This is a genomic window from Amycolatopsis sp. NPDC043885 (assembly GCF_056435685.1).
Genome location: NZ_JBWKEA010000013.1, coordinates 1 through 57,671, shown reverse-complemented (window position 1 = coordinate 57,671; position 57,671 = coordinate 1). Strand labels below are relative to the sequence as shown.

39 protein-coding genes and 1 pseudogene are annotated in these 57,671 nt (G+C 68.5%); 20 read left to right on the top strand and 20 right to left on the bottom strand.

Annotated features, from left to right (window positions below):
- Positions 1-9: 9 nt before the first annotated feature.
- A pseudogene (locus tag AC069I_RS30265) lies at positions 10-629 on the top strand (transposase); the annotation flags it as partial.
- A 1,213-nt stretch (positions 630-1,842) separates the two neighbouring features.
- Here the strand turns inward: AC069I_RS30265 and AC069I_RS30260 are convergent.
- Together AC069I_RS30260 and AC069I_RS30255 are read right to left on the bottom strand one after the other, a co-directional pair.
- Positions 1,843-3,300, bottom strand: coding sequence for a trypsin-like serine protease (locus AC069I_RS30260; protein ID WP_478266960.1), 1,458 nt, complete (start codon positions 3,298-3,300; stop codon positions 1,843-1,845).
- Between the two features lie 32 nt (positions 3,301-3,332).
- Positions 3,333-4,853 carry a S8 family serine peptidase gene (locus AC069I_RS30255; protein WP_478228099.1) on the bottom strand — a complete coding sequence of 507 codons (1,521 nt, stop codon included), beginning with the start codon at positions 4,851-4,853 and terminating at the stop codon, positions 3,333-3,335.
- A gap of 269 nt (positions 4,854-5,122) precedes the next feature.
- Here AC069I_RS30255 and AC069I_RS30250 point away from each other — a divergent pair, with 269 nt between their 5' ends.
- Positions 5,123-7,909: an ATP-binding protein gene (locus tag AC069I_RS30250; RefSeq protein ID WP_478266959.1), complete on the top strand. Its 2,787-nt coding sequence runs from the start codon at positions 5,123-5,125 to the stop codon at positions 7,907-7,909.
- 293 nt (positions 7,910-8,202) lie between these two features.
- Here the strand turns inward: AC069I_RS30250 and AC069I_RS30245 are convergent, their stop codons facing one another.
- Positions 8,203-8,547, bottom strand: a complete 345-nt coding sequence (locus tag AC069I_RS30245; protein ID WP_478266958.1) for a hypothetical protein — start codon at positions 8,545-8,547, stop codon at positions 8,203-8,205.
- Between AC069I_RS30245 and AC069I_RS30240 the strand changes: the two genes are divergently transcribed.
- On the top strand, positions 8,527-8,979 hold the full coding sequence (locus tag AC069I_RS30240) for an IS5 family transposase (RefSeq protein WP_478266957.1): 453 nt from the start codon (positions 8,527-8,529) through the stop codon (positions 8,977-8,979). The two genes, AC069I_RS30245 and AC069I_RS30240, sit on opposite strands and share 21 nt — an antisense overlap.
- A gap of 474 nt (positions 8,980-9,453) precedes the next feature.
- On the opposite strand, the gene AC069I_RS30235 is transcribed toward AC069I_RS30240, so the two are convergent.
- From AC069I_RS30235 to AC069I_RS30220, 4 genes are all read right to left on the bottom strand, one after another.
- Positions 9,454-10,305 (bottom strand): polymorphic toxin-type HINT domain-containing protein, encoded by an 852-nt coding sequence (locus AC069I_RS30235; RefSeq protein ID WP_478266956.1) that lies wholly within the window; start codon positions 10,303-10,305, stop codon positions 9,454-9,456.
- Positions 10,306-10,394: 89 nt separating this feature from the next.
- Positions 10,395-11,141, bottom strand: a complete 747-nt coding sequence (locus tag AC069I_RS30230; protein ID WP_478266955.1) for a barstar family protein — start codon at positions 11,139-11,141, stop codon at positions 10,395-10,397.
- Positions 11,142-11,235: 94 nt separating this feature from the next.
- Positions 11,236-17,958, bottom strand: a complete 6,723-nt coding sequence (locus tag AC069I_RS30225; protein WP_478266954.1) for a polymorphic toxin-type HINT domain-containing protein — start codon at positions 17,956-17,958, stop codon at positions 11,236-11,238.
- An 88-nt stretch (positions 17,959-18,046) separates the two neighbouring features.
- The gene (locus AC069I_RS30220; RefSeq protein WP_478266953.1) at positions 18,047-21,385 is read right to left on the bottom strand and encodes a LamG-like jellyroll fold domain-containing protein; all 3,339 of its coding nucleotides are present in this window, start codon (positions 21,383-21,385) and stop codon (positions 18,047-18,049) included.
- A 372-nt stretch (positions 21,386-21,757) separates the two neighbouring features.
- Here AC069I_RS30220 and AC069I_RS30215 point away from each other — a divergent pair, with 372 nt between their 5' ends.
- Positions 21,758-22,237, top strand: a complete 480-nt coding sequence (locus AC069I_RS30215) for a hypothetical protein (protein ID WP_478266952.1) — start codon at positions 21,758-21,760, stop codon at positions 22,235-22,237.
- Positions 22,238-22,585: 348 nt separating this feature from the next.
- On the opposite strand, the gene AC069I_RS30210 is transcribed toward AC069I_RS30215, so the two are convergent.
- On the bottom strand, positions 22,586-22,963 hold the full coding sequence (locus tag AC069I_RS30210) for a tyrosine-type recombinase/integrase (RefSeq protein WP_478267032.1): 378 nt from the start codon (positions 22,961-22,963) through the stop codon (positions 22,586-22,588).
- Between AC069I_RS30210 and AC069I_RS30205 the strand changes: the two genes are divergently transcribed.
- On the top strand, positions 22,850-24,172 hold the full coding sequence (locus AC069I_RS30205) for a recombinase family protein (protein ID WP_478266951.1): 1,323 nt from the start codon (positions 22,850-22,852) through the stop codon (positions 24,170-24,172). The two genes, AC069I_RS30210 and AC069I_RS30205, sit on opposite strands and share 114 nt — an antisense overlap.
- Positions 24,173-24,319: 147 nt before the next feature.
- On the opposite strand, the gene AC069I_RS30200 is transcribed toward AC069I_RS30205, so the two are convergent.
- The 6 genes from AC069I_RS30200 to AC069I_RS30175 form a co-directional block, all read right to left on the bottom strand.
- A complete protein-coding gene (locus tag AC069I_RS30200; protein ID WP_478266950.1) occupies positions 24,320-24,706 on the bottom strand; it encodes a hypothetical protein in 387 nt (128 codons plus the stop codon).
- A gap of 174 nt (positions 24,707-24,880) precedes the next feature.
- Entirely contained in the window at positions 24,881-25,600 is a 720-nt protein-coding gene (locus AC069I_RS30195) for a TIGR03943 family putative permease subunit (RefSeq protein ID WP_478266949.1), read from the bottom strand.
- Positions 25,597-26,148 carry a copper resistance CopC family protein gene (locus AC069I_RS30190; protein ID WP_478229928.1) on the bottom strand — a complete coding sequence of 184 codons (552 nt, stop codon included), beginning with the start codon at positions 26,146-26,148 and terminating at the stop codon, positions 25,597-25,599. Before AC069I_RS30190 ends, AC069I_RS30195 begins: the two co-directional genes overlap by 4 nt.
- Positions 26,145-26,897, bottom strand: a complete 753-nt coding sequence (locus AC069I_RS30185) for a YcnI family copper-binding membrane protein (protein WP_478266948.1) — start codon at positions 26,895-26,897, stop codon at positions 26,145-26,147. Before AC069I_RS30185 ends, AC069I_RS30190 begins: the two co-directional genes overlap by 4 nt.
- A 5-nt stretch (positions 26,898-26,902) precedes the next feature.
- Positions 26,903-27,493: a hypothetical protein gene (locus AC069I_RS30180; RefSeq protein WP_478266947.1), complete on the bottom strand. Its 591-nt coding sequence runs from the start codon at positions 27,491-27,493 to the stop codon at positions 26,903-26,905.
- 63 nt (positions 27,494-27,556) lie between these two features.
- Positions 27,557-28,171 (bottom strand): TetR/AcrR family transcriptional regulator, encoded by a 615-nt coding sequence (locus AC069I_RS30175; RefSeq protein WP_478266946.1) that lies wholly within the window; start codon positions 28,169-28,171, stop codon positions 27,557-27,559.
- 93 nt (positions 28,172-28,264) lie between these two features.
- Between AC069I_RS30175 and AC069I_RS30170 the strand changes: the two genes are divergently transcribed.
- The 3 genes from AC069I_RS30170 (at position 28,265) to AC069I_RS30160 (ending at position 30,454) form a co-directional block, all read left to right on the top strand.
- Complete coding sequence (locus AC069I_RS30170) at positions 28,265-28,903, top strand: class I SAM-dependent methyltransferase (RefSeq protein ID WP_478266945.1); 639 nt, start codon at positions 28,265-28,267, stop codon at positions 28,901-28,903.
- Positions 28,904-28,962: 59 nt separating this feature from the next.
- Entirely contained in the window at positions 28,963-29,520 is a 558-nt protein-coding gene (locus AC069I_RS30165; RefSeq protein WP_478266944.1) for a hypothetical protein, read from the top strand.
- 109 nt (positions 29,521-29,629) lie between these two features.
- Positions 29,630-30,454, top strand: a complete 825-nt coding sequence (locus AC069I_RS30160; protein ID WP_478229931.1) for a class I SAM-dependent methyltransferase — start codon at positions 29,630-29,632, stop codon at positions 30,452-30,454.
- Between the two features lie 19 nt (positions 30,455-30,473).
- Here AC069I_RS30160 and AC069I_RS30155 read toward each other — a convergent pair whose 3' ends face one another.
- From AC069I_RS30155 to AC069I_RS30145, 3 genes are all read right to left on the bottom strand, one after another.
- Positions 30,474-30,890 carry a Fur family transcriptional regulator gene (locus AC069I_RS30155; RefSeq protein ID WP_478236015.1) on the bottom strand — a complete coding sequence of 139 codons (417 nt, stop codon included), beginning with the start codon at positions 30,888-30,890 and terminating at the stop codon, positions 30,474-30,476.
- A 64-nt stretch (positions 30,891-30,954) separates the two neighbouring features.
- The gene (locus AC069I_RS30150; protein ID WP_478266943.1) at positions 30,955-31,683 is read right to left on the bottom strand and encodes a class I SAM-dependent methyltransferase; all 729 of its coding nucleotides are present in this window, start codon (positions 31,681-31,683) and stop codon (positions 30,955-30,957) included.
- A complete protein-coding gene (locus AC069I_RS30145) occupies positions 31,680-32,432 on the bottom strand; it encodes a thioesterase II family protein (protein WP_478266942.1) in 753 nt (250 codons plus the stop codon). The genes AC069I_RS30150 and AC069I_RS30145 overlap by 4 nt, the downstream gene beginning before the upstream one ends.
- 147 nt (positions 32,433-32,579) lie before the next feature.
- Here AC069I_RS30145 and AC069I_RS30140 point away from each other — a divergent pair, with 147 nt between their 5' ends.
- Genes AC069I_RS30140 through AC069I_RS30100 form a run of 9 tightly spaced genes read left to right on the top strand, consistent with a single transcriptional unit; the run spans position 32,580 to position 51,780 of the window.
- The gene (locus AC069I_RS30140) at positions 32,580-36,383 is read left to right on the top strand and encodes a non-ribosomal peptide synthetase (protein ID WP_478266941.1); all 3,804 of its coding nucleotides are present in this window, start codon (positions 32,580-32,582) and stop codon (positions 36,381-36,383) included.
- Positions 36,380-42,721, top strand: coding sequence for an SDR family NAD(P)-dependent oxidoreductase (locus AC069I_RS30135; protein ID WP_478266940.1), 6,342 nt, complete (start codon positions 36,380-36,382; stop codon positions 42,719-42,721). The genes AC069I_RS30140 and AC069I_RS30135 overlap by 4 nt, the downstream gene beginning before the upstream one ends.
- Positions 42,718-44,220, top strand: coding sequence for an ABC transporter substrate-binding protein (locus AC069I_RS30130; protein WP_478266939.1), 1,503 nt, complete (start codon positions 42,718-42,720; stop codon positions 44,218-44,220). The genes AC069I_RS30135 and AC069I_RS30130 overlap by 4 nt, the downstream gene beginning before the upstream one ends.
- Positions 44,217-45,176, top strand: a complete 960-nt coding sequence (locus AC069I_RS30125) for an ABC transporter permease (RefSeq protein ID WP_478266938.1) — start codon at positions 44,217-44,219, stop codon at positions 45,174-45,176. The genes AC069I_RS30130 and AC069I_RS30125 overlap by 4 nt, the downstream gene beginning before the upstream one ends.
- A complete protein-coding gene (locus tag AC069I_RS30120) occupies positions 45,173-45,949 on the top strand; it encodes an ABC transporter permease subunit (protein WP_478266937.1) in 777 nt (258 codons plus the stop codon). The genes AC069I_RS30125 and AC069I_RS30120 overlap by 4 nt, the downstream gene beginning before the upstream one ends.
- On the top strand, positions 45,946-47,343 hold the full coding sequence (locus tag AC069I_RS30115) for an ABC transporter ATP-binding protein (protein WP_478266936.1): 1,398 nt from the start codon (positions 45,946-45,948) through the stop codon (positions 47,341-47,343). The genes AC069I_RS30120 and AC069I_RS30115 overlap by 4 nt, the downstream gene beginning before the upstream one ends.
- Positions 47,328-48,695 carry a class I SAM-dependent methyltransferase gene (locus AC069I_RS30110; protein ID WP_478266935.1) on the top strand — a complete coding sequence of 456 codons (1,368 nt, stop codon included), beginning with the start codon at positions 47,328-47,330 and terminating at the stop codon, positions 48,693-48,695. Before AC069I_RS30115 ends, AC069I_RS30110 begins: the two co-directional genes overlap by 16 nt.
- Positions 48,692-49,816 carry a class I SAM-dependent methyltransferase gene (locus tag AC069I_RS30105; protein ID WP_478266934.1) on the top strand — a complete coding sequence of 375 codons (1,125 nt, stop codon included), beginning with the start codon at positions 48,692-48,694 and terminating at the stop codon, positions 49,814-49,816. Before AC069I_RS30110 ends, AC069I_RS30105 begins: the two co-directional genes overlap by 4 nt.
- On the top strand, positions 49,813-51,780 hold the full coding sequence (locus AC069I_RS30100) for a condensation domain-containing protein (RefSeq protein WP_478266933.1): 1,968 nt from the start codon (positions 49,813-49,815) through the stop codon (positions 51,778-51,780). The genes AC069I_RS30105 and AC069I_RS30100 overlap by 4 nt, the downstream gene beginning before the upstream one ends.
- Positions 51,781-51,788: 8 nt before the next feature.
- On the opposite strand, the gene AC069I_RS30095 is transcribed toward AC069I_RS30100, so the two are convergent.
- Complete coding sequence (locus AC069I_RS30095; protein WP_478266932.1) at positions 51,789-52,718, bottom strand: NAD(P)/FAD-dependent oxidoreductase; 930 nt, start codon at positions 52,716-52,718, stop codon at positions 51,789-51,791.
- 92 nt (positions 52,719-52,810) lie between these two features.
- On the opposite strand from AC069I_RS30095, the gene AC069I_RS30090 reads away from it, so the two are divergent.
- On the top strand, positions 52,811-53,893 hold the full coding sequence (locus AC069I_RS30090; protein WP_478266931.1) for a saccharopine dehydrogenase NADP-binding domain-containing protein: 1,083 nt from the start codon (positions 52,811-52,813) through the stop codon (positions 53,891-53,893).
- A gap of 3 nt (positions 53,894-53,896) precedes the next feature.
- Here the strand turns inward: AC069I_RS30090 and AC069I_RS30085 are convergent, their stop codons facing one another.
- Complete coding sequence (locus tag AC069I_RS30085; protein ID WP_478229945.1) at positions 53,897-54,964, bottom strand: hemolysin family protein; 1,068 nt, start codon at positions 54,962-54,964, stop codon at positions 53,897-53,899.
- Positions 54,961-56,274, bottom strand: a complete 1,314-nt coding sequence (locus AC069I_RS30080; RefSeq protein ID WP_478266930.1) for a hemolysin family protein — start codon at positions 56,272-56,274, stop codon at positions 54,961-54,963. Before AC069I_RS30080 ends, AC069I_RS30085 begins: the two co-directional genes overlap by 4 nt.
- A 163-nt stretch (positions 56,275-56,437) precedes the next feature.
- Here AC069I_RS30080 and AC069I_RS30075 point away from each other — a divergent pair, with 163 nt between their 5' ends.
- Positions 56,438-56,836, top strand: a complete 399-nt coding sequence (locus tag AC069I_RS30075) for a MerR family transcriptional regulator (RefSeq protein WP_478266929.1) — start codon at positions 56,438-56,440, stop codon at positions 56,834-56,836.
- A gap of 90 nt (positions 56,837-56,926) precedes the next feature.
- The gene (locus AC069I_RS30070) at positions 56,927-57,490 is read left to right on the top strand and encodes a VanZ family protein (protein WP_478266928.1); all 564 of its coding nucleotides are present in this window, start codon (positions 56,927-56,929) and stop codon (positions 57,488-57,490) included.
- Positions 57,491-57,671 lie beyond the last annotated feature (181 nt).

Sequence of the window (57,671 nt, the reverse complement as noted above, 5' to 3'; positions counted from 1 at the left end):
AGCCAGAGAGTGTTGCTCTTGCTCTACCCGCACGGCTTGTCCTCGGAGGACTTCGTGCCCGCTGAGGCAGTTCCTTGGCTCGACGAAAGGTCTGTCGGGACCGGTGGTCACGAAGCTGACCGAGCAGTGGATGTCCGAGCAGCGCGCGTTCTGCGAGCGCAACCTGTCCACTGTGGACTTCGTGTATCTGTGGGCGGACGGGATCCACGTCAACATCCGCCTGGAGGAACAGAAGCTGTGCCCGCTGGTGATGATCGGGATGCACACTGACGGCCGCAAGGAACCCGGAACGCTCGGGTTCTGGAGCACGCTGCGTGAGGTTTCCCCCGAGACGTGGGAACAGCGGTGCTGGTTCCACAAGATCGCCAACGTCCTCACGGCATTGCCCAAGTCCGCGCGTCCCGGGGTGAAGAAGGTCCTCGCCGAGATCTTGGAACGCCGAAGACCGCCGCCTCGCCCTCGATGCGGTGAAGGCGTTCGACGCCGCCTACGGCGCCAAGTTCCCCAAGGCCGTCGCCAAGATCACCGATGACGTTGAGGAGCTACTGGCGTTCTATGGCTACCCTGCCGAGCACTGGATCCAACTGCGCATCACGAACCCGATCGAGTCGACCTTTGCCACCGTGCGGCACCCGCGCAAGCGGGGTTGGTCCCGCGTAGGCGAACTTCACCAGCAGAGGTGCCGGTCGTCACTGCGCGAGCGGGGTTGGTCCCTGCGTGGACTGGACGACGGGCGGGTTCTGCGCGTCGTCCCCGCGCGAGCGGGGTTGGTCCCCGCGTCGTCGCGTTCCGGGAACCGGCGCCTTCGTCGTCCCCGCGCGAGCGGGGTTGGTCCCGAGGTGATGTCGAGCGCCAGCTCCTCCACGCCCGACCCGTCCGGCAGTACCCGGCCGACGCGACTTTGTCGAGGCTGCTCCCGCCCAACCCAGCGACCCCTGGGTCAGGCTGCCTCCAGCTTCACCCCGCCGCTACGACGACGGAGCGATGGACGGTCTTCCACCTCCATCCGCAACAACAGCGCCTCGTGGCGCACCCGAACCCGAACAGGAACGTCAGCCCGACCACGATCCCCACCATCGTGCTCACCGCCGACACAACCGGATCGCGCCGCTCCCCACCGTCATCGTCCACACCACCCGACAACGCAGCCCTTCAAGACGGCTGGACCAGTCGGCAGGGTCCGGTATCCGCGAGCCCGAGACGAGCCCGAGAGGCCCGAAACAGTCCGACTCCAGGCGACACACCCCGACACAGCGGATGCCTCGCGACCAGACGAAAAGGTCTTGTTCGACATCACTCGACACCATCCGACACGCCCAGGTGCCGACCCTTAACCAGCGGGTTCGGGGTTCGAGTCCCTGATGTCGCACAGTAAGAAACCAAAGCCCACCTCCAGGATTTCTCCGCAAAGAGGATCTTGCCGGTGGGCTTTGATCTTGGGCGGGTCCGGATGAGGCCGTACCTGCCACCCCTTTCATTTCTCGGCCTTCTTGCCTAGGCTGCTGCCTCATTTCCCTAGCGCTATGAGCCAAGCAGGGCACACACCCGCGGCCAGCGACAGCCTGGCCTTCCTCGATCGCGGCCAGTGCGTCCCCGCACCGGCCCAAATCACCGAAATCGGCTAAGAGATTACTTATCGAGCTGACGACGGCCGTCCCTCGAATGCCGATGGCCTACCCGGATGCCGGTCAAACCGGTCGGGCCAGGTATGACCAGGTCCTGCTCGCGTCTGCCCGTGTCGACCGATCGGCCGTCGGCACCCTGTTCGCACCGAGGGACCGTCACTTACCGGGGCCGTGGAGCCCGTGACCGTATGGTGGTCATGGGCTCCACAGGGTCAGCTCATTGGACGGTGAGACTGTATTCGGCGGTACCGGTTTTCCCGGTGCTGTCGGTGGCGGTGATGATGATCTTGTAGGTGCCGCGCTGGAACGGGGCGGCGATGGACACGCGTGATGTACCGCCCGGGGCGACAGTGGCTGGCTGGAACATCGGGTTCAGCGTAAGGCCTGTCGCGGTGAGGGTGCTGTTGCCCGTTCCTCCGGCGACGGTGACGGTCGCATTGACGAACGAGCCGGATGTCACCGTTCCCGCACCGGGAGAGACAGTCGGCTTGGGACCTTCCGTGGTACCACCGTCACCGACGGTCAGGGTGTAGTCGGCGGACTTGGTGCCGGACGAGCCTTTCGCCGTGACGGTGATCCGGTGTGTGCCTTTTGGAGTGCTCGCCGCGGTCTCCACGGTGAGTTTGGCGACGTCGCCGGAGTTAAGGGACGCGCCGGGCTGGAACGTGGCCGTCGCGCCGGCGGGCAGGCCGGTGGCGGCCAAGTCGACCTTTTCGGGTCCCGCGTCGCCGGCCTTGGTCACGACGGAGGTCGAGATGTACTTGCCGGGCTCGGTTTTGCCCGCCGCCGGGCTGAGGGAGACGCCGAACTTCCCGTCACCGGGCTGAGTGCCGCCGATCTCGCCGCGGGCCCAGTCGCCCATCTCGTTGGTGAGCCGGGCCATGATGCTGTAGCGGTCGCATCCGCTTGAGCCCCACGAGACGACGCCGACGATCACGCCGTCCACGATGAACGGCCCGCCGCTGTCGCCGGAGCAGGTCGCGGTGCGCCCGTCGTTGTACCCGACGCACACCATGAGGTCAGGGTTCACCCGCACGTTGAACACCTGGCAGGCGTTCGCGTCGTTGACCGGCATCGTGGTCTTGTACAGCGTGCCGGATCCACCGCCGGCCGAGGTGCGTCCGTAGCCGACCGCGGTGCCCGACTTCCCCGGTGCGGTCAGCTCGGCGTCACCCGACCCGGCCACCTTGGCCCACTGGTTCTCCGGGACGGGAAGGTCGGTCTCGGTGGTGATCACCGCGACGTCGTAGCCGGTCTGCCAGGAGTTCGGGCCGGTGTAGCGGGGGTGCACTTTGTAGGAGGCGACAGGGGTGCGGAAGGTTTCGTCGCCTGGGGTGTTCAGGTCGTCGTCGCCGTAGAGGTAGCTCTTCGCACCGCCGACGTCGATCATGCAATGCGCCGCGGTGATGATCTTGCGTTTGCCGACGACGGAAGCGGTGCAGGACTGACCCTGTGGGCCGCCGCCACCCGCTCGCAGGCCCGCGATGATGTAAGGGTTCTCCCGCACGGTCGTGCGTTGCCCGTTGACCACCCGGGCTCCCATGTCCGGGGGCCGCAGCTGATCGGTGGGTATCGCGGCGGTGGCGGGGTGTTCTGCGTTCGCCGTCCCGATGGCGGGCAGAGTGATCACGGCCAGTGCCATGACGGCGGCTGTGACAAGACGTGCTGTTCTCATCGTGCTCCTTGGTTCGCAGGGGGCGTTCCGGATCAGAACGTGACCGACCAGCCGGTCAGGGTGCCGGTGTCGAAGCGGTGGATGTCGCGCACTTGAAGCTTCCAGGTGCCGTTGGCGTTCTCGCCGGAGGCGTTCACGGTGAAGGTCTGGTGCACACCGCCGGCGTCGCCGATTCCCCCCGCTCGTTTGAGGGGCCACGTGGCCCCGCTCGGTCCGATCAGGTCGATCGCCAGATCCGCCGAGTAGGTATGGTCGATGTCCGCCCGTACGGCCAGTTCCGCTGAAACGTTGCCGTCGCAACCGCTCTGGGTCACGGCGCTGCCCACGGTCGTCCCGTCGTCGGGGATGGACACATCCTCGTCATTGGACTTGACACCGCACTTGGGCGGCGTGCCGCCGCCGATGAATCCGGTGTAGAGCAACGCGTCCGGCGAGCCGGCGCCGGGATCGGTCACCAGCCCCGGTGTGGCGTTGCGGACGAGCGCGTCGCGTACTTGCTGCGGTGTCGCGCCGGGATTCGCGGCTAGGTACAGCGCCGCCGCACCCGCACCGTGTGGCGAGGCCATCGAGGTGCCGCTGCCGGTACGGAAGCCGCCGGTGTGGTCGGTGGAATAGATGTTGCCGCCCGGGGCGAACAGGTCGACGCACTTCCCGTAGTTCCCGCTACGGCCGCCGCCCTGGTTGATCCAGCCGACGGTCAACGCTTCGGGGGTACGGCCAGGGCTGGCCGTACAAGCGTCCTGGCCGTTGTTGCCCGCGGCTACCGCAACCACAAAACCCTTGTCCACTAACGCTTTCACTTGGGCGTCTCCGACGCCCACGGTGTCCATGACCAGGCTCAGGTTGACCACGGCCGGTTTGACCCCGTTGGCGGCCACCCATTCCAGTCCGCTGACGGTCGCCGAGTCCGGTCCGGAACCGCCACAGCCCAGCGAGCGAACCGCGACCACCTTGGCCTTCTTGGCAACGCCGACGGTTTTGCCCGCGATGGTGCCCGCTACGTGGGAGCCGTGCCAGAAGCAGTCGCTCGCGTCGTTGTCGTTGTCGATGAAGTCGCGGCCGTGCGCGGCCCGGCCTTCGAATTCGGTATGCCGAATACCGACGCCGGAGTCGACGACATACGCGGTGACCCCCTCGCCGGCGTTGGGGTAGACGTACTTCTTGTCCAAGACCTTCGTGCGCTGGTCGATCTGGTCCAGCCCCCACGACGGCGGGTTCGGCTGCTCTCCGGCGGCACGGGCGACGCCGTCCTGATGCACCGTCCGCACCGCCGGGTCGGCGGCCAGGCGCCGGGCCTGCCGCTCGCTCAGGTCTCGGACCGAGAACCCGTTCAGAGTCAGCGCGTAGGTGTCGACCACCGCACCGCCGTAGCGCTGGGTCAACGAGGCGGCCCCACCCTGAGCGGCCGCCTGCGCGCCGTCCCGGAGGACCACTATGTAGCGACCGGCAATGGGTTGCCGGGCTTGCACGACGTCGCTTTCGGGTGTCGCGGCCGACGCGGCGGGGCTCACCGCCACCAGTGCGGCCGCGATGCCGAACAGACCTAACGTCATCCGGGCCTTTTGCATCTCTCCTCCATTTCCCGTGTGCGCCTGGCGCACCGCTTCACCATTCGGCGCGGGCGGAGGGGAAACAATCGTGGTGAGACCCCGGAGGGGTACGGCATTACCGTGATCAGGGTTACGTGGTGGCGCCGGTCCGAAGTATCGTTGCGGCCTCCTGGAACCGGTGTGACCAGCGCGAGGTGACAATGGACGGAGAGAGGGCACGTCCGCCGAGGTTCGGCACGGGTTCTGTGTCGACGCGCGGACGATCCACGCCGATGGTCGGCCGGACCGCGGAACTGGCCGCCCTGTTGGACGTCGTCACCTGCCCGCCCGCGGTGGCGTTCCTGGAGGGCGAGGCGGGGACCGGAAAGACCGCCTTGATCGGCGCCCTCGCGACGGCGGTGCGCGGCAGGAATCTGTGGATGGCCGTCGGTACCTGTCAGCCGCTGGACGAACCCTTCCCCTATGGCCCGTTACTCGACTGTCTCGGGCGAGCTGGGGACAGGATGGGCCATCCCGATCCGGTGACCGGCGCACTTCGCGGACACCTGCCGGAACTCGCCGATCTCCTGCCTCCGGCACCGCCACCCCTGGACCTCCCGGAGGCCGAGCGCCATCGGATGTTCCGTGCGGTCTGCGCGCTGGTGCGCGCGCTCGGGCAGGCCGTGCTCGTCGTCGAAGACGTGCACTGGGCGGACGAAGACACCCGTCAGGTGCTGAGATTTCTGCTCGCCGATCCGCCGCCCGGTCTGTCCCTGGTCATGACCTATCGGCGTGAGGATCTCCCCGGTGATGCCCCGCTGGAGCCGGTCGTGCACCCGCCGTCCGAGGTCGCCACCGCGCATCTGGGACTACGCCCCTTCGAGGAGCCGGACGTACGGGCACTGACCGAAGCCGTGACGGGTGGCGTCGTTTCGGAGTCGTTCACGACCGCGGTTCTGCACGCGACCGGCGGAATTCCTTTCATGGTCGCGGAAACGGTCCGTGCGCTGCGTGACCGGCTCGTGGACACCCGGATCGAGGGGGTGGCGGCGAGTCGGGTCCTGGCCGCCGTCGATGTGCCTGTCCTGGTGACGGAGTCGGTGCTCGAACGACTGCACCGGCTGATCGAACCGGAGCGCGCGGTCGCCGAGGCGGCGGCCGTGGTGGGCGAGGCGGCACCGGCGGAGATCCTCGCCGCGGTCGCGGGGTCTACCGGAGTGCAGCCGGTGGTGAACTTGGTGCGCTCCGGTGTGCTGTCGGAAGGCCCGCCGAACCGGTACGGTCTCCGGCACGACATGGCGCGGAGGGCGGTGTACGCGGCCTTGCCGGGACCGCGGCGGCGGGAGCTGCACGGCGCCGCGGTACGCGTGCTGGCCGACGTGGCCGGGTGGCCGGTCGCGCGGCTCGCCAGGCACTGCGCCGAGGCCGGCATGCCGGAAGAGTGGTTGCGATACAGCGAAAGCGCCGCGGACGCCGCGGCCGAGGCGAAGGACATGTCCATCGCGGTGGGCGTGCTCTCCCGAGTGGTCTCCGACCGCGACGTACCCGCCGAGGACTTGAACCGGCTGGCCACGAAACTCTGTGGTTACGCGCTGGCCGGGCTGCCTGACGCTGACGTGATCATGCGCTTCGAGGCGCTGCAGTCAGACCCCAGATTGACCGCCGACGTGCGCGGCGAGGTGCGCCTGTGCTTCGGCACCCTGCTGGTGCGCGAGTCCATGCTGGACCGCGGCTGTGCCGAAATCACCCATGCGTTGGAGCTTCTCGGCGACCAGCCCGAGCGCATCGCGTCCGGTATGGCCCTGCTCTCCGTGCCATACCTTGACATCGCCACCGTAGCCGACCACCGGACCTGGCTTCTGCGGGTAGAGGACCTGCTCGACCAGTTGCCGCAGCGCCCTGCGCGCACAGCGGTCCTGGCGACGGTGCTCGGGGGGCAGCTCATCGTCGGTGACCCGGTCGTCTGGGACCGGATCACCCTGCTGCCCGCGCTCAACGACATCGACGACCCCACTGAGCTCAGGCACCTCGCCCGAGCCCACGCCAACCTGGCCGACGCGTGCTCGTGGACCGGCCGGGACCGGCAGGGACGAACGTTCCTGAACACCGGGTTGGCGATGGCCTCACGGGCGGGCGCCGATTATGTGGTGGCGACGGCCGAAGCCACCGCGGCCCGGCTGGATTGGCTCGCGGGCGAGTGGTCAGGTCTGGCTGAGCGGGTACAAGCCCTGATCAATGCCTATGCCCATCTGCCACACATCGCGAACGAACTAAACCTGGTCATCGGCTGGCTGGCCGCCGCACGCGGCGACTGGCTGACCGCCGAGCACGCATTCCACGCCGCACTGGACATTCACCCGACGGCGGTGATCCCGGTGGCGGTGGCCGCGGCGGGAGGGATGGCCGCCATGCTGCTCAGCCGGGACGACGCCGCAGCTCGCGGTCACGCGGAGCGCGGGCTTGCCCTCCTCCGCGCGAAGGGCTCCTGGGCATGGACCGCCGAGATAGTCCCCCAGGCTGTCGCGTGCTATCTCGCCGACGACGAGACCGGTGCCGCGCGGCAGCTCGTCGCGGAGGCCGAGGAGGAGCTGGTCGGAATCGACGTGCCCTCGGCGCGGATTGCGCTCACGGTGTGCCAGGCACAGGTTGCCGCCGCGGCGGGAGATCACGACGACGCGGAGCAGTACTACCGTGACGCGCAGCTGAGATACCAGGAACTCGGGCAGCGCTACCGCGCCGCTCAGTGCGCCGACCGAGCCGCTCGCAGCACCGGCGCCGATCCCGCGGTGTTCCGTGAGCTGGCCGTCACGTTCGACGCCCTGGGCGCCACCGTCGACGCTGCCCGCTGCCGTCACCACATCCGCAGCACCGGCACTGTCATACCTTCCGTCCGTGGCCGCCGCAGCTACGGCACGCAGCTGTCGCCGCGCGAACACGATGTCGCACGTCTGCTGGCGAACGGCCACACCAACCGGGAGATCGCTCAAGCCCTGTTCATCTCACGGCGCACCGTCGAGGACCACGTCGCCAACGTACTCCGCAAACTCGACGCGTCCTCCCGGCGCGATGTCCGACTCTGAACCCGCTGGGAGTCATCGTCATCATCGACGAAGTCGGCTGCATCCCGTTCGACCAGGACACAGCGAACCTGTTCTTCCAGCTCGTCCTCCCGCTCCACGGCCGACCGTCGGAGCGCGCAGACGCAGCGGCGACGTCGTTCCGCAGCCCTGCGAACCTCTACCCCGCACGCCGGGTTGCTCGTGATCAGGCAGCACCTGCAGTCCGACAGCACCATCAGAGTGCCCGGCACGAGCCGCCCCACCCGGTCGTCTTCGGCAACTCGCCCTTCCTCAGGGTGATCATGCTCGGCGATTCACAAGGATTTGCCCGGTTCGCGCAGGACGAGAACCACTCGATCAACCCAATCGCTGTCGTTGACGAACACCTCGACCCGCCGGGAAACGCCGGTCAGCCGCACGCGCAAGCATGCGGTTCCGTCAGAGTCATGCGCCTTGGCTTCCCCTGATCGCACATGCAGCACCCCTTCGAACTTCCGCACCAGCTCAGAAGCGGCGAATTCGGGAACATGGTCATGGTAAACATCCACGCGAACCGGACCGTCGACATCAGCCTGCACTGCCACATAAAGCGAATCATCATCCAAGTGAAACGTCTCGTTGGCGGCGTCCCAGGAATCATGGCCGGCCCGACTGGACACGTCCTCGAGCGTGGCGGTATCCCGGTGTCGGTGGTCATCTCCGCGGCCAACCGCAACGACCACCTGGAGTTCGAGAAGGTGGTCGATGCGGTCGCGCCGGTCACCGGACTGGCCGGACGTCCCCGGCGGCGTCGCCCGGACAAGCTGCACGCGGACAAGGGCTACGACTACGCGACCTGCCGAAAGACGCTGCGTCGGCGGGGCATCGCCGCCCGGATCGCCTGCCGGGGTATCGAGTCGGCCAAACGGCTGGGGCGCCACCGCTACGTCATCGAACGGACCCTGGAGTGGGTTTCCCGGTTCCGTCGGCTGGCACGCCGCTACGAGCGCAAGGCTGCCCACTTCCTGGGTTTCACCCAACTGGCCTGCGCGGTGATCTGCTACCGCCGAGCCGTCAAGCTGGATCTCCTGACCCACAACAACCCCAAATGAGACACGGTCTTATCTACAGTCCCATGGCGGATGTCGCCTCGCCGCCTGCGGACTGAGAGCGCCAGGTCGCAGTGTGCTCATTACACAGATGTTACAAGGAACTACTCAGAAGCACGATATCTACCAGCTCAGCCGACTCAATGTCGTCGACGTCGATCCGAACGTGACCTTCTCCCCTGAATTCCATACGAACAGTTTGATTCGGATCACTGATCACCAGAACTTTCCTGGACTCCGAGAATTTTCCGTCAAAAATTGAATTACCCAACCGGCCCTCCGGCTCACCACTCCAAATCTTGACAGTGACCAGTCCCTCGACCATGAAACGCGTCGCGAAGATGATGGAACTCCCCACGACTTGAACCGGACTCTGCTCCGGTTCCCACCCACTGTGATCAGACTCCGCTGAGACGTCCTTGAGAATCAGGCAGCCATGTTCCAGTGGCGCCATGAATGACCTGATTATTTCGCCCACTATTTCACCCACTCCTGCTTCACGGAATTTACCGCTCCACCTTGCTTGCGCGCACACTTAGCACAATAAGGAAAGGCCGTCTGAGGCGCACCAGGCGGTAGGAGTTTTGTCGGCGGCTGATGGCCCGGAATCCATGCTCCACTCTTCAGGCCAGAATTTCGCGTTCCGCAAGAATGACAACCCCACTTGTCTCCCGCCTCATTGATGAGACCCCTAACACCAGGAGCGTCGCGCGCGTGCGGCCCTACCTCTAGTAGTTCACACCTCTCCTGCGCATTATGGTTCAAAACCGCCGGACCTTCGGCATCCACATAGTACGTGTGGTCAGTGTCGATGGTGAGGTTGTGGACACGAGCTGGCGCGCCCCAGACCCGAGTGGCGGTGACCTGCACCGAGGTCCCAGAGCTGGTCTGCAGCCGCGAACCCGACACAAGCTCCTTCGCCGGTACCCATTTGCGCTGCTCGGGGAGCCAGAAGGGGTGACCATCGGTGGCTACGATCGGGGCACTACCGGCGACACTGATCTCGACCAGGCGCTTCTGGCCCTGACCGATGATCGTCGCCACGACCTTCCGGGCCGTGGTCTTACCGGTCTCCGGATCCGTCGCCTGGACCTGATCGTCGAGCTTCAGCTGTTCGATCGGACGGCGACTGCCATCAGCCATGACCACCAGCGTGCCCGTGCCGGTCGCAGCGTAACCGAACTCGTCCTTCGACGTCCCCTGCGGCCCAGTTGCTTCGCGATCGTCGGGCGTGGGGCTAACCTCAAAGGTACTGACATTGACGCTCATGGCCGCAGTGCCCTTGGTCCCCCAACAACCACGGCAACCCGCCACCAGCACATCGGCCATACTGCCAGTAGAGCGTGTCGAAGTTCCTGATCACGGTCGCCCAAGAACCAGCTTATCTTCTGGTGAATCAACACCTCTACCTGTCGACGTCAGATAACAACAGTCACCCCAAATTCGCGCATGAGTTCCACTATCGACTCCACAAACGAATTGCCTAGCATATTTCGAGAAAAGATGAAATGTTGCCAGACAACCTCCTTGATCCGCACCCTCTCACAAGCGGAAGAAATGCAGTCTGCGAGCGCGTCCAGATTCGACCCGAAATACCCCGCAGGACCGTAGATCGCCTCACCTAGCGCACAATAGAACGCCGACCTCGTAAGAATATCTAGTCCGTCCAGCCGTACTACGCCATCAAATTTACGACTTGTCCCAGATCTTCCAGAGGCAAACCAAGAGTTCTGAACGACATGCAACCAGGCACTTTGATAGCTCGCATCGCCTCGACGCCACTCACCCTTGAGCAGGGCAACATCAGAGGCCCAGCGTCGCCAAATTGCAGCAGCCTCAGGATATTCACATCGATTACCAAAGACGCTATATGCAACCTTTGCAAACTGTCCACCTGCGTCATAGCTATACGCATCACTGCGAGCTACGCGTCCGACGAAATATTCGCCAATCTTTTCCTGTCGATAGTTCATAACCTCCAGAACTGCATCATCGACTCGATGCCTGCCTGTTGCAACCTCATGGACACCGAGGAATTCGACTTCCGCCGCTTCATCATTCGGCGAACCCACGAAGAAGCCCGTCACCTCCTCAGCGGTAACCAAAATCTTTCGAGATTCTTCCTCGACTACCACGTAAAGCGGACAAATCGCCTGACCTGTCATTGCAAGTTGACCAACTTATCCCATCGATTCGATTCCCGTACAGCAATCTTTAATCCGCCTCCGCTAACTAATCGGACGTAATCGGACGATGTTACTACTTCCATCCAGAGTCTGGAAAATGGGGTGCTCCAAAGCGTTGAATCTTCTGATAGTGCGTAGACGTCCACCCCAGAGCCTTGCCACCTCCTGGCAGCTCTTTCTCCAAAATTCTGTCGGTCTCCGGCCGCCCGGGAACACGGTACTCTTTCGCCCCTGCCCACCAGGGTTGTTCCCTACCTTGATAGGTGTCGTGTGATGTCAGCCGTCCCGCTTTTACGTCGTCGTACGCCGAAGCGATCTTGTTGTTCATCCCCCGCGGCAGCGGATCTGAGAGCCGCCCATTTGGGCACTCGCTGTTGCTGTTGTGAACGAGGACCGAAGTGTCTCCGGCGAGGACATAGTACGTGTGGTCGGTGTTGATGGTGAGGTTGTGGACCCGTGCGGGCGCGTCCCAGACCCGGGTGGCGGTGACCTGCACCGAGGTGCCGGTGCTGGTCTGCAGCTGCGAACCCGACACAAGCTCCTTCGCCGGTACCCATCGGCGCTGCTCGGGGAGCCAGAAGGGGTGTTCGTCGGTGGCCACGATCGGCGCGCCACCGGCGACACTGATCTCGACCAGGCGTTTCTGGCCCTGCCCGATGATCGTCGCAACAACCTTCCGGGCCGTGGTTTTACCGGTCTCGGGATCGGTCGCCAAGACTTGATCGTCGAGTTTCAGCTGCTCGATCGGGCGACGACTGCCGTCCGCCATCACGACCAGAGTGCCCGGCACGAAGCTGTTGCACGTCGTCTTGGACAACCGCTCCTCGGCCTCTTGCACCCGCCGCAGATCAGCCTGCGCCTTGTCTCGCTTCCGGATCCACGCCAAGGTGTCCTGGAACGCGTTGACGATCTTGTCGACGATCTTCCCGCCTTTGAGGATCTTTCCCCACGGCAGCGCGGTCAGAACTTCCAGGCCGCACTGCAACAGACTGAAATCCTTGATGCAGTGGTCGACGATCCCCTTGACACCCACGATCTCCTGCAGGATGTCGCCACCCGCCTGGATCGCGATATCCATCCAGCCCCGCTTGTCCGCGGCGGCCTTCTTCGCCTCCTCGTACTCCGCCTGACTCAACCCGGCGTCTTTGACCGCTTGATCCTTCTGGCTTCCGCCGCCGCCACCGCTGTTGAGCATCATCGACCAAGGCGAGTCGATCCAGACCCGGTAGACGAAGGTCTGCACCACCCAGTAGACGAATGAGACCAGCATCAACATGGGGAAGAAAAGGCCGAGGAAGAACATCTTCCAGGCGAACCCGATATGCGCGGTCTGTTTGGCGACCTTGACGGTCTTCCAGTAGAGGCCGCTCGGGTCGGAGTTGGTCGCCGGCGCGTTGTTGGCGTAGGCATAGCCGTTCATCTGCTGCGGGTCGTCGGTGTCGAGCACCGGGTCCGGGGAGATGAACCGGCCGGTCTCGGGGTCGTACTGGCGCGCGCCGAGGTTGGTGAGCCCGGATTCGTCCTTCGCCCCGCCGACGAAGCCCTTGTCGTCCGGCCAGGTCTTCGATTCCTCACCACGCGGATTGCCGAAGGCGTCCTGCCGCCGCTGACTGACCGCGAGAGTGCTCGCATTGACGCTCATGGCCGCCGTGCCCTGGTGATCCCCGAGCAGCCACGACAACCCGCCGCCCGCACCGGAGGTCCTGACCGCGACGGCGGAGCCGCCGTGGTCGTAGTACCGGCGACCGGTCAACTCCTGAGTGACGGGCTTCAGCACCAGCTCCATCCCGTCGAGATAGAGCGTGGTGCTTCCTGGCTCGCGTTTGATCAACCGCCCGCCGTCGGCGTCGTAAAGGTAGGTCGACGTACGGCCGTCCGCCTCGGTGACCTTCTCGGTGCGGCCGAGCGGGTCCCAGTCCAGTTTCTGTGTCGACCCGGAGATGTTCCGGGTCGTCATGTTGCCGGTCGTGTCGTAGCCGAACTCGTCCTTCGACGTCCCCTGAGGGCCGGTTTGCGTCACCGATCGCAGGGTGTGGGGCTGAGTTCCGTTCTGGCCGCCGTAGGCATACGTGCGGGTGACGTCGCCATCGAGCCGGTGGTCGACGTCGGAAGTCCGGTTACCCGCCTTGTCGTAGGCATACTCGTGCCAGTACGGCGCGGCACCCCCCATGGCGGCGAGCGATGGCTGGACCGCGCAGTCCCCGCTCTTCGGAGTGAAGGCACTGGTCATGCGCTTGAGATAGTCGTAGGCGAAACACTGGGTATCGCCCACGGCCCCGGGCGGGGTGTCGGCGATCTTGGTGACGTTGCCCGAAGGGTCGTAGCCGTAGCTCCGCTTGGCGAGGTAGGTGCCGCCTTCGAGGTTGCGCTGGACGTCGACACCGGCGAGCCGCCGGGTGCCCTCCTCGTAGAACATCGAGGTGTAGACCGTCTTGGCGCCGGAGCCCATGGTGAGCCGCAGCGTCTCGCCGTACTTGGAGTAGAGGTGCTCCGGCACATAGGTGTCGATACCGAAGGTCTCGGTCGGAAGCCCCAGTTCGTTGTACCGGTGGTTGATGATCTCCGCGTCGAGTCCGCCGGCCGCGGGCTGGGTCTGAGTCGCGACCCGTCCGGTGTTCGGCTCGTAGGAAGTCCTGAAGGTATAGGTACCGGTGAGTTTTCCTTCGCCTTCCGGGATGACGACCTTGGTCATCGTCGGCCGGTTCGCCGAGTCGTACGCGCCGACCTGCTTGGTGTAGGCCTTGCCGTCGATCCACCTGGTCGACGAGTCGACGAGCCCCTTCTTCAGGCCGTCGTAGCTCCATGTCGCCGTCTTGACCTCTGCTTGGCCCGGTGCCCGTGTCTCATAGCTCGCGACCTTGCGGCCGAGCAGGTCGTACTCGGAGCGGGTCACCGCACCGCGTGAATCGGTGACGGTTTCCAGCTGGTCGAGTGCGGTGTAGGTGTAGCGGGTCGTCCCGCGGTCCGGATCGTGGTCGGCGACCCGACGGCCGAGCTGGTCATGCTCGTAGCTCCACTGAGCGCCGTCCGGGCCGGTGACCGACGTCGTCAGGCCACGAACGTCATGGACGTACTTGGTGGAGTCGTAATCGCTGGTCGCCTGCCGCCCGTGATGCTGGCGCTTTTCGACCGCGCGGCCGTGCACGTCGCGGATCACCGTCGTCGTGGTACCGCCCTCGGGCGGAATGACCGTGACTCGATCGGCTTCGTACGACGACGAGGTCTGCCACTGCTTGACACCGAGTTTGTGGTAGGCCACCTCGGTTTCGCGCTGGAGCGCGTCGAACACGGTGCGCGTCTGGTTCGGCACCGCGTTGTCGAGTACGCCGAGGAGAGCTTTCTCGGGCTCCTTCTCGTTGTAGTAGGCGCCATTGACCTTGTGCTTGAGACCGCGGGAATCGTAGAACCAGTCAGTCAGGACGCGGCCGCCGGCGACAGCCGACAACTGGGCTTGCCGCTCGCGCAGCAGTCCGTCGTAGAGCGTGTACGAGGTCGTGTACTTGCCATCCTCCCGAAGAACTCGAGTGGTGACGACGGTCGGCCCGTCGGTCCGGTATTCGTAGTCGAACTCGCTGCTCGGCGTTCGTCCGTCCACCTTGGACCGTCCCGGGGCCCAGGTCCGGACGACACGACCGAGCGGGTCGTAGTCGATGTCGGCCCGCTCACCGCTGATGCCGACGTCGGTCGTGGTGAGAGCCCACGCAGGGTCCATGGTGGTGACCGAGGTGAAGCCGAGCGGATCCTTTTTGGTCACTGTCCGGACCCCGAATTCGGGACCGGGGCTGTAGGTCGTGGTGACCTTGTGGCCCTGAGCGTTCACCACCTCGACCGGGCGGCCCAGCGCGTCGTAGGTGGTGCCCTGCGTCAGCTGCCAGCCCGTGCCGGTCCACCTTTCGGTGGCGGTCAGGTTGCCCTTTGCCGGAATCGCCTCGAACGCCTGGCCGTCATAACTCGAGCGGACGTGGGCGACGACGTCCTTGGGCGCGCCCTCTCCTGCCGCGCAGGGCAGGGCGACGGTGCGAACGGTCGAGGGCCTGGTCAGGATCCAGGCATCCTTGTTGGCGACATAGGTCGTTCGAGAGCAGGTTTCATCGCCGGTGACGCCGGTGTCTCCGGCGTCCTCGACCTGGATGACGTTCCCGTGGTCGTCGAAAGAGTTGGTCACCTTGGTGCGCCGCCACGAACCATCACCGAGCAACGTCCGCCCCCGGACGGTGGCGATGTTGGTCATGAACGCCTTGTCCTCGCCCGCGGTCGCGGTCGGGCCGCGGAGCCATGGTTCCTTGACGGATGCCGACACGATCTTGTCGCCGTCGTAGGAGAGGCTTTCCAGGCTGAACCCGGCGAGTGCTTCGGAGTCGGTTACCTTGCCTCCCTCCGAGTCGGCGACCTCGACCGTGCGCTTCTTGCCATCCGGCAGGCGATCGCCGTCCATGCCGCGCAGGAATCGCTCGGCCGTGACGGTTTGCGTCTTTCCCGGCTCCCCGGCGATGGTGCGGACTTCACCGAAGCCACGCCATTGGGACCAGGTGCGGTGCTTCATCTCGGTGAATTCGGCATCGTCGAAGTGCCAGGCGGCGCCGCCCTGGTACTGGTACTCGGTCTTCTTCAGTTCCGAGCCGCCGGTCCGGTCGTCTTCCGTCACCGCGGTGACGACGTACTTGTGGAACCAGCCGAGTACGGCTTCATAGCCGAATTCGGGGAGCCACCAGCTGGGGAAGCACCGCATGGTGTTCGTTTCCGGGTTGGCGGGCATCGCCGAACCGGTCACACATTCGCGGTCGGAGTACTTGACCTCCGTGATGCCACCGGCTTCGTTCTGGACTCGTTCGATGCGGTAACGGGTGATCGGCGGCAGCCCGTCGTTGGCTTCCACCCGGTTCGGCATCGATCGGCCGTGGAACACCATCTCCGGCAACACGGCCGTGCCTCCGGCCAGACCGGTGTGCGTGATCCCCGCCAGCCACAACGCCGGAGACAGCCCGTCACCGGTGTCGGGGAACTGGTGCCGCAACGTCCACGCGTCCACGTCACGCCACTGCGCCGGGCCAGTGACGTCGTCGCGGCGGATCTGGGTCAGCACCTTCACCAGCCGCTTACGGCTGAAGAACGCGGGCGAGGTGCGCCCGTCGCATTTCTCGCCCGGCTTGCAGATCCGGTCGAAAGGCACATCAGGCCAGGACTTCGCGGTGTCCTTGGTCAGCTGATCGGGGTTGCACGCGAACGTGCTGGTCGGCAGACACCGTTCCGCGGTGTCGAACCACACCCGCGACGGTGCCGGGGCGAACAGCGCACCCGCCCGCAGACCGTATTCGATACGGCGGACGAAACCGGCCGCGACATAGGAGGTCTGCTTGTCCGCGGACTGGTCCCGGCCGTAGAAGTTCGTTTCACGGTCGTAGTAGTAGGTGGTCGCGTTGCCGTTGGGATCGACGACGTAGTCGAGGTTCCACCGGTACGCCTGCTGGCACCAGGAGTCACCGAAGGCGGCTTTCGCGCAGGGTTCACCCGCGTTGTTGCCGAAGACCGGAACCGTGAACGCCGAGCCGGTCTCGGGTTTGCCCTCTGTCCAGCCGGGAAGCCGGTTGAGGCCGAGGAAGTACTGGGTGCCGTTGCTGCTGGTGACCTTCCAGTGTTCACCATCGTCGTCCCCGTTGGTCGCACCGGTCAATCGTTCGATCCGCGATCCGTCATCGTTCTTGGGCCGCCACGCACCGGTCTTCTCGTCCTTGACAAGCTCGGCCGACACGCCGTTGAGATGCATGATCGCGTTGTCCGTGGCCCAGCACAGGTCACCGGTCTTCCGATCCCCCTGACTGCCACCGAGATCATCAGCGCAAGCCTTGTAACGCCGCTCGATGAACCCGCCGGCGGAAAGCTCCCACCCATCACCCGGGGCGGCGGCCTGGTTGTTGGTGGCGCTCGTCCGGCCGTCGATCGTGCCCGAGGAATACCCGAGTCCGAGCTTCGGCGCGACACCCGCGGTCGGCGGCGGGACCCGGAGCGGGACAGAGTAGGTGAAGTCACCGCTGGAGCCACCGGCCGACCATTGCCCGGCAGGCGACAACCCGGTCGCCTCGAACGACCCACCGGCACCGGAGGGGGCGGCGGTCGCGGCAAGGACCATCCTCGATGCCCCGGCCTGGTCTTTCTCCTTGCTGGGCAGGGTGATCTTCCCGGTGAGGGTGCGCGCCTTGGTGTTGTTGTCCGTCTTCAACGGCTGCCCGGAACGGCATTCCGGTTTGTCCGGTGTGGTGATGGCGCATTCAGGCAAGACGGCGAGCTTGAGGCGGGAGCCGTAGTCACCGCCGAAAGCGTTGGCGAAATCGCGATAGTCGACCTGCACCGACATCGCCTTGCCCGCGGCGCCGCCGGCATCGTCCACGGCCACGACCAAACCCGTGACCCCGGCCTTCCCGGCCAGGGCCTGGTCATAGGTCTGAACCTTGACCTTCACCGGCGCGGCTGCAGCACCTCTGGCTTCGACGGCCGGCGCCTCGACGGCGACCGACACCGGCAGCGTCCCGGCGCGCTGGAAAGCGGCGGACGGTTTCGCCGACCGTGCCGTCGCTCCATTCGAGAGTTCGACATCCGCGGATGCCGCTCCGGGCCACCTCGGCTCGGCTGGTGTCTTCGCCGCCGCGTCGACCTCGTTCGCCGGTATCGGCCGGGCCGGAACCGGCTTGCCGGGCACGGACTTCTCCTGTTGCAGCGAGGGCAACTGGACGAAGCTCGGATCAGCGGCGGCCGCAGGCAGCGCCTGCGTCGTGGTGGCGACCATGACCACTGACAACACGAAGGCGATCGCGACCGCAAAACGTCCTCTGGACAAACCTGGCTCCCGGAAAGATCAGGAAAGAAGGAATGAGTTCTGGGGGTTGCCGTTATCCCTGTGCCGGGAGCTGGCTGATCTCGCGGTCGCTCAACGCGCCGGAGTACACACGCACGTCACGGACAGCGCCGCGGAACGGGTCGACGTCCCGACCGACCCACACGCCGCCGCCGATCATCAGCTCACCGGTGCCGTTCCACCCGGTCACACCACCGAGCCGGCCGGCGAACCGGCCGTTGAGGTAAATCCGGGCTTCCTTCGTCGCGAGGTCATAAACCCCGGTCAGATGCACCCACTGCTGCGCCGACACTTCGTCCTCAGCGGGAATCCACCAGCCACCCTCACGGTCGGCCCCCAGGGAGACCAGGAAGTTCCACTTCTTGATCTCCGACCGGTACTGCAACATGAACGGTGAGAACTTGGTGTCGCGCAGGCTGACCGCGGTACGTGGAGCGCCATCAGCTTCGTCCAGGCGCACCCAAGCCGACACGGTGTACGACCGGTCGGTCCGCAAGGTGGGCCTCGGCCCGGTGACCGCGCCGGACTCGGTGCCGTAGCCCCCGGTGAACCGTGCGGCCGGATAGCCGTCGGCCTCGGTCCAGCTCGCCGTCCCGCTGAACTTCGCTTCCTGGCCGCTCAACGCTTCCTTGGTGACGGCCCCGGTTCCTTCGGCCAGGGGGTAGTGCGCACGAAGGACGGCCTGGTTCGCCAGCGCGGCCGCCTCGGTAGGCACCAGAACACGTTGATAGACACGAACATCGTCCACCGACCCCGGGAAGTAATCGCCCGTCGCGCCGTTCCAGAGCGCCGCCCCGATCTGAAGATCACCGGTCGCGGCCCAGGTGCTGGTGTAGGCGATCTCCCCGCTCAGCGCACCGTTGACATAGATCCGCAGCTTGCCCGCGCCCTGGTCGTACACTCCGGTCAGGTGCGTCCACACGCCTGTCTGCACCGCTGTCGACGACAACGCGCGTGCGTGCGTCGCACCGCCACCATCCACATCGGAACTGAACATGGCCAGCGACCACTTGCCGTCCGGCGACGCCTGTAGCTGGAACGCGCTGGTTCGCTTCCCGTCTTCGGAGACCGCCGCGGGCCAGCCACCGACCTGGTCCAGCCGGACCCACGCCGACACCGAGAAACTCTTCGAGGTGTCGACCACAGGACCGGCGTGATGCAGGCGTTTGCCCGAACCGAGAACAGCGGACTTGCCGAGATAGCCATCCGCCGTGGTGTCGACGCCGCCCACGTCCGCCAGCGTCCGCCCGTTGCCGCTGGCGTCAGCGAGGTCGCCGTCCAGCTTCCAGTGTCCGTTCAGGTTTCCCGTGAGTGGGTCGCCGGCACGGACATAGACCGGGTACTTAATGATTGGCGAGAGGTTTCCCGCACGGTCGACCGACCGGGCGAACACCGTCTGCGGCCCGTCGGTTGTGGGAGTCCAGCGAAAGACTCCGGATCCACCCAGTTTGTCCGCAGTGACCGGGGTTTTCGGGTCGTCGTTCTCTTGATCGGTGACCGACCACAGGAAGCGCTGCACGTCGGCTGTGCCGTTGGCGGAGATCGTGAAGGCTCCGGTCTGGCCGATCCCACCTGCCTGGGTGCTACCGCCTCCGGGATAGTCCTCCGACGTGACCACCGGCACCCCAGGTGGGGTCTTGTCGACCGCGAACTCACAGTTCCCCACCCACACGGACGAACTGCCACCATCACTAGCGTACATCGACCAGTTGTAGACGCCCTCGTCAGTGATCTTCCCTGCTGGAACTGTCACTTCCGCGAACGAGCCGGACGGGACGTTCCCGATCGTGGTCCACCAGATCTCACTGCTGGCCCCGAGCTTTCCCTTGTGCAACGAGAAACGCGCGGTGAGCATGCCACCGTCCGGATCGGCTACCCGCCCGCGCAGTCGCGGCGTCGGCGTGAACACGAACGGCCGCGCGTCACCGGAAGCGCACGGGATCTGGCCGCCTTCCATGCCAAGTTCCCCCGGCTTGCCCGGAATCGAGTTGTAGACCACCTCGAGCACCGGATCCAACGCGAACCGGCGCCAGTCATTTTCCGCACCCTCGTTCGCCGCTTTGAGCAGGAAGACCATGTTGGTCCAGCCGCCGTTCGCGGCATCCCGCATTGTGCTGTCGATCGCGACCTCGGCAGCACCGTCAGTCGGGCAGTACCTGGCGTTGTTGGACTTGGTGATGCCGCCAAGGCTGGCGCCGAAGCTCGGCTGATTCGCCCAGGTCGTGCCCCAATCCAGGCCACTGGCCAGGCGCAGCTCCGTCGCCCCGCCATTACAGGACCACGAGTGGACCACTCGAGGACGGACCTTCGCACGATGGATCACCTTGCCACGCATCGCCGAAACGTCGAAATTGAAGTACGACCGCGAGACGTAACCGCTCTGATAGCCCGCCTTCAGGTCACCGAGATCGCCGTCAGTGCGGTTGAAGTTGTGCTCGTTCGGCCAGGCGCTCTGCACCACAGCGTGATTCTGCTTCCCACCGGCCCACCAGTACTCCGGATCGATGACGACCGGATACACCCTCGCCGGATCACTCAGAAACTCGGCATCAGGCCGGATGATCGTCGCGTCCCTCGTGACCTCGACATCCATAGTCGCCACCGCGGACTTACCCGGAACCGGACTCACGGCCGCGCTCGACCGAGCCGTGACCGCCGCTCCCCCGCCACTGGAGTCCCACATCTTCGACGCATCCCCACCGAACACCGTCCGCCCGGCGCTGTCGACCGCCTCGATCCCACCGGTGCTCGTCTTCCGCGGCGTCACCCCGCGCGCGTGATTACGGAAAGAAATCGCCTTCAACCGCGGGTTCGCCGCCGCTTCGGGCGTTTTCACCACCAACAGCTGGCTAAAGCCCTTCGCCGTCGCAGTCACGGTCAAATCGACCCCGGGCAACACCTCGGCGTACGTGGCGACAGAGCCGTTCAGCTTCGGAGCGGGCAGGGGTCCTTCCCATCCGATACCGATCTCGCTGCCGTTCTTGGCCGCGGTGGCCAGTAGCTCGCCCTCGCCGCCATCGGCGACGCGCACATCGACGACCGCCGCCTTCGGGCCGATGGTGCCGTCAGGGCGCGCGACCAGCGTAAGGTCGACCGGAACCCACGCGTCACCGCGCCGCACCCGTTGAGGATCGAAGCTCTCCCGGCGGGTCACCGTGCCATCCGGATTGGCGAAAACCTCGGCGTACTCGGTGGTTTCCTCAGGCACCACCACGGATTTGCCGGAATTCTCCGCCGCGGCCAACGCCGCGACCACCGCAGGCGCCTCACCCGACACCGCGCCGGGCTCCGCAGCCACCGACACCCCGGAAGCGCCAACGACGAACGTCAGCGCCAAAGCCACCGCACCCAAGGCACGCCGAGCAGAGCGCACGACTTCCTCCCCAAAGTCCCACACCGAAGCAAGAAGAACGCCCCGCACTCAGCCGGCAGGCAAGCAATCTCTCGCAATGATCGGACGAATAAGTATCAACACCGATTAGTCCAGTCAAAACAAGGTAGGAAGCGCTCTCGTAAATCATCAACATGGATCCAGGTCTGACACTGATCCAAATGGACGCTTTCATCCGCCCACGTGCACGTTCACGCCATGACAAAGATGGTCGAAATGGACATTCGGACGCGTTAGCAGACCTCGCTGTGAGTAAGACAACAATCACGCGCCATCGGATCAATGCTCCATTTGGCCTCCAACACGTCGCGTCAGACCCCCTAGCAAGGCCAGCGACCGGGTAAGAATGCGGGCATGGGGTACCACCTGCAAGCCGTCGTCGCCACCCATCCTCTGCTGAGCAAACTTGTCTGCGCCGTCGACGAAGCGCATATCGTGCAGCTCGGGCAACACCTGTCACTGCTCCCCGTGACCGATGCGTTCTTCGACGCGGTCACCATCACCGACGCACTCCGGCCCAGCGAGTTCTGGAAGATGCCCGCAGGATTCGACCGCAAGCTGGCAGGTTGTTCGAAGAACGGCCCTGTTGCCTACATCGAGGCCGAGTACTTCGGAGGGGCAGGCTCGCAGAACGCACAAGTATGGGACGGCGGGCACGTTGCCCTCGGCCCGCTCCACCTCGCCGAGAACCAGCCGGCCCCACCAGACGGCAGCCCGATCTCCCAAGCGCTCCGACGCCTCGGAGTCGACAAAGGCAACCATCACGACGAGTTCGACGCAGTCGGGCTCAACCGACATCGCGACACCGACGACTGGCTCGACCACTGCGGCTGATCACGACCACCGACCGATCACCAGCATCAGGCTCACCGCCGACCGCCCGACCACGGTGCCCTGCTCTTACCACTCCGAAAAGAGGCATCGACCAAACGACAGAACTCGGCATCCGCGAGCCCGAGACGCGCCCGAGAGTTCTGAAACAGTCCGACACCAGGCGACACACCACGACACGGCGGACGCACCGCTCTTAACCAGCGGGTTCGGGGTTCGAGTCCCTGATGGCGCACAGTTCCGAATCGAAGCCCACCTGCAGGAATTCTCCGTAAAGAGGATCTTGCCGGTGGGCTTCGATCTTGGAAGGGACCGGCGTGAGGCCGAATGAGGCCGTACCCGCCACCCCCTTTATTTCTTGGCCTTCTTGCCTCGGCTCCGGCTTCCTTTCCGTCGCCGGGGAAGTTTCTTGCCTGCCTGGCCTCGCAGTGAGGTCGCAGCTTTACGGGCCGCTTCCAGTACCAGCTCCGCCGTTGCTTCCGCGGCGCTATGAGCCAGGCAGGGCAGGACGCTGGTGTAGGTGTCGGCGGTGAGCACGATGCTGGAGTGCCCGAGCATGGCCTGCACGACCTTGAGGTCGTCGTTGCCCGCGGCCAGCGACAGGCTGGCCGCGCCGTGCCGCAGGTCGTGCAACCGGATCAGCGGCAATCCCGCCTCGGCGACCAGCCGGGTGAAGGTGTGGGTCACATAGCCAGGACTGAGCGGCCCGCCGCGCCGATTGGCGAACAGGAACCCGATCAGTTCGCGTTGTGGCGGTACTACGAGCGCCTCGGCTGCGACACGATCGCCGACCGGCTGAACGCGGACCTGGACAAGTACCCACCTCCCGAGCCTCCGGGCAAGCGACGTGCACGCGGTGTTTGGGGCAGATCGAGCGTGTACGACATCCTGCGAAACCCCAAGTACACCGGCTACCAGGTCTTCAACCGTCGCGCGACCCGTTCACGCCGGGGCAAGCACAACGACCCGATCAAGTGGGTCTGGTCGCCGGCTCCTGCACACGAGCCGCTGATCCCGAAGTGGATGTACGACGCGATCAACGCAGGCTGGAAGTCCAATAAGGGCTCGCGAGACGGCACCGAACCCACGAACAAGCACCCGGCCACAGTCAGGACCTACCTGTTCCGCGGACGGATGTTCCACGAATGCGGAAGACGGATGTTCGGTGATCCACGCCATGGCCGGGCGTACTACCTCTGCAGGCCGAACAACAACAACCGCGGCAGACCGGACAGATTCGCAGACCATGAAAGGATCCTCTATCTTCGCGAGGACTCTGTACTGGACGCGGTGGCCAAGTTCTTCGCCGACCGAGTATTCGGCCCTGACCGCCGGGCGATCCTGGAAGCCGACCTCGAAGGCGTCGACGATCACGCGGCTACGGAACGCGAGGCCGAAAGGGACCGTATTCAGCGCAAGCTGGCCCAGATCGCCAAACAGCAGGCATCGATCCTGAAACAGGCGCAGCAAGGCGACCCCGACGACCCCTTCACCACCGCCCTGCGAGGTAGCTACAACAACCTGGCAGGCGAAGAGAAGCGGCTCCAGGCCAAGATCACCGAACTGGACGAAGCGGACCTTGCCGCGACACCGAAGGGGATGACGGCAGAGGACCTGCCCCTGATCGACGCACTGCCCTACCTCGCGATGAACCTCGCGTCGGCGCCGGCACCGTACCTGCAAGCGCTGTTCGAAGCCGTCCAGCTCGCCATCATGGTCCACGACGACGGCGAACATGCGACAATCACGATCAAGCTCCCGGCAGACCAGCTGCCGGAGATCACTCACGTAGCGGAAAGGATCACCGACGTGACGCCCTCCCACGAACTCCAGCGCGAAGCCGCGCCTGAGCTTGTGGGGATGTTGTCTGTGCCCCCGGAGGCATTCTCACGCCCACGACAGCTGGCTCCGACACCGAGGTTCCGTCTGTTTCGGTGACCGGATAGGCATGTGGCGACGGCAGTGAGCATCACCGAAATGGTTCAGGTCCCACAGCAGGTTGCTCTGATCGACCAATAGACCAGGTAGGTTCATTGGCCGATCGCCCGTTGTCGGTGATCGGGAGGACCCGATCACCGACAACGATCAGCTGCCGCCCGGCAGAAGATTCACGAACTGGTCGAATCCCAGATAGCCGACGCTGAAGCCGATGACCAGACCACCCCAGAAGTCCTCGATCGAGACCAACGGCTGGGCCGCACTCTTTCTGGCGAACGCAACCACGACCGCGATCGCCGCCATGAGGGATACCGCCAGTGCGGAAAAGCTTCCCCAGGCCGTGATCGTCTCCGGTGCCGAACCGAGCGTCTTCACCAGCGTGCCCAGCGTTGCGCCGGTGACGCTTCCCCAGGCGATGGAGCCGATGGCCGCTTGAATGCTGAGCTGGAACGGGATCGTGCCGGTGTGGTCGACGCCGTCGACGGAGTAGTTGACCTGGATCTGGAAGGTATGACTCAGTGGCCGGAAGAACAAGCGGGATCTGGTGCGCAGGACGAATTGCCGTACCACGTCCGGGATCGGCGACGGCGGACCGCGGGCTGTTCTCATTCCCTGTCCTGCCCGGCCACTTGCCCGCCCGGCCCGCCGATTGTACGTGCCGATACGACGTTTTCCGTGGTGGCCGAGGTGATTAATACTTTCGTCTGATCAATATTCATAACCGTCCGCGGGCGCTGAAATAGAACGGGCGTCGACGACCTTCATGGTGGGCGTGTATCTGTTCGCCTTGGTCGCGGTCGACGGAATCATCGTGCCGGTCCCGGTCAACCATTGATCGTCGCGCCACGGCGGCAATCGATCTCCGGCGAGCATCGTGTGCACCGGGAACGTGTCGGCCGCGCAACATCCCATGACGATCCGGGCCAGGTACGGCCTTCCCTTTCTGTCATGGACGATGAAGCCGGTCAGCTCGACGACCCGGCCGTTGAGGGTCCCAGCGCTGTCCCAGCCCGCGCGGGTGACCAAGTCCGAGAATCGCATTCGAACCGGGTCACCAGGCGGCAGCGGCGCGAAAGGCACCTTCCCCGTGTCATCGGCGATCGGTGCGGTCACGGTTCGGGAACCGGCTCGGTTGACTGAATCCGAACCCAGCGCCGGCGGAACGATCAGGAAGATCGCGAGGACCGGCAGAAGCATCAGCCAGGTACTGCGGGTGCGGTGTTCGTGCTCGTGTCCGGCGCCCGCCGACGCCTTGGCTCCGCGGATGTCTCTCACGATCGCGACGACGGCGAGCGCCACGGCGGTGAAGCCGGCTCCGACCAGCCAAGGCGCCATGCCCGGCTTCACGTAGCGAAGGTAGGTGCCGTCGAACGTGATCTTGATCAGCGCTCCCCCGATCAGGAGGAGCCACCCCGCCGGTGCGTTCACGCCCGCCGCCGGACGAGCCAGATCGCCACGCCGACGGCCACGAGCAGCGCCGCGCCGCCGCCGAGGACCCAGCCGAGTGCCGACGAACCCTCGGACTCCGGGGCTTGTTCGGCCGCGGTCACCGAGGAGGTGGCGGTGACCGGTGGAGTGGTCGACGATGCCACTGTGGTGGTCGTGGTCGGCGCCGGAGCGGCGACGGCGAACTTCACTGCTCCGCTCACCCGATGCCCGTCGATCGACCGCAACTTGTAGTTCAACACGAAGGAACCGTTGGACAGCGCGGGCAATGGCTGTGTCACCACTCGCTCAGCCGTCGTGGGAGCGGGCAGTGTCAGCGGCTGCGAGTCCGGCCCGGTCAGGGTGATCGCCGCCGACGAGAGATCCACTGGTTCGCTGAAGGTGAGCGTGGCCGCGGCCGGTGCCACGGTCAACGACGATCCCTCGGCCGGATCGCTGCTCTCCAGCCTCGCGGTCGCGTTCGCCGGAGCGGTCCCGAGCAGCCCGAGCGCCAACGCGGTGGCCACCACGGCAATCAGACGGCTGATCACGACTTCTCCTTGGCCGCCCGGCGGCCGCGCATTGTCGCACCGACTCCGAAGCCGAGCGCGAGCGCGGCGACGGCCAGCGCGATGCCCGAGAGCCAGAGTGACGAGTCGTCCCGCTCGGGCGCTATGGCGGTCTGTGCCGAATTCCCGTTCGCTGCCTGTCCGGCGCCGTTCGCGGCGAGTTTCAGCACAGGCGCCGGATCCTCCGGCTCCGTCCCGTCCGGAGCGGGAGGATTGGCCCAGTTGGCGACCTTGCCGTCGTCGTAGGTCTGAGCGGCCGGGATGACGAGTTTGTCGGTGTTCTCTGGGAGCCCGGAGACGTAGAGGGCGAAGTTCCCGTACTGGTCAGGGCCGATGCGCACGCCCGGCTCAGCCGTCCAGGTGACCGAGCGGACGGCCTCGGTGACCTCCCTGGCGCCGACCTTCACCGGCTGGTCGAGCTTTGCGCGGGTGATCTGCACCGTCCACCCCTGCTTCGGTTCGGCGCGAACCGAGCTGATCGGGAACTCCGCCGGCAGGGTCAGCGCCAGCTTGACGGTGCCCGCCGAAGCGGATTCGTTGGGTACGCGGAAGGTGATCTCGGTGGATCCTGCCTTGCTGATCTCACCGGGTGTGACGCTGACATGCGCGGCGGCTGTGCCGGTGAGGACGAGCAGAGCGGCTCCGCAGGCCGCGGTGATGGTGGCCGATCGCGACGCCGCTGTTCCGGCTCGCGTGCGTCCGGGCAGCCCGGACAGGTCGAAAGAAGACATGGTTGTCACAGCTCCTGGGAAAGTGTGAAGAACCCGCCGCCTGACCAGCAGCGAGCACAAGGAATTCCGTCAGAGCCGGAAAGGGGGCCCGCGCCTGCCGTGCTCCCGCCGGAGCACCACCTCATGCGCGGGGACCAGCGTCGGAACGACGGCCACCCAGAGCGGCCGCAATGCGGGCAACACCGACGAGCGTCGCGGGAGCAACGCCGCGCCACCGCGAAGAGCACGGCGTCAGCGCGCGCGAGCACGAGCCCGATGAGCACGGCGGCGCAGACGTGGCCCGCGATCATCGACCAGCTCGGCCACGCGAGACCGTGGTGATGGCCGAGACCGGACAGCCAGGACAGCATCAGATGCAGTGCCGCCTGGGTCCCGCCGAGCGTGGCGACGACGACCGGCACGCTGCGCTGCCGGTCCGCCAGTGAAGTGCCACCAGTGGCGATGAGCGCGGTGAGCAGCAGGGCGCTGCCCGTGTCCGGAAGTTCGCCTGCCGCGGCGACGTGGCCCGCGTAGCTGAGCGCCGTGGACGTCACCGCGAACACGCACCCGCGCACGGCGCGCAGGACGCCACGCGTGATCGGCGCGACGGAGTCCATGGGCGGCAGCCTAAACCGAACCCCCTCCGGCGACCAGCGACACCGCACGCTGGAAGCGATCCGTCACCTGCCGGGCGATGCCACCCGGAACATCTCCAGCGCCATGTCGATCATCCGCCGGTCGACCTCGAGTTCACCATCGACGGCACGGCGAAGCGGTCGAGCGGACACGAACGAGATCAGCCACCACGCCGCCGCGTCGGCGTCCAAATCGGCACGAAGCTGCCCGGCCTGACTGCCTCGTTCGAGCAGCGCGGCGAAACCGCGGACCACCCTCCCGATCGCGGTCCGACTGGCTTCCGCGACAGCGGGATCCACGTCGGCGGCGCTGCCCTCGGCGAACAGCACCCCCAGCGATCCCGGCGCGTGCAGGGCGTCGATGTGTTCGGGCTCCAGCAAGGTGCGCAGCACGTCCGGCACAGACAGTTCGGATGTTCGCAGGGAGTCCAGGAATCCGATCGCCGTATCGGCCGCGCGGTCGAGCACGGCCGCGAACAAGCGTGCCTTGGAGCCGAAGTTCTGGAACACCACGGGTTCGCTGACCCCGATCCGCGCGGCGATGTCGGAAACCTTGGCCCGGGAGTACCCGTACTCGCTGAACACGGTGGTCGCCGCGGTCAGGATCGTGTCGCGGCGCTGCTCGGCGGTCAGCCGGACGCGGCCGGAAGTCGGGGTCACCCGGTCATCGTAACCGCCTACCACTCGAACTTAGTTGCCGCTAAGTTAGCTTGGAGACAGTAACTTAGTCACAACTAAGTAGCGAGGTGTGCGATGGGAATCGGACGAATGCTGGTCGGACATGGCGGCCACCGGGAACACGGCACACTGATCACGCATCCGGGCTGGTACGAAGCGCTGAGCCGGATCGGGTTCCGCGGGCGCACCCGCCTGTACCGGGAGCTGGTGCGATTGTCGGCAGCACAAAGCGGCGATCGGGTCCTCGACGTCGGATGCGGGACAGGACATCTCGCCGGAATCGCGGCGCGCGCGGTCGCACCGGACGGGCAAGTGCTCGGGGTCGACGCGTCGGCGGAGATGATCGGGTTCGCCCGCGCCAAGGCCGCGCCGGAGTGCCGGTTCGAGGTGGGCACCGCACAGGAATTGCCCGGGAGCGACGGCGAGTTCGACGTCGTGCTCTCCAGCCTGATGCTGCATCACCTGCCGGACGGCGGCCAGGCCGCGGCGCTGCGGGAGATGCGGCGGGTACTGCGCGCCGGCGGACGGCTCGCCCTCGCCGATTTCCGGCCGCCCCGGTCGTCACTCGGCAGGCATCTGGTCGGATTGGCATCCGGGCCGCGGATGCTGGACGACCCCGACGGGCGTCTCCCCGGACTCATCCGGGAAGCCGGTTTTACCGTTGAGGCGCAAGGAGAACTCGGCTGGCTGTCCTATGTCACGGCGGTCCGCTGACCGTCAGCGGGCGGCACTTGGCGGAACCGGCCGGTCCGCGCGGCACGTAAGCTGCGAATGTGGCACGGGACAGCGCAGGCCTTCCGGTGGCGGTGAACGCTGCCCGCAGCATCGTGCTGGCCGGCGCGGCGGCGGCGCTCGGGCTCGCCGCCCACGTTCTCGGCGGGGGCGTCGTTCCCAACATCGGGATGGCGCTGGCCATCGGTGGCGTGATCGGGTGGGCGGGCACCGCCATCGCCGACCGCAGCCGAGGACCGGTCGCCGCGATCGGGGCGCTGGCGGCCACGCAGGGCGTCCTGCACGCCGTTCTCCTGCTCCCCTCGCACCTGACCCACCTCCACATCGCCCCGGTCCTGACTGAGATCGATCCGGTCCAGCTTTTCGGCGCGCACGCGCTCGCCGTCGTGCTGCTCGGCCTCCTGCTCACCCGCGCCGATACCGCGGCGATCGCGCTGCGTGGCCTGGTGTGGCGGGCGCTCGGCTGGATTCCGGCGCCGGTCGCCACCTCCCATCCCCCGTTGCGAGCACTGGTTCTCCGTGCGGCGGAACCGAACATCATGACGGCAGTCCTGCTGCGACGCGCTCGTCCGCGGCGTGGGCCCCCTGTCTTTCGCTGAGGTTTCTTACCCACCCGTTGCTCCTGAGACGTGCGACGGCCTCACCGCACGGATGTCCCCGAACCGTTTCGGCGCGGGCATCCGTGACCTTCAGCGAAAGGCTTCACCCATGGCAGAAAGACCGAACGCCCTCGCCCGCGGCAAGCGGCTCGCCAGCACCGCGGAGGACCTCCTGCAGCGCGCTCTGGTGACCGCGGGCCTCCGGCAACCCGATTCGGCGATCGCCGCCGACGCGCAGGACTACTGGCGACGACCGGCGGGCTCCCGCTGGGCGGCCGACTCCCACTGGCGCGACGCCCCGGTCTTCCGGGACAACGACCTGTGGCACCGGATCGGCGCGGATCACCTCGCCCTGTTCGAAGCCGGCGCCCGCATGGCCGAGTTCGCCCGGCCTTGGAACCGGATCGTCGAATGGGGCTGCGGCGGCGGGGCCAACGCGGTCCACTTCGCCCCGGGTGCCAAGGAGTTCATCGGAGTCGACATCTCTCGCGATTCCCTTGCCGAATGCGGTAAGCAGGTCGCGAAAGTCTGCGAGACCCCCTTCCATCCGGTGGCCATCGAGGTCGCCGACCCGGAAGCCGCGCTCGGACAGATCGACGGCCTCTGCGACGTGTTTCTGTCCTTCTACGTCTTCGAGCTGATCCCGTCGCCGGAGTACGGCGAGCGGCTCCTGCGCATCGCCCACGGCCTTCTCGCGCCCGGTGGCCTGGCCCTGATCCAGATCAAGTACGACACCGGCAGCTGGCTCACCAAACCACGACGCCGCGCCTACCGCCGCGGACTGGCGAACATGACGACCTACCCGATCAACGAGTTCTGGGAACTCTCCGAACGCTGCGGCTTCACTCCCCAGACGGTCCGGCTGGTACCACGCAACGACCTCGACGAACGCTACGCGTACTTCTTCCTGGCCAAGGAGCCCACCGTCGTCTGAGCGCGTCCGTGGTCCGGCGTCACCGCGCCGGACCACGGGAACCGCCGACGCTCTCTTCTCCGCAGGCACCGCAGACACCGACGACGTCGACCATGTGACTGACATAGCGATATCCGTGCTCCGCAGCCACATCACCGGCCCACGTCGAGATGGAGTTCTCCGCGACTTCGACGGTGTACCCGCACGAACGGCACACTACGTGGTAGTGCGGTTCGTCCGAGCAGTACCGATACAGGGTCTCACCACCGATCCTGAGCACGTCGGCCTTGCCTGCTTCGACCATGGACTGCAAATTTCGGTAGACCGTCGACAGCCCGATCGTCTCCCCGCGCGTACGCAGCTGCGCGTAGAGGGCCTGTGCGGATCGAAAACGGCTCTCGGACTTCAGCAATGACGCCACCACAGCCTTCTGCCGCGTCGAACGCTCCTTCACCACCGACAACTGCAATCCACCTCGTTCCGGACCACACTCACGCACCACCGTGGCGACGGGCAAGACGTCAGATTCGAGTGATCGTGTACAGCTCGTGGTCCGGGTTGGTGACCGTGAGCCGGAGGCCGTACTTGGCGACTTCGTCCGCCAGCGCCGACGCGGTGATCACATGCCAAAGATCGGATGCGGTCAGCTCGGTGACGACGTTTCCTCGCTGATCGACCCGGTAGGTCATATTCCAGGTGACGGCGTCCGGACCGGCGGGTTCGGCGGCGGCGACGCCGAGGTACTCCCGGCCACCGATGCGCACCTGCGCCATGGGGGTCGCGGGGATGGCGACAGCTGTCGTAGGTGGCTGCAAGTTGAGGATCGCCCGTCCGCCGGGAGTGAGACGGTTGGCGAGCATGCCCCACAAGGCTTGGCGTTCCCTGGGATCGAAGTGGCCGAGCACGTTCATCGCGAGGACAACGGAGAGCCGGTCCGGCAGTGGCGCGACGAGCGCGTCGGCGCCGAGGACGGTGACGCGGCGGGCGAGGTCGTCGTCCTCGACGCACCGGGTGAGCAGCGCCGTCCGCAGGGCCGGATTCGGCTCGATGGCGATGACGTCGGCACCGGGCAGCGCGGCCGCGAGGACAGCGGTGCCGAGCCCGGTCCCGGCGCCGACGTCGACGACCGGCCCACCGCTGGTGTCCACACCGGACAGTGCGTCGGTGAGCACCGGGCCCAGGCCGGTCCATGCCTGCCGGAGCAGCACGGCGACGTACTCCGCGGTCCGGTGGTAGAAATCCTCGGTCATGCGGTTCCTTCCGCGAGCGGGCCGACGGCCGTGACGACCGCGGCGATCGTGGCCGCGGGGTGGTCGAAGACGTGGAAGTGGTCACCGGGCACGAACACCGCCCGGAACTCGGCGCGGGTGTATCCCGCCCAGGCGTGCACGTGCGCGGACGTCAGTTCGCCGTCGTCGACGCCGGTCAGTGCTGTGATGGGACACGCCAGCCGTTCCCTGCCCATGACCGGCCGGTAGGTCTCGTTGACGGCGTAATCGGCGCGCAGGATGGGCAGCAGGTAGTCGCCGCCGAGCGCGGCCATCGACGTCGGCCGCTCGCCTCGCAGTCGCGCGATCTCGGCGGCCAGTTCGGCGTCCGGCGCGGTGTGGAAGCTGTCGCGCCGATGCTGGTGCGGCGTCTCCTTGCCCGATACGACCAGATGCCCCGCGTTCCCCAGCGCGCACGCGGCTTCGTAGGCGATGGTCGCGCCGAGGCTGTGCCCGAAGAGGACAGTCGGCCGATCGGCCAACGCGGTCAGCCCGGGCAGGAGATCCGCGACGACACCGGACATCGTCGTCTGCGCCGGTTCGCCCCAGCGGTCCTCGCGGCCGGGGAGCTGGGCGGCGTGCAGTTCGATCCACGGCGGCAGCAGTTCCGTCCACGGCCGGAACGCGCTCGCCGCTGCGCCCGCGTGGGCGAAGCACAGTAGCCGCATCCGGGCATCGGGGTTCGGCGCGGGGCATCGCCACGTCCTGACCGCCGGCTCGGCGCGATTCATGCGTCCCCCTTCATTCGACACACAGAGTGTTCGTCCACACGGAGCAATACTGCTCCATCAGATGAAAATGATAGCCGTTTTCGTGTATGAAGGACAGCGCGTGACGGTTTCCGCCGTTTCGTTCCCACGACCGTGAAGGAGATCTGGGTGAGCGCGGTCCCGGCTGAGGCAGCAATCCCCCTCGACGACGTGATCGAGGCGGTCGCCGAAACACTCGACATCGCGCCCGCGACGGTCGGCGCGGACATCCCGCTGATGGCGTTGGGCTTGGAGTCGTTCACCGCGGTGCGGTTGCGGCGGCTGCTGCTGGACACCACCGGGGTCACCCTCGCGCTGACCGACTTCCTCGACCAGGCCACGGCCCGGTCCGTCGCCACCGCCCTCGATGACCGGGCACGGCAGGACGATCCGGAACCGCGCGACGAGACCTTCCCGCTCACGCCCATCCAGACCGCGTACTGGGTGGGACGCGATCCGGCGTTTCCGCTCGGCGGCGTGGCCACCTTCTACTACCGGGAGTTCGAGCGCGACACACCGCCCGGCGAGGACGAGGCCGCTCTGCTGGGTGCCGCGTGGAACACCCTGGTGGAGCGTCATTCCGCGCTGCGCATGGTCGTCGACGCGGACGCCACCGGCCGGGTGCTCGCCAAGGTGCCGCCCTACCGGATCCCGGTGACGGACCTGAGGACACTGCCTGATCCCGACGCGGCGCGGGTCGCCGACGAGCTACGCGACGAGTGGTCCCACCAGACCCGGCCCACCGGCTGCTGGCCGTTGTTCGACCTCCATGTCGTACTACTGCCCGGGCAGCGCACCCGGGTGTGTGTCGGCGTGGACGTACTGGCGCTCGACCTCGCGGGCTGGATGCAGATCATGACGGAATGGGGTGCGCTGGTGGCCGACCCCGCCGCCGCGCTGCCCGAACCCGGCACCACGTTCGCCGAGTTGGCGCGCCGGCGGGCCGCGCGCCCGCCGGGCCCGGAGACCGAACGTGCCGGCCGCTACTGGGCCGACCGCACCCTGCCGCCGGGTCCCGCGCTGCCCACGGTCACGGACGTCGCCACGATCGGCGCGCACCGGTTCAGCAGGCGGGCCACCGAGCTGGACGCCGATCACTGGGCGGCGGTCAAGAAGACGGCCTCGTCGCACGGGGTCAGCCCGACGGCGTTGCTGCTGGCCGCGTACGGACTCACTCTCACTCGATGGGGTGCCATCGCGGCTTTCTGTCTCAACACCACCCTGTTCGACCGCCCGGATGATCCCGAGCTGGCGCATGTGGTCGGCGACTTCACCTCCACGGTGCTCGTGCAGATGCCCGTATGGGAACCGAAAACCGGCTTCGGCGCCTACGTGCGCGCAGTCAACGAGCAGTTCTGGTCCGATATGGACAATCGCGAGGTGGACGGCATGCAGGCCGCCCGCCGGAGTCCGGCCTCGCTCGGCGCGCCGGAGCATCCTGTGGTGTTCACCAGCGGGCTCGGCCTTTCACCCGGCGGCGACACCCCGGCCGGCTGGCTCGGCACCGAGGTGTTCGGCATCTCGCAGACGCCTCAGGTCCTGCTCGACCACATCGTCTACGAGGAGGGCGGCCGCCTTCGCGTGTGCTGGGACAGCGTCGACGGCGCCTATCCCGCGGGCCTCGTCGACGGCATGGCCGACGCGCATCTGCGTCTGCTGAGCACGCTGGCCGATCACCCGGATCGGTGGTCGGACCCGACGCTGGGCTGGATCCCCGCTTTCGCGCCGCACGCCACGTTGGACGCCGCGCCGTTCGGCGAGGCGGGCCCGCTGCTGGACGACCCTCTGCGCGCCGCCGCACGGGACATTCCGGAGGCGCCGGCGCTCTTGGCCGCCGAATCCGCGTTCAGCCACGGCGAACTCCTCCGCGCGGCCGAGGTGATCGGGCACGGGCTCACCACGGCCGGCGTCGGCCCGGGAGACCTCGTCGCGGTCTCGGCGCCCAAGGGCCCGGCCCAGATCGTGGCGATGCTCGGGGTGTCCGCGAGCGGTGCGGGCTACGTCCCGGTCGAACCGGCCTGGCCGGCCGAGCGCGTCGCCTCGGTGTGCGCGCAGGCCGGGATCGGCCACGCGCTCGTCACCGACGACGTCGAGCTGAGCTGGCCCGGCACCGTCGAGGTCCACCCCGTCGTCCTGGACGCCGCGGCCGGCACCGCCGGTCAGGCGAACCGTCCCGCGCCGGACGACCTCGCGTACGTGATCTTCACTTCCGGTTCCACGGGAAAGCCGAAGGGTGTGGCGATCGAGCACCGCGCGGCCCGCACCACGATCGACGACCTCGTCGACCGGTTCCCCCTCACCCGCGACGACCGGATGCTCGCTCTCTCGGCGTTCAGCTTCGACCTGTCCGTGCACGACGTGTTCGGCGTGCTCGGCGCCGGCGGGGCACTCGTCCTGCCAAGCGCCGACCGCCAGCGCGACCCCGGGCACTGGCTCGAGCTCATGGCCCAGCACCGCGTGACGTTGTGGAACACCGCACCCGCGCTGCTGGAAATGCTCGTCGAATACGCCGAGATCGATCCCGGCCTCGCCGACCGCGCGCTGCGGTCGCTGCGGCTGGTCTTCCTTTCCGCCGACTGGATTCCCGTGACGCTGCCCGATCGGTTGCGCGCCCTCGCACCGCACGTCGAGATCGTCAGCCTCGGCGGCGCGACCGAGGCGTCGATCTGGTCGATCTGCTACCCGATCGGCGACGTCGATCCGGACTGGCGCAGCATTCCCTACGGCCGCGCGCTACGCGGGCAGAGCTTCGACATCCTCGACCCGGCGGGCCTTCCGGTGCCGGTCGGTGTGCCGGGCGAACTGCACATCGGCGGCGACGGCCTGGCCCGTGGCTACATCGGCGACCCGGAGCAGACCGCGCAACGGTTCGTGCGGCATCCGGTACTGGACCGCAGGCTCTACCGGACCGGGGATCTCGGGCGGTGGCGTCACGACGGGACGATCGAATTCCTCGGCCGCGTCGACCGGCAGGTCAAGATCCGCGGCCACCGCATCGAACTCGGCGAGATCGAGTCCGTGCTCGACCGTGCGGACGGCGTCCGCAAATCCGTGGCACTGTCCGTACCCGGCCCCGACGACCGGCCGCGGCTGGTCGCCTTCCTCGTCCCGGCGGACACCGGGCGAATCCCGGACACCGCGGAACTCGCGGCACACCTGCGGACCAGGGTCCCCGAGTACATGGTGCCATCGCGGTTCACCGTGCTCGACCGGTTCCCGGTGACGGCGAACGGCAAGATCGATTACGCCGCCCTGCCCAACCCCTACCGTCGCACCGAACCCACCACCGCCACCAAACCGTCCACAGTGGACCAAGAGGAACCCGGCACCCCGCGGACCTGGCTTACCGAGGCCCTGACGCGCGCAGCAGGCCTGGGGCTCGAGGTGTCCCTGACCGTCTCCCCCGGCACACTCACCCCGGCCGACGCACTGGCCTCGGCCGCGGAATGGAGCCGCCGTACCAGGGCGGCGTCCGCGGCCCACGGCATCGACCTCGAGGAACGGCTCAGCGCGGACGGCCTCTTGAACCTCGCCCTTCCCTCGTCCACAAAGGACGCCGCGCCTACCCCGAACGCCGCGGCGGCACCACCCGAACCCGAGCGACGAGAAGCAGCACCGGTGGCCGCCAGCCCCGAGCTGGAGGAAACCGTGTTGGGGGTGTTCCGGTCCCTGCTCGGCTCCGGTGTCGACGCCACGACCGCGTTCTTCGAGCTCGGTGCCACTTCCCTGACACTGGTGCTGGCGCACCGGCAGCTCGTCGCGCACGGATTCGACACGCTGACCGTGGTCGACCTGTTCGGCCACCCCTCCGTCCGCGCGCTCGCGGCGTTCCTGGCACCGCGCCAGAGCCCGTCGCCCGTCGAAGCGTCGGCACCTCCGGCACCGCGTGGACGCCGCGCCGCCCGGCAGCAGGCCGAGCAGGTCGCCCGATGATCGCGATCACCGGACTCGCCTGCCGTTTCCCCGGCGCGGTGGACGCCGCCGCGTTCTGGGACCTGCTGCTGGCAGGCCGCAGCGGCCTCACCCGGTTCGGCCCGGACGAACTGCGCGCGGCCGGAGTGCCCGAGGACCTGGCCACCGTGCCCGGGTACGTCCCGGTCGGTGGGCTCATCGACGGCCAGGACATGTTCGATCCCGAACCGTTCGGGCTCACCGACGCCGAAGCCGCGCTGATGGACCCGCAGCAACGGCTGTTCCTTCAAATGTCCTGGCAGGCCCTGGAGCAGGCGGGCCATGGCGGCGGCATCGGCGCGGGCACCGTCGGCGTCTACGCGGGCGCGTCGCAAAGCGCCTACCTGGCCAGCAATCTCGGCAGGCGCTGGGATCCGACCGGCGGCGGAGCCGATCCGGTCGGAAGTCTGCGCACGGCGATGGCCACGCACGGCGACTACCTGCCTTTGCAGGTCGCGTACCGGCTGAACCTGACCGGGCCCGCGATGTCGATCACCAGCACCTGTTCGAGCTCGCTGGTCGCGGTGCACATGGCGGCCCAGGCACTGCTGGCCGAGGAATGCGACACCGCGCTCGCGGGCGGGGCCTCGCTCATCGTGCCGCAAGGGCACGGCTATCTCCACGTGCCGGACGGGATCTACGCCGAAGACGGCGTCGTCCGGCCCTACAGCGCGGACGGCACCGGAATCGTCTACACCCAGGGCGTCGGCGCGGTCGTGCTGCGGCGGCTGGCCGACGCGCTGGCCGACGGGGACCCCGTGCTCGCGGTCCTGCACGGCTCGGCGGTCAACAACGACGGGGCGGTCAAGGCGGGATTCACCGCGCCGTCACCGCGGGGCCAGGCCAGGGTCATCGCGGAAGCGCAGACGGTCGCGGGCGTCGCGCCACGCCAGGTCGGTTACGTCGAGGGCCACGGCACCGCGACGGCGCTCGGCGACCCCATCGAAGTCTCGGCCCTGCGCACCGTGTTCGGGCCGAGCGACCAGCCGTGGTGCGGGCTTGGCTCGGTCAAGGCGAACATCGGGCACGCCAACACCGCCGCCGGGATCGCGTCGTTGATCAAGACCGTGCTCGCGCGGTCCCACGGTGTGCTGCCCCCGGCACCGCATTCGGAGCCGGTCAACCCGCGGCTCGGACTGGCGGGTTCCGCCTTCGCGCTCTCCGGTGATGCCCGGCCGTGGCCCGCGGACGCGGAGTTCGCGGGCATCAGCTCCTTCGGTATCGGCGGCACCAACTGCCACGTCGTCCTCGGCCCCGCACCGGCGCGGCCACCGTCCACACCGGACGAACGGCCGCAGATCCTAGTCGTGTCCGGGCAGACCGATGCCGCCACCCGCCAGGCGGCCCGCGATCTGAGTGAGCATCTCCCAAGCCTCAAGGACTCCGCCGACCTCGCGGACCTGGCACACACCCTGGACGAGGGCCGGACCCGGCACAGCAGGCGCATCGCCGTCGTCTGCGCGCCCGCCCGGATCGACGCCGCCGCGGCCGCACTGCGTGAAGCGCGGCCTGTACCGGCTTCCCGCCCCCGGGTGATCTTCGCGTTCCCAGGAGCGGGAAGCCAGTACCCGGGCATGGGATCGGCGCTCTACGCGAGCGAACCGGTGTTCGCCAGGACGGTCGACACCTGCGCCGAGCTGCTGCTTCCCCTGACCGGCCACGACATCCGGCACGTACTCGACGGCCGTGAACACCAGGTCCGGGACGCGGCGATCGGGCTGCCCGCGTTGTTCGCGGTCTCGCTGGCCACCGCGCGGTTGCTGGAGTCGTGGGAGGTCCGGCCGGACGTCGTGCTGGGGCACAGCCTCGGCGAGTACACCGCCGCCGTGGTGTCGGGAGGGCTCGCCCTGCCGGACGCCGCCCGGCTGGTGGCGGTGCGCTGCACCGAGGTGTCGCGTGCCGCCGGCGGCGGGGCGATGCTGTCGCTGGACCTCGCCGACGTCTCCGGCCTGCTGGCGGCACATCCGGATGTCGACCTCGCCGCGCTGAACGGGCCCGCCGGATCCGTGGTGTCCGGTCCGGCAGGCGCCATCACGGCGCTGGAAGCCGAAGCGACCGCCGCGGGAACCCGGTGCCGACGGCTGCACGTCGACACGGCACTGCATTCCCGGCTCGTCGACCCCGCGATCCCCGCCGTCCGTGCCGCGGCGGCGAAGCTCGCCGCCACCGCCCCGGAAATCCCGATGGTCAGCACGCTCACCGGTACCACGGTCACCGATGAACTCGCGACGGCCGAACACTGGGCGCGACAGCTGCGGGACCCCGTCCTGTTCTCCCCAGCCCTGCGGGCCGCGCTCGATCCGGCGCCGGCCGTACTGGTCCAGGTCGGTCCCGGCAGCAGCCTGGTGACGCTGGCCCGTGCACACGGCGACCCGGCGCTACTCGATTCGGCCATCACGCTCGACCACGACCGCGCAGACCTCGAAGCCGAATCCGCTCGCGCCGCCGTCGCCCGCTTGTGGGCGTATGGCGGGAAAGTCAGCCTCGGCGCGCAACGTCGCGGTCAGCGTGCACGTGTCGCCGCGCCCGGGTACGCCTTCCAGCCCCGGCGGCTCTGGATCGACCCACCTGCCGGACCGGTGACGCCTGCCCGTGCTCCCGGGCTCCTCCGGCTGCCCCGGTGGCGTCAGCTTCCCCCGCTCTCCGGCACGACGCCGACGGGCCGCTTCCTGCTGGCCGCCGATTCCGCGTCACCGGTGGCCAACGCACTCGCTATGTCCACAGTGGAGGATCACGAACCCGGAACACCTATCGACGGCGTCGTCGTGCTGACCGCACCCGGGCAGGACGTGAGCGATGTCGTCCTCGCACACGCCGAGCTCGCGAGGAAGCTCAGCGGGATGACCGTGCCGAAGCTGCTGGCGGTCACTTTCGGCGCGGACCGGGTCGAAAGCCTCGACGCGGTGGCGGCCGGCGCCGCCGCGGCCCGTGCGCTCAGCCGCGTCCTAGCCCAGGAACATCGCGGGATCCGGTGGCGCACGGTGGATCTTCCCCCTGCCACTGACCCGGACCTCGCGGCGAAAGCGATACTGGACGAACTCGCGGATCTCGTCCGGTCGCCGGACGAACGCGGCGGGCAGATCGCCTGGCGATCCGGCGTCCGCTGGCAACGGGACATCGAGCCCTGGCCGCTCACCCCGCCGTCCACGATCGTCCAGGGACCGCGGCGAGCCGTCGTGTCCGGTGGTCTCGGTGACGTCGGACTCGTCGTCGCTGAACGCCTCGCCCGGCGTGGCGCCGCGGTCGTGATCACCTCGCGGCGCCCGGTCGCCGACGTGCCCGACGCGGCCCGGACCCTCGACGCGCTGAAAGCCGACGGCCTCGACATCCGGACCAGGACGCTCGACGCGTCCGATGTGGACGGTTGGCGCGGCCTGCTCGCCGAACACGAGCCCGACGTGATCGTGCACGCCGCCGGAGCGGCCGCCACCACCCGCGCCGTTCCGCTTCGCGACATCACGCCGGACCACGTCACCGCGCAGCTGCGGGGCAAGGTCGGTGGTGCACGGGCACTCCAGGCGGCCATCGACGCGCTGCCCGAGGCGTCCAGGCCCGGCCTGGTGGTACTGATGTCCTCGGCCGCCACACTGGTCGGCGGGATCGGCACCGGCCCGTACGCGGCGGCCAACGCCGCGCTCGACGCGCTCGCGACCGCCAACACCGGCTGGACGAGCGTCGTCTGGGACGGCTGGAGCGTCGGGCCCGGCGGCGCGGACCGGGAAGTGGCCCTTCGCGACGCGCTCGACGCCGCGACCGGCGGCCGGGCCTTCGACCTGGTACTCGACCGGCATCTCGCCGGATCCGTGCCGCCGGTCGTCGCGGTGTCCCGCACTGATCTCACCGAACGCATGGCCGCCGCGGCGTACACCGCACCGGGTGAGCCGGGTGAGGCCGGTGTGTTCGCCGACCCACTGCAGGAGCGGATCGCACGGCTGTGGAGCGACCTCTTCGGCGTCGCGATCACCTCGCCGGAAGCGGATTTCTTCGCGCTGGGCGGCCATTCCCTGCTCGCGACCGGCATGCTCGCCGCCCTCACCCAGGACCACGGTGTCCGGCTGCGGCTGGCCGATCTGCTCGCCGCCCCGACCGTGGCCGGGCTGGCGAGCCTGCTGCGAGCGCGCGACGTCACTCCCCCATCGCCCCGGACTCCGGCTCCGGCGGCCCACGCCGAGCCCGATTCCTTTCCGCTGACCCGGGTCCAGCACGCGTACTGGATCGGCCGCGACGGCGGCTACCGCTGGGGGGACGTGCCGTGTCACTTCTTTCTCGAGTACGACTGTGCCGAGCTGGACCTGGCGCGTTACGAGGACGCGTGGAACAAGGTGATCGCCCGGCACCCGATGCTGCGTTCCATCGTGGACTCGCAGGGCCAGGCGCGGGTGCTGCGCGATCTGCCGCGGTACCGGATCCGCACCCACGATCTGCGTTCACTGTCCGAAGTGGACCGCAACCGTCGCCTTTCGGCCATCCGCGATCGCGTCAGTCTCAAACCCGGCCCCGCCGACCGCTGGCCGCTGTTCACGGTCCAAGCGGCCCTGCTGCCCGACGGCCGGACCCGCTTGTTCCTCGGCGTGGACGTGCTCATCTGCGACGCCGCGAGCTGGTGGATCGTCGATCGCGACCTGCACGCCTGCTACACCGATCCCACCCGCGTGCTCGAGCCGGTCGGGATCCACCCCGCCGACTGCGTCCAGGCGCTCGAAGCACGACGTGACGGAGCGGACGGTGCCCGCGCCGCCGAGTACTGGCGTGCCCGGCTGACGGCGATCCCCGAGGCACCGTCCATCCCCGTCGACGAGGACGCCACCGCGGGCCGCTTCGTCCGGCACGCCGCGACACTCGACACCGCGAGCTGGGAACGCTTACGGCGGCTCGCCGCCGAGCACCGCGTCACCCCCACGGCCGTCCTGCTCACCGTGTACACCGACGTGCTCGCGGCCTGGTCGGGCCGGGACGCGTTCAGTGTGATGCTCACGCTGTTCGACCGGCCGGACATCCACCCGGACGTCCCGAACGTCGTCGGCGACTTCACCTCCCTGGTCCTGCACGCGACCGAGGAGGCTGACATCGGCACCTTCGCCGAACGGGCCCGTCGCACCCAGCGGCGGCTGTTCGACGACCTCGACCACCGCGAGTTCTCGGCGCTGGACGTGCTCGCGGAGAAGTCCAGCGCCCAGGGCGAGGTCGCCGCCGTGCCCGTCGTGTTCACCAGCGCGCTCGGGCTGACAGAGGTCATCGGCGCCGGCCACGACCCGCGCTGGATCGGCCGGAAGGTCGCCGCGCTGAGCCAGACCCCGCAGACCCTGCTCGACCACCAGGTGCTCGAAGAGGGCGAGGAACTGTTGCTGCAATGGGATGTCCTCGACCCCGTGGTGCCGCCCGGGCAGGTCGCCACCGCGATCGCCGACCACGTCGCCCGGGTCAAGCGACTCGCCGACGATCCGGCGTCGTGGACCGGCGGATCGGAGGCGCCGGTGGAGGACGCCGACATCGCGTTGCTGCTGCGGGAAGGCACCCCGAACGGCCGGACGCTGTTCCTGCTGCACCCCTCCGGCGGGGACGTGCTGTGCTACACGGAGCTGTCCCGGCTGATCGACGGAGAGACCACCGTCGTCGCCCTGACCGATCCCGGCCTGTCCGGTGGCGACGCGCCGGACAGCGTGGACGCACTGGCCGCGCTATACCTCGGTGTCATCCGCCGCCACCAGCCCGACGGCCCGTATCTGCTGGGCGGCTGGTCGATGGGCGGCGATCTGGCCCAGCGCGTGGCCTGCCTGCTGCACGAGACCGGCGAGCGCACCGAACTGCTGGTACTGCTGGATTCCAACGAGCCGAGTCACATCACCGATGTCCAGGGCGGCGCCGCCGAGATCCGCCGCCGCTACCTCGCGTCGCTGGCGGGCTATCTCGACACGGAACTCGTCGCCGACCAGGAGCCCACTCAGTCCGAAGTGGACACTGTGTTGGGGGAGCACGGATTGCTTCGCGCGGGCACCAGCGCCGCCGCACGCGTCGAGGTGTTCGCGCGGCACCTGCGAGGGCTGGCCGCCTACCGGCCACCGCGGCTCGGTGACCCGGGAACCCGCACCCTGATCATCAAGGCGGGGCAGCGGTCTCCGGTCAACTCCGGTATCGGCATGGGCGTCGACGACGTCCCCGGCGATCCCGCCGACCTCGGCTGGACGCCCCTCCTCACCCGGCCGCCCACTACGTCCACAGTGGACGCACACCACTACGCCCTGCTACGCGGCGAAACGGTCGCCGCGATCGCGGCGCTGATCAACGACGAACTCACCCACCTCGAAAGGCCGACCCCTTGACCCGCGTTTCCCGCCGCCTCGCCCTCCTGGTCGCGGCCACCCTGACGGCCACCGCCTGCACTTCGGGCAACGCCACCCCGGCCTCGGGGGATCTCCTGCGCTACGCGGCGGTCGGCTCGGCGGCCACCGCGAGCAACGACCCGCACGGCGGGCTCGGCAACGAATCCGACGCGCTGCGGTTCGCCCTGCTCTACGACGTGCTCACCGTCGCGGGCCCCGACGGCACCACGGCGCCCCGGTTGGCCACCGCTTGGGAACCGGACGCCTCGCTGACCAGGTGGAAGATCACCCTGCGCGCGGACGCCACGTTCAGCGACGGCCGGAAAGTGAGCGCCGCAGACGCGTTGTACTCGCTGCGCCGGATGCAGGCCAAGGCGGCCGAGAACTACGGCCGGATGGCGATGTTCGATCTGGACGCCTCCCGCGCGATCGACGCGTCGACGCTGGAGCTGCGCACGCGGACGGCGTTCGCGGCGGTGCCGGAAGCCCTGCAGTCGGCGACCTTCGTGGTGCCCGAAGGCACGACGGACTTCAGCACGCCCGCGCCGGGCTCCGGGCCGTACCGGATGACCGGTGGTGACCCCGCCAACGCCGTCCTCGAACGCAACGACGGCTGGTGGGGAACGAAACCGCCGACGAAGCGGATCGAGATCCGCGCGCTGGCCGACCCGCAGGCCCGCGCGGACGCGGTCCGTTCGGGGCAGGCCGACGTCGCGGGCAGTGTCAGCCCGGCCGCGGCCGCGCAGGCCGAACGCGCCGGGACACAGGTGGTCCGCCGTCCCGCGGTCACCACCTACCCCGTGGTGATGCGGCTCGACCGGGCGCCGTTCGACAAGCCCCAGGTGCGCGAAGCCGTCAAGCTCGCCACCGACCGCCAGCAACTCACCGACACCGTGTTCGGCGCGTACGGCAAGGTCGGCAACGACCTGCTCACCCCGGCCGATCCGAGCAGCCCTCAGCTCCCTCAACGGGTTCGCGATCTCGATCGGGCCCGTGCGCTGATGGCCGAAGCCGGGTTCCCGGGCGGTGTGGACGTCACTTTGCACACCACGACCGCCTACCCCGGGATGGACTCCACCGCGACGCTGCTCGCCCAGCAACTCGCACCGATCGGCCTCAAGGTCACCGTGAAGGTCGATCCGCCGGAGAGTTTCTGGACGAAGACCTACGCGCAGGCCGACTTCTACGTCAGCTATCTCGGCGGGATCGGCTTCCTCGACGTCTCCCGCATCGCGCTGCGCGCGGCCTCACCCACCAACGAGACCGCGTGGAACCGCCCTGACTGGGAACGCGACCTCGATGCCGCGCTCGCCGACCCCGACACCACGCGCCGCACCCAGTCTTTCGTTGTCCTGCAAGGGAAACTTCGGGACGAGGGCGGCTACCTCGTCTGGGGAGTCGGGGACGGGCTCGACCTGTCACGTCCCGGCGTCGGCGGCTTGCCGACCGGGCTCGGGTTCGCGCGGCTGTTCATCGACCAGGTCCGGATCACCGCGTGAGTGCTCGTTCGTCGTTGGCCCGCACGGGGAGCCTCGTGCTGGTGCGGGCCGCCGCGACCGCCGTCGTGGTCTCGGCCGTGGTGTTCGCCGCGGTCAATGCCCTGCCTTCGGACGCGGCCGAGACCCGGACCGGGAACCGCGCGGACGCGGAAACCCTGCGGCAGCTGCGGGAAACCCTCGGACTGGACGCACCGCTGTGGCAGCGCTGGGGACAGTGGACCGCGGCGATCCTGCGCGGTGATTGGGGACGTTCGCTCGTCACCGACCGGCCGGTCGCCGATTTGCTGCTGCCCCGGCTCGAAGCCACGGCCGTGCTCACGGGGGCGTCGGTGCTGCTCGCGTTGCCGCTCATGTTCGCGCTCGGCTGGGCCATCGGCGGCAGCAGGCCCGGCTGGGCACGGCGGTGGGCCGCCCTGAGCACGACCGTCTCGTCGATCCCGCAGGTCGTCGTGGTCGCCGGTCTCGTCCTCGTCCTCAGCGCGCTGCTCGGCTGGCTGCCGCCGGTATCCCTGCTGCTGCCCGGCGGGTCGCCGCTGGACCGGCCGGACCTGCTGGTGCTGCCGTCGCTCGCGCTCGCCCTGCCCGCCGCGGCGTGGGGCGGCGGACTGCTCGGTGGCGCCGTCGCGGACGCCTGCGCGGCACCCCACGTCCGTGACGCCGTGGCGCGGGGGGTCACCGGCCTGCGACTGCACGTCCGGCACGTGCTGCCGTTCGTGCTGTCCCCCGCGATCCGCGCGGCCGCGACGCTGACCGCCGGCACCGTCACCGCGGCGGCCGTCGTCGAAACCATGCTCGGTTACCAGGGGCTGGGCGAATTACTCGTCACCGCGGTCGCCGGCCGGGACACACCGGTCGTCGCGGCGGTCGGGTTGATCGGCGCGCTGATCGTCGTCGCGGGCACCGCCCTGGCGGACCTCGCGGCCACGGCCGCCGATGTCCGGCGGGAACGGCGATGAAGACCGGCTGGTTCACCGCGGCGGCGCTCGCGGTCGTCACGCTCGCCGGAGGCCTGCTGGCACCACGGGATCCGGCGGCCGTCTCGGGTGCGCCGTTCACGCCACCTGGGCTCGGCCACCTGCTGGGCACCGACGTGCTGGGCCGGGACGTGCTGTCGCGGTCGCTGGCGGGCGGGGCGGGCCTGGTGCTGCTCGCGGCCGTGGCGGGGGCGCTCGCCTGCGTGGCGGGTGTCGCCGGTGGACTGGTCGCGGGCTGGAATGACGGCCTGCCGGGGAGGCTGATCACCGGACTCGCCGATGTCCTCGTGGCGCTGCCACTGCTGCTGGTCGCGCTCGTACTCGCGGTGGCCGTGCCCGGTCCGGTCGCGGTCGTCGTGGCCACGGTGTGCGGCGGAGCGCCGCTGACGACGCAAATCGTCCGCGACACCACCCGCCGGACCCGTGCGGCGGGCTGGGCCGACGCCGCCCGCTGCCGGGGCGAGCACACCGCGGTGCTGCTGGTGCGGGAAATGGCTCCGGCCATGGCCGGGCTGATCGTGGCCGAGGCGGGCCTGCGGTTCGTGCTCGGGCTGCAACTGGCCTGCACGATGACACTGCTCGGGTTCGGTGCCCAGCCGCCAGAGCCGGACTGGGCGCTGATGCTGCGCGAAAACCTGCCAGGGGCCGCGGACAACCCCGCCGCCGTGGCCACGCCGGCGCTCCTGCTCGCGGCGCTGGCCTGCCTGGTCACGTGGGCGCTGCGAGCACGCCGCCGGGAACCGGTGATGGCATGACCCCCGCGGAGCTGACCGTGCGCGGCCTGACCGTCCACAACGGACTCGGCCATACCGTGCTCGACGACGTCAGCCTGGACGTACCCGCGAACACCGTGGTGGCCGTGACCGGCCCGTCCGGCAGTGGGAAGACGACCCTGCTGCGGACGATCCTCGACGTCCTGCCGCCCGGGCTGCGCAGGGTGGACGGCGAAATCACGTGGGCCGGGTCACCGGTGCCACCCGGCCGCTCGTCGGCCGCTTGGCGACGCCGGGCCACCGGCCTTCTCGGCCAGGACCCGGCGGGCACCATGAATCCTCTGTGGACGGTTGAGCGCCTGGTGTCCGAATCGGGTGGGAGCCAAGTCGACGAGGCGCTGCTCACCGCCGGACTGGACCCCGCCACGGTCCGGAGGAAACGGCCGCATCAGCTCTCCGGCGGGCAGGCTCAGCGAGTGGCCCTCGCCCGGGCGATCGCCGGTCGTCCCCCGCTTCTGCTGCTCGACGAACCGACCAGCGCGCTGGACGCGGACGCCGTCCGCCGCGTGGCCGGCGTGGTCCGCCGACGTCGCGACGAAGGTATCGGCGCCACCCTGATGATCTCGCACGACCGTGAGTTCGTGGCCGCGCTGGCCGATCGCGTGGTCGATCTCGGCTCGCCGCCGCTCGTCCTGCCTTCGTCGCCCGCACGACCGCCGACCACCGAAGCAGTCCTCACGGTGTCCGCAGTGGGCATCGAGCGACCCGTATCTCTGGTCCGTGACGCGACGTTCACTGTGCACGGTGGCGAACTGGTCGCGCTCGTCGGCGCGTCGGGTAGCGGGAAGACGACGTTGTTGCGGGCGCTGGCGGGACTTCACGATGTCCACACCGGACAGATCATCCTGGACGGCCGTCCGCTGCCGTCGCTTCGGACCCGAGACAGGGACCAGCTGCGCGCGATCCAGTACCTGGCTCAAGATCCGCTCGACGCCCTCAACCCCGCACACCGGGCGGTCACCGCGATCGCCCGCCCCGCCCGGGTCCTGCGCGAATTCTCTCGTCACCAGGCCCGTTCGGCGGCGGAGGAGCTCCTGACCGCCGTCGGGCTCGACCCCGCGACCGGACGACGACGTCCCGGCGCGCTGTCCGGCGGCCAGCGGCAACGTGTCGTCCTCGCCCGCGCGCTCGCCACCCGGCCGCGGCTGCTGCTCGCCGACGAACCGACGTCGGCACTCGACGACGAGACCGCCGAGACCGTGCTCGGGCTGCTGGCCCATCACCGAGCCGACGGTATGGCCGTCCTGGCCGCCACCCACGACCCCCGCGTCGTCCGCCACGCGGACCGAGTCCTGCGGCTGCACGACAGCCTGCTCGCCGAAACCGCGGTGAACCCGCGCGACGAAGGAGGAATCACCCTGTGCCCGAACCGCTGACCAGGCCCGACACCACACTCTTCGCCACGGCGGCGGCGAAGCTGCGCGCCCACCCGTGGATCGGCCATGCCGAGCCCACGGACTCGGGCGTACGGATCCATCCCGCCGCGCATTTGCTCGCGACGACGCCGGCGCCGGGCGCGCTCGTCACCGAGTACCTCGAGCACTGGAGCGAGGTCTACCAGCTGACCTATGGCGCCGCTCCCCGCGATGTCCCCGGGGACCTCGACCTCAGCGGCTGGCGGGCTTCCGACACCGGCGAACCGCTGCCCACCGTCCATATGCGACAGTGGGTGGAGCGCACCGTCGACCTCATCGCGGGCCTGCGGCCGGAGTGGATACTGGAGCTGGGTTGCGGCACCGGCATGCTCCTGCACCGGCTCGCTCCCCACGTCCGGGGCTATGTCGGCACCGACGTCGTCGCCGATTCCGTCCGCCCGCTCCCCTCCGTACCGGGCACCGTGAAGACCGTGCGCGCGGCCGCCCACGAAACGGACGCTCCCGTGGTGTCCTCCGCGATGACCACCGCCGGCTTCCCCGTCGCGGGGCCCGACTGCGTGGTGCTCAACTCCGTGACCCAGTGCTTCCCCGACACCGGCTATCTGGACGCGGTAGTGCGCGCGGCCGTGCGCACGGTGGCCCCGGGCGGGTATGTGGTGATCGGCGACAACCGGCACGCGGGGCTGCACACCGATTTCAGCACGTGGGTCGAACAGCGGCGCGGCGCCGGTCCCGAACTCGGCGACCGTGCCGCGGCCAGGGCCGCGAGGGACGAGGAACTGCTGTTCGACCCCGTCGCGCTGGCGCGGATCGCCACCAAGGCCGGTGCCGACGCCGGGCGCGAGATCCGGATCGCGACATTTCCCAAGCTCCTCGACGCGGATTCCGAGCTGACCCGCTACCGCTTCGACTGCGTTCTCGCGGTCGATCCGGGCTTCCCGTCGACCGATCCCCGCCCACTGCGCTGGTCGGACGTCGCGGACCGGCTGGACACCGTGCTCGACGGCTCCGGCGTCCGGATCCCGGACATTCCCAACGGCGCGCTCCCCGACGCGCCGGGATCGTCGATCACCGCCGCCCGGTTGGCCACGCTGGTGGCACGGAACGACGCCCGCGTGACGCTGGCCGCCCACGATCCCCGGCTGCTCGAGGTGGTGTCCCCCGCCTCGGCTGCCTGGCGCCCGGCCGCCGAAGTCGCCGCCCTGCCCGGCGGGAACACCCACGAACCCTTGCGGCGCTTCACCCTGCAGCGGATGCGTGCCACGGCCCGCGCCTGTTTGCGCGACCTGCCCGACGCCCACGGTGTCACCGTCGAGGTCGACCCCGTTCCGTACCCGGCGAGCACGTCGTGATCGCCGCGGAACCCTGCCACCGGACCGGTCTGGCCGCCATCGACGGCGTCGACCTCGCGGCCCTGCCCGAGGCGATGCGCGGGCTGGACGACGCGGCGACGAACACCATGGCGGCCACGCTCCGCCGGGCGGGGCTGTTCCGACCTGGCGTCAGCCACCGCCCCGAGCAGATCGTCCAGCGGCTGCGGGTCGCCGAACGGCACCGCTGGATCGTCCGCGGCTGGCTGCGTGCCCTGATCGGCCACGGGAAGCTGCGCGCGTCGGAGGACGGCACGGTGCTGCGTGACCTCGCCCCCGCACCCGCGCATCCCGCGCCACTGGCCGAATTGTGCGCACGGCTGGGCTATCCGGCCGAGGTGAGCGGGTTCTTCGACGCCACCGCGGCGCGGCTGCTCGAGCTGCTACGCGACGAAGTCACCCTGCAGTCCGTGCTCTTCGGGACCGACAGCATGGCGACCGCGGACGGTGTCTACCGCGAGAACGTGATCAACAGCTACCTCAACGCGGCCCTCGTGGAGGTCCTCCGTACGGAATCGCCCGCGACGCCGCGCATCCTGGAACTCGGCGCGGGTGTCGGGGCCACCGCGATCCCCGTCCTGAGTGGACTGACCGGCGACCTCGACTACCTGTTCACCGACGTGTCCCGTTATTTCCTCGACAGCGCCGAAAAGATCCTGGCGCACGACGAGCGGGTGCGGTTCGGCGAACTCGACATCAACGACCCCGGCACGCACTTGGTCGAGCCGGAATCCTGTGACGCCGTGATCGCGGCGAACGTCCTGCACAACGCCGTCGACGTCCGTGCCGTTCTCACCACGGTGCGGTCCTGGCTGCGGCCCGGCGGGCTGCTGCTCGTCGTCGAGTCCTGTGGCGACCTCCTCCAGGCCGCGGTCTCCATGCAGTTCCTGATGTCCCCGGCCGCCGGTCGTCCCGCCGCGGGCTCGGCGGATCTGCGCGCCGGGAGCGACCGGATCTTCCTCACCCGCGACGAATGGCTCGGCGAATTCCGCCACGCGGGCCTGCGGCCACTGCTGGACCTGCCCCGTCACGACCACCCGCTCAGCACACTCGGCCAGTCGCTGCTGGCCGCCACCCCTTCGGAACCTGGAGCACTCTCATGACCACCACCCTTGACCACCGGGAGCCCCTGGCCGAGATCTGGGGCAAGCTGCTCGGGCTCGACCCCGCCGAGGTCCCGCACGACGCGGGTTTCCTCACCCTCGGCGGCGATTCCGTGCTCGCCGTGCGCATGTCCGCGCAGGTCCGCAAGCAGCTCGGCGTCGTGCTCGCGCTGTCCGACATCCGCGTCGAGATCACCCTCACCGAGCTCGCCGAGCTGATCGCCCGACGCGCCACCGGCGGCGGCCGGGCCCTGCCCGTGGAGGTCGCCAAGCGCGCCGACCCGGACGAGCCGTTCCCCCTGCTTCCCCTGCAGCAGGGGTACTTCGTCGGCCAGCAGGACGGCTGGGAACTGTCCTACCCGTCGGCGCACCACTATGTCGACATCGGACTGTCCGAAGTGGATCCCGACGACGCACCGGAAGCGCTGCAGGACGCGCTGCGTCGCCTGGTCGTGCACCAGCCGACGCTGCGGGCCCGCGTGCTGCCCGACGGACGGCAGCGGATCCTTCCCGCCGACGATCCGGCCACTGTGCCCGGCCTCGTCGTCACCGACCTTCGCGGCGTCCCGGCCGATGACGTCGCACGCTCACTGGCCTCCCTGCGGCACGAGATGAGCACGAACGGTCCCAATCCCGGCGAACGCCCCGGGATCGACATCCGGCTGACACTGCTCGACGACGGCAACGCGCGGCTGCACTGCGCGGTGAGCCTGCTCATCATCGACGGCTGGTCGTCCAATGTGTTCTATCGCGACCTGTTCGCACTGGTCGCCGACTGGAACGCCACCCTCGCACCGCTGGAGGTCGACTACGGCGACTACGTGACGTCGGTTCGGCGGCTGCCCGGCACCGCGGCGTGGGAGGCCGACCGCGACTGGTGGTTCGACCGGCTCCCCGGTTTCGGGCAGCCACCCGCGCTGCCGCTGCGTCTCGACCCCGCCGAGGCGCGTCCCGATCTCATGGCCACGACGCAGCAGACGCTGGACGCGCCGACCTGGGCCGCCGTGCGAGCACAGTGCGCCGCGCACGGCGTCACCCCCTCCGCGGCCGTGTTCACCGCCTACGCGTGCGTTCTCGCCCGTGCCGCCGGGCATCGCGTCATGCTGCTGAACTCCTTGCAGCTCAACCGGTTGCCCCTGCATCAGGACGTGCACCGCATCATCGGCGCGTTCGCCTCGACCATGCTGATCCCCGTCGAGCTGGACGCTTCGGCTTCCTTCGCCGACCTCGCGCTGGCATGCCAGCGTCAGTTCGGCGACGCCGCCGCGCACAACCTCGTCAGCGGTGTCGAGGTGTCCCGTGAGCTGGGCAGGCACCGCGGAACACACCGGCCGGTGGCGCCCGTGGTCTTCCAAAGCACCCTCGGCATGGACGCGGCGATGGGCCAGCGGCTGCCCGGGGACGCCGGGCCGCTCGGGGTGATCGACATGCACGACCACCACCAGCAGCTGCGCACCCCGCAGGTCGCGCTCGAAGTCCGGCTGTTCGAACTCGACGACACCATGACCGCGGTGTTCTCCTACGTCGAGGAGATCTTCGAACCCGGCCTCATCACCGGCATGTTCGCCGAACTGCTCGACCACGTCCGGACGCTCGCCGAGCCGGGCACCTGGGACTTGCCCGTCCCGCTGCCCGGCCGGGAACATCCCGATCCGGCTCCGGACACCCTGGTATTGGGCCGGTATGCGCGATCCGACACGGCGGAGGCCGAGGAATCCGGCCCCGCGCGTGACGACGTGGAACGCCGGATCGCCGCGCTGTGGCAGGAAATCCTCGACGTCGCGGAAGTCGACCGGGCCGGGAACTTCTTCACGATGGGCGGGGACTCGCTGCTCGCCGTGCGCGCACTGGCCCGCGTCGCCCGCGAGACCGGCACCGCGGTGAGCGTCCGTGACTTCCTCGCCTCACCGACCATCGCGAGTGTGGCCGCCCGGATCCGCGCCGCACGGCCACATTCGACGTGAACCGGCCGCTAGGCCTGTTCCGCGCCGGCCAGTCCGGCGCGGAACAGGCCCTGCTCCAGCCAGACCGCCGCGCGCACTCCGTCGGCGGCGGCCTGGCTGACCAGCGTCAACGCGTCCGGCAGCGCGGGCAGCCTCGCCAGGTCTCCCGCCGCGGACACCCCGGGCACCGTGGTGGCCTGGAACTCGTCGACCCGGACACAGCCGTCCTCGAAGATCTCGCAGCCGAGGTCGGCGGCGAACGGCGCGCCCTGGCGCGTCGGGGCTCGGTGGAACAGTGCCTCGCGGCGCACGACCTCGCCCCCCGCCAGATGGACCTCCACCGCGTCCAGCTCACCGGCGACCCGCTCGACGCGGTCCTTCCGCACCGGGATCCCCGCCTTGTCCAAGCGGGCCAACGCTTCGGCGGGCAGCTCGTGCGCGCCGTCGGTCAGCACCACGACGTCCTTGCCGAACCGGTCGGCGACGTACAGCCCGAGCATCACCTGCGGCACGTCACGGCCGAGTACGGCGAGGGTCTTGCCGGTGGTCTCGTAACCGTGGCAGAACGGGCAGTGGAACACGCACTTGCCGAACCGCTCGGCCAGTCCCGGGATGTCCCAGGGCTCGTCCACCTGCCCGGTGGCGAGCACGAGCCGCCGTGCCCGCTCGACGCGGCCGTCCGCCAGCTCCACGCGGAAATCGTCCAGTTCCCCGGAAACCGCCGTCACCCGCGCGGTTTCCAGCCGGACCGCTTCGTAGCCGGACAGTTCTTCCCGGCCGGCACGCAGCAGCTCCGCCGGGGAGAACCCGTCCCGGCTCAGGAACATGTGCACGCCGTCGGAGGGAGCGTTCCGCGGCTGCCCCGCGTCGAGCACCAGCGTCGAACGTCTTTGCCTGCCCAGCACTTGCGCGGCACTCAACCCCGCGGCCCCGCCGCCGATCACGATGACATCGAACACGGTCACACTCCCTCAACCCAGGTCCTGATAATGACTATCACTATCAGAAATAGCCTGGGTGGTCGACGCCCCCACTCAGAAAGGTCCTGGCAATGACCATCGCGATCCTCGGCGGCTACGGCGCCGTCGGCGCCACCGCGGCCCGGCGGCTCGCCGCCGGCAATCCGATCCGCGTCGGCGGCCGGAACCTTCGGTCCGCGTCCGCGTTGTGCGAAGAACTCGGTGAAAACGCATCCGCGCACACCGTCGATCTGACCGACAGCCGTTCCCTGGCCACGTTTTGCGCAGGCGCCACCGTCGTCCTCAACTGCGCCGGCCCGTCGTATCGCGTCCTCGACACCGTCGCACTCGCCGCCCGTGCCGCGGGCGCCCACTACGTCGACGTCGCCGGAGACCAGCCGTTGTTCCGACGACTCAGCGCATTGCCGCCGTCCGATCGGCTCGCCGTCATCTCGGCAGGCGTCATGCCCGGCCTGACCGCGATCCTGCCCCGGGGACTGCTCGGCGACGATCCCGCACGCACCGGCATCGACCTGCACGTCGGCGGCCCCGTCCGGATCACGCCGGTCTCGGCACAGGACATCCTGCTGGCCACCGGCCCCGACTTCGGCACGCCGCTGGCGTCATGGCGTGACGGCGAAGTCGTCCGCGGCTCCGTGAGTCCACAATGGAATATCAACCTCACCCACTTCGGCCCCGCTGTGCACGCCCTGCCCTATCTGACCACTGAATCCGCGGACTTCGCGCGACACCACGGCATCGGCGAGCTCCGGACCTACTCGGTGTACGTGTCCGAACGAATCCCGACCACACTGGCCACCGCCTGGGCCGAATCTCCCGACGACCCCACCACCTGGGCCGGAGAGCTCGCCAAGGCCGCGACCGAAGACCTCTCCGAACACACACCCCGCTACACGATCCTCGTGCGACGCCGCGACCTCGACCAACGGAAACCGCCGGCTTGGCGGCTGCTCCAGACCACCGACCCGTACCGCTTGAGCGGTGTCGTCGCCGCGCTCACCGTCCAAGCCGTCCTCGCGAGCAAGGCGACCAGTCTCCACCCGGCATGGCGATTCCTCGACCCGCAGGAGACCTGGACCGCCTTGGCCGCCGATCCGCTCTGTCACACCGAAACGCACGGACCGGCTTGTCCGGCGCCGCAGCTCAGGGCTTGACCATCAGGACTTTCCTCCGGAGGACAAGGTCGCGGGCACGGGTTTGTCGGTCTCGTCGTAGAAGTCGCCGATCAGTTCCTCGAGCAGGTCCTCGAGCGCGGCGATGCCGACCACGCGATCCTCGCTGTCGGCGACCAGCGCGAGCTGAGCACGGTCGGCGCGCATCGCGGTGACCGCGAGCGCGACGGGCAAGTCCGCGCGGAGGGTGAGGGCGTCCGCCATCAGGTCGCGAGCAGTCGCCTCGCGGCCCGCGGCGGTGGCGCGCACGGCTTCGCGGATGTGCACCAGGCCGACGTACCGGCCGCGCAGGTCGGTCACCGGGAAACGGGAGCGCCCGGATTCCCGGCTGAGGCGCTCGATCGCTCGCACACTGCTGTGCTCGCTGACGGCCAGCGTCTCTCCGATCGGCACCATCACCTGTGCCACGGTGGTGTTCTGCAGTTGCAGCATCCGAGTCAGCATCCGCTGCTGAGCCTCGGGGATCAGGCCGTGCTCACCGGACTGGCGGACCAGCAGGCGCAGGTCGTCCGGGCGATGAGCCTGGGCGAGTTCATCCTTCGGCTGGACCTTTCCCCAGCGCAGCACCGTGTTGGTCACCCCGTTGAGTCCACTCAGGACCCAGCGGACCGAGTGCGCGAACGCCCGGAACGGCAGCGCCAGCAGCACCGCGGACTGCTCGGGGTGGGCGATCGCCCAGGACTTCGGAGCCATCTCACCGACCACCATGTGCAGGAACACCACCAGCACCAGGCTGATCGTGAACGCGATCGCGTACGACACACCCGACGGCAGACCGGTCAGGCCCAGCAGCGGATCGAGCAGGTCAGCGACGGCGGGTTTGGCCAGTGCGCCCAAACCCAAGGTGCACAAGGTGATACCCAGCTGCGCACCGGCCAGCATCAGGGACAGCTCGCGCATTCCCGCCAGCGCCGCGCGAGCGGCACGGCTGCCTTCCGCGCGTTGTTCGAGCCGGTGCCGTTTCGCGGCGATGAGCGCGAACTCGGCGGCCACGAAGAACGCGTTCGCCACGAGCAACAGCAGTGAGATCAGCAACGACCACGTGGTACTCATCGCGCTTCCTCCCGGCTCGCGACGGGAACGCTGAGCAGGACGCTCGCGGGGACGTTGCGCGTGACCCCGGCGACCCGCAGCCGCACACCGTCGATCTCGATTTCGTCGCCCGTCCGCGCGATCCGGCCAAGCCGGCTCATCAGCAGTCCGGAGACGGTGTCGTAATCGTCGCCCTCGGGCAGTTCGACCCCGGTGACGTCCGCGACCTCGTCGAGGCGTATCCGGCCGGGCATCCGCCATTCCCCGTCACCCGCGGCTTCGATGCCTTCTTCCACCAGGTCGTCCTCGTCGAGGATGTCACCGACGAGTTCCTCGGCCAGATCCTCCAGCGACACCACGCCGGCGAAGCCGCCGAATTCGTCGACCACACAGGCCAGCTGGCGATGCTCGGCGCGGAGACGCTCCAGGACCGAAGGCAACGGCAGCGACGACGGCACGACCAGCGCGGGCGAGGCGATCTCCCCGACCGGGGTGCTCGCACGCTTGTCCGGTGCCACGGCCAGGACCTCGGCCAAGCCGGCCACACCCCGCAGGTCGTCCAGGTCCTCGCCGTACACCGGGAACCGGGAATGTCCGGTGTCCAGCATTTCCACGACGCGCACGGCCGGTTCCCCGGCTTGGATCGCGTGCACCGAGACGCGCGGGGTCATGGCCTGTTCCGCGACCAGGTCCCGGAACCCGAGTCCGTGTTCGAGCAATGTGGACAGTTCGGCGTCCAGATGTCCCTGGCCGCTCGCTTCGGCGATGATCTGGCGGAGATCCTCCGGCGTGGCGCCCTGCGGCAGCTCTTCCACCGGTTCGATCCCGATCGTGCGCAGCAGCCGGTTCGCCGCCGCGTCGAACAGCCGGATCACGGGGCCGATGATCTTCAGATACATCAGCGTCGACGCGGCCAGCGCCTTCGCCAGCTGTTCGGGGCGGGCGATCGCGAAGTTCTTCGGCAGCAGCTCGCCCAGCACCATCTGCACCACGGTGGCGAAGATCAACGCCAGGGCCATCGATACCGACACCGTGGCGGCCTGCGGCAACCCGGTCAGGCCGAGCAAACCGGTCAATCCCGTTCCCAGCAAGGGTTCCGCGACGTAGCCGGCGAGCAGGGCGGTCACGGTGATCCCGAATTGCGCGCCGGAGAGCATGAACGACAACCGCTGGGTCACCGTGACCGCTCGCGCGGCGGCCTTGTCGCCGTTCTCCGCCATCTGCCGCAACCGGCCCCGGTCCACCGCCATGTACGCGAATTCCTGGGCCACGAAATAGCCCGTGGCGACCGTGAGCAACACGATCGCCAGCAATCCGGTGAAGATCAACACGGCGCACCCGCCGCGGACCTGAGAGAAATGTTCAGCCGGGTCGTCTCACCCGGCCGCGTACTGCAACTGTCTATGTCGGAGCCGTCCAAATCGGCATCATCAGGCATACTTCACACTAGCACGTGCGACTGTATGGTTGCGCTGTCCCGGAGGAGGTGGCGTCATGGCCGAAGGCCTGCTGAAAATCGGCGAACTCGCCACCCGGGCAGGGGTCAGCACCCGGACCGTGGACTACTACACCGGCTTGGGACTGATCGCCCCCGCCGAACGCAGCACGGGCAACTTCCGGCTGTACAACGCGACCGACGTCGACCGCATCCAGCTGGTACAACGCCTGGAACTCCAGGGAGTTCCCTTGGACGAGATCGCGGCCGCGCTCACCGGCCGGCAGGCCGACGTCGCCGCGATCCTCGCCCTCGTCGACGTTGATCTGCGCGCCCTCCACGCCGCCGCCGAGAGCGCCTCCCCCGAAATGCAGGGCCTACTCGCGACGATCGCCGCCCGGGTCCACTCGCTGATCACCATCGCCCTGCAGATCCCGCCGGACCTGTTGCTGCCCTGACGGCCGCCCACCACACCCTCGACACTGACATGATGGCCGCGAACTTTCGGGCGGAGCCATCACGACGCGCATGCAGACGAGGGAGTCGCGGTGACGATCTTCGGTACCGACTTGCCGGTCTCGCTCCGGACCGGCGCCGCGCTTGTCCTCGGGGCCGGTCTCAGCGTGCTTGCCGCACCGAGGCTGGCCGCCCGAACCGGGTGGCACAAGAACGCGCTACTGGCCGCGCTCTTGCTGCTCACCGGTTCGCTGGCGGTTTCCCTCACTCCAGGGGCCGAGTCGCACCGCGGCGACTTCCATCGCTGCCTGCCAGGCGAATCCCCCTACCTGGTGCACGGAACGCTGCATTCGACCGGCGGGCTCGTCGGTGTCGTCACCAGCCTGCTCGCGTTGTTGCCTGCCACCTGTTTCGCGGTGTTGGCCACGAGACGTGTCCGGGCGACCGCTATCGCGGCCTTCGTGATTCCGATGATCGTCGAGAGCGCCCAGACGATGATTCCCGGCAGGCATTGCAGCGCCCCCGATCTGACCTTGAAGATCGCCGGTGGCCTCCTCGGGGTCGGGATCGGCTACCTCCTGCTGCACCGCAGGGACCGCCACGGATCCGAGAGCCCGCGGTCCGGCCGTCCGACTTGGCTGCACCCACCCATCTGACGTCGTGTCATTCCTTCGTCGCCGAGGCGGCCCGTTCCCAGGCCGACTTGCGCAGCAGCCGCAGTCCGTTGAGGCCGACGATGACCGTGGACCCTTCATGCCCGGCCACGCCGAGCGGCAAGGGCAGATGGCCCACCAGATCCCACACCACCAGAACACCGATGAAGGCCGAAGCTATGAC

Coding starts and splice junctions, on each gene's coding strand:
- AC069I_RS30185 (WP_478266948.1), bottom strand. CDS start 26,897: ATGTCTTCTTTCGACCTGTCCGGGCTGCCCGGACGCACGCGAGCCGGA.
- AC069I_RS30085 (WP_478229945.1), bottom strand. CDS start 54,964: ATGAGTACCACGTGGTCGTTGCTGATCTCACTGCTGTTGCTCGTGGCG.
- AC069I_RS30235 (WP_478266956.1), bottom strand. CDS start 10,305: ATGGCCGATGTGCTGGTGGCGGGTTGCCGTGGTTGTTGGGGGACCAAG.
- AC069I_RS30260 (WP_478266960.1), bottom strand. CDS start 3,300: ATGAGAACAGCACGTCTTGTCACAGCCGCCGTCATGGCACTGGCCGTG.
- AC069I_RS30230 (WP_478266955.1), bottom strand. CDS start 11,141: ATGACAGGTCAGGCGATTTGTCCGCTTTACGTGGTAGTCGAGGAAGAA.
- AC069I_RS30115 (WP_478266936.1), top strand. CDS start 45,946: ATGACCCCCGCGGAGCTGACCGTGCGCGGCCTGACCGTCCACAACGGA.
- AC069I_RS30100 (WP_478266933.1), top strand. CDS start 49,813: ATGACCACCACCCTTGACCACCGGGAGCCCCTGGCCGAGATCTGGGGC.
- AC069I_RS30250 (WP_478266959.1), top strand. CDS start 5,123: ATGGTCGGCCGGACCGCGGAACTGGCCGCCCTGTTGGACGTCGTCACC.
- AC069I_RS30215 (WP_478266952.1), top strand. CDS start 21,758: ATGGGGTACCACCTGCAAGCCGTCGTCGCCACCCATCCTCTGCTGAGC.
- AC069I_RS30180 (WP_478266947.1), bottom strand. CDS start 27,493: ATGGACTCCGTCGCGCCGATCACGCGTGGCGTCCTGCGCGCCGTGCGC.
- AC069I_RS30120 (WP_478266937.1), top strand. CDS start 45,173: ATGAAGACCGGCTGGTTCACCGCGGCGGCGCTCGCGGTCGTCACGCTC.
- AC069I_RS30240 (WP_478266957.1), top strand. CDS start 8,527: ATGGCCGGCCCGACTGGACACGTCCTCGAGCGTGGCGGTATCCCGGTG.
- AC069I_RS30090 (WP_478266931.1), top strand. CDS start 52,811: ATGACCATCGCGATCCTCGGCGGCTACGGCGCCGTCGGCGCCACCGCG.
- AC069I_RS30160 (WP_478229931.1), top strand. CDS start 29,630: ATGGCAGAAAGACCGAACGCCCTCGCCCGCGGCAAGCGGCTCGCCAGC.
- AC069I_RS30135 (WP_478266940.1), top strand. CDS start 36,380: ATGATCGCGATCACCGGACTCGCCTGCCGTTTCCCCGGCGCGGTGGAC.
- AC069I_RS30145 (WP_478266942.1), bottom strand. CDS start 32,432: ATGAATCGCGCCGAGCCGGCGGTCAGGACGTGGCGATGCCCCGCGCCG.
- AC069I_RS30170 (WP_478266945.1), top strand. CDS start 28,265: ATGGGAATCGGACGAATGCTGGTCGGACATGGCGGCCACCGGGAACAC.
- AC069I_RS30150 (WP_478266943.1), bottom strand. CDS start 31,683: ATGACCGAGGATTTCTACCACCGGACCGCGGAGTACGTCGCCGTGCTG.
- AC069I_RS30075 (WP_478266929.1), top strand. CDS start 56,438: ATGGCCGAAGGCCTGCTGAAAATCGGCGAACTCGCCACCCGGGCAGGG.
- AC069I_RS30255 (WP_478228099.1), bottom strand. CDS start 4,853: ATGACGTTAGGTCTGTTCGGCATCGCGGCCGCACTGGTGGCGGTGAGC.